The following is a 57671-nucleotide window of genomic DNA, read 5'->3' as shown; positions in this document are numbered from 1 at the left end:
CGGCTTTTAAGTTGGTTCATTGCCTTAGGGTTAGTTGCTATAGTCTTTGCGATTATCTACCGCTTTGGCATCAGCCACTGGCGTCAGGGAACCCCGATTATACCTGGAGCCGTTTTAGCTGCCGTATTATGGGCGATTGTATCCGGTGTGTTTCGGCATTACGTGGCGTCGAATTTCAGCAATTATCACAAAATTTACGGTGCTTTGGGAGCGGTGATTGTTTTACAGCTATGGTTATATATGACATCTCTGGTACTTTTATTAGGAGATCAACTTAATTTTACGGTAGGAGAGGCAATGCAAGCGGCTAAAGCGCGATCAATTGAGGAAACTGAAATAAAGACAGTGCCTAAGATATCTGAATCCAAAATCCAATGATCCATGACTCCAAAACCTCTAGTCTCCGGCGTCTGCGTCGGTTGAGCCATTTGCTCGACAATGCCATTCCTATTCCGGGAACACCGTGGCGTGTCGGGTTAGATCCTCTGCTGGGTTTGTTACCAGGGGCAGGTGATTTTTTAGGAACAGCGTTCTCCGCCTATATTGTACTAGAAGCGGCACGGATAGGTATCCCGCGATCGCTATTAGGACAAATGGTTATGAATATCCTTTTAGATACAGTCATTGGTTCTGTGCCAATTGTGGGCGATATTGCTGATGCAACCTGGAAAGCGAATGCTAAAAATATTGCCTTATTGGAAACCTATTGGGATAGTCCTCAGCCCCAAAAACAGACGGATTGGTTTTTTCTGATTTGGCTATTGGTCGGGTTAACTTTAGCCGTAATAGTTATCGCAGCTCTTAGCCTGCTGTTCATCAAGGGATTACTAGCAATAATTAACGGTTAAAAACTAGAGCTTGAACACAAACAATTTTTACCGACTCTATTTTTATCTATATCATCGTTGGACATAAAAGACCAAAGTCGGTCATTATGGGGTAGATTTATTATTCATTGCCCTATGTCTGGTTACTTGCTGCCAATGCTTTAAACAGTGGCATAAAATATACAATCCGGTTCCTCATTACTATAAATATATTCATAATCGAACGCTAGAAAATCAAGATTACAGCCTATTGAAAACCCTAAATTTATAACAATTCTATGAGCAAACGTCGAGACAACCAACTCAACAAGTTTCTTTTCCGGAATATTAGGCTGTTTGATATAGTAATCGCGCTTTGCAAAGAATAGATTTTCATTTTTGGGCACAACAATTCCATTAATTCGATGAGCGTGTTGGATTGGTTTAATATAGGTTCGGATAAAACTTTCTTGATTTTTCTGAAGCTGATACAATCGCTCATGTTGTAGCCAACTCATCTGAAACATCATTTTTAGCACTTCACAGCCCAAAATATAATTAAAAAGATCATGGCGTTCTTCTGCACTGTGAATCAGTCGCAGCACAAACTCCAAATAGAGTTCTGGTTTTTTTTGTAATGTTTGTGCTGAATGAATACAAAATTGTTCAACATAGCTATTTAACACCAAGGGAGTCAGTTCTTTTTCAATACAGAATTCTCGTAAATACTTGGTGACTAGCTGAAGGCGGATGCGATCTTGCAAAATCTGCTCAACTAGGCTATCGGCGACATAATCGTCTAAAAAATCCGTCAACTCGGCTTGTATTTCTGGCGAAGTCGCACACATTAAATAACAGAGTGACATAATATGCTTTCGTTGATCTGAGGGAAGGGTATTTGCCCATTTTTTCACAGCTAATGTAATTTTCGCTAGGACGCCAATCCCTTGAGTTGCTTCTAGACTGTTCGAGTTCTTGGTTAGCATGGTTGAAACTATCATGAACAACGGTTTGATCGGTAACGGTTAGGAAAGTAATTAATGTAACAGCATCCTTGGGGATATGACAACTGATCACTGAGCTGTTCCGTTTCGGATTTGATTACAATTCTTAAAAAACAGTAAAATTTCTCACGATCGCTATTATTTTATATTCAACATTCTAAGTACCTGGACATAAATTCTGTCCGCTATGCTAAGAGATGTTAACAAGCATCAAATCTTTACTGTTCCCCGTTCTCTGGTAAAAGTTCCTTTGTCCTCACGCTCAACTTTAATTGTGTCCGACTACTTACCAGCTCTTTGAACGTCTGAGTCTCTTCGTTGACATATTAGACAACTCTTTAGCTCAGTTTGTCAAGCTTTGCGATGGAAAAGGTTAGATAGTAGAGAACAAGCTTAATTTTTTTTACAATCTGTAGTAGTCCTCAGTCTATACAACATCAGCTACTGAGAATTATGATAACAAATTTTCAGGGTGGTCAGCAAAGAAAAATACATTCGGGTTCGCAATTAAAAATAGAGTCGTAGTCAAACATGACAAAATCAAGGTTATGGCTAATAAAAAAACCAAGGTTGCTAGCTTGAGCAATTGTGAAAGTAGACATGAGCAATTCGGTTAACTTTTTGTCTTTGATATTCGGGTTTTTGATAAAGTAATCCCGTTTAGCAAAGAAGAGTGTTTCGTCTTTTGGTACAACAAGACCATTCAAACGATGGGCATGTTGAATGGGCTTAATATAATGATTAATAAAGTATTCCTGATTTTTCTGTAAACGATAGAATCGTTCGTGTTGTAACCAGCTCATTTGAAAAAGCATTTTGATAATTTCACAGCCTAAAATGTAATGAAATAAATTATTTCGTTCTTCGGCATCATTGATCAGATGGAGAACGGCCTCTAAATACTCGATGTCGCGATTAGGTTGGGTGCGTAAATCTTGGGCAGAATGAATGTAATACTGTTTAATATAGTCTTTCAATACAGTATTCGTGAGTTTTTGCTTGATGTGGAGTTTTTGGAAAGAGCGAGTAACCCAATCTTTTGGAGCTTGCTCTTGCAAGATTTTTACGACCAAACCATCGGCTGTATAATTGTCTAGAAATTCGGCTTGTTTATCTAAGGGAAAAGAACAGATTAAATAACACAGCGATAAAACATAGCGTCGCTCCTCCCAGGATAAATTATTAGCCCATTTGAGAACTTCTTGAGGAATAATTTCAAGTATACTGACTGTATTTATTCGTTCGGAATCAACCGAAATTGGATAATTTAATGTAGTCATAACCTGAAGCAGTCATCATAAGGGAAACAACAAGACTTTAACGTTAGAGTGTAAGCTCTAAAAAAATGAAACTGATAAATTTATCGAGATATCCAGTAGCGTCTTCCTCTATCCCTAGAGACTGCCTCTGGCTTAGCATGAGAGTAACCCCATCATCAACTCGCCGGGGAGAGAAAAGGGAGAGTTTTCGCGGCTCTGTGATGGCTGTCCCGTTGGACTGGATAGAGAGAGCGATCGCAGCCGGCATAATTCTCCTCCTAGAGATACTACCGCAAAGAAAGAAAAATCAACCCCTGCTTCCCTTCAGTCGCCAGTCTACTATCCGAGTGCAGCACTTTCATCGGTTGAGGATTACCTTAACTGACTATCTGCTCTTATCTTACGGACAGGGTAGTAGCCGACCTTACTATAGGCATAGCATAATTGATGCCAAAAAAGTGAGCTGAATCCTTGCCGATTGGCATATCTTGTGCATTAGCATCACCTGCCTCACCCCTATTACTCTATTGGTGGCGTCCCTCTATAATTTGAGAAGCTGTAATAACCCCGTTTGATCCCTCGACGATTGCATCCCTATGGTTGAAATCCCCGAATCCACTGCCGAACTCGCGGCTGTCCTCGAAGAACCCGTTGACTTGAATTTCCAACTTCCTGATCCAGAGGATGAGGAGATTCAGGAGTACGATTTTCAGCAACTCGTTGATAACGCTTGGCGAGTGTGCGATCGCTTCGACTTACAAACCGAGATCTGGCGCGGGCGGATTCTGCGTGTGGTGCGCGATCGCGAAAAAAAAGGGGGGGATGGACGCGGTACAGGCTTTCTCAACTGGCTCAAAAGTCGCGAAATTAGCAAAAGTCAAGCTTATTCCCTGATTGAACTGGCAAATAGTGCCGATACCCTCCTCGCCGAAGGTAAACTCAACCCCGATGCGATCCGCAATTTCAGTAAACGAGCATTTGTCGAAACCGCCAAATCTGCCCCCGAAGTGCAACAATTAGTTACCGATAAGGCGCAACAGGGCGATCGGATTACGCGGCGTGAGGTGAAACAGCTAGCCGATGAATGGACAGCCATGTCCTCAGAGTTACTCCCCGATGAAGTCAAGGAAAAAGCCTCAGCCGGAACCATGCCCGCCCGTTATCTAGCACCGTTGGTGAAAGAAATGGAGAAGTTGCCAGAATCCCACCTGAAACCGTTACAAGAGGAAGTGGCGGCAAATCCTGATGTGGATACGGTGAAGCAAACGACATCAGATGCCCGTTTCTTGGCGAAATACCTTGACGCCGCCGCCCAAGTGCAAGCCATTCAGCATTCATCTTTGGATATGGAATTGGCACTCCAAGAAGCCCTGCGGTTAGACTGTTTGAATACGGCGGCTGATTTGGTCAAACAGGCTTTAGTGTTGGAGCAAACCGTGGGTAAACTTTATACGAGCTGGAAACGGTTGAGTAGCCTATCTGACCGATTATACGTGGATACTGGGGCAAGTACCCCCCATCTGCGATCGCTGCTCAATTGTTTGGATCGTCTTACCAATGATGTGATTGAAGTTCCCCTGGATGAAACAGGGGAACAAATTGTGCGGCTTAAGCTAATGGTGGATACGTGATATCGAGCCGTGGCGATTAAAATCGCAGCTACACTTGCCTTTCGTCCGCCTGCGCGGACTCGATTGTAAAGGGGGCAGCGCGATCGCACAACTTGCCCCTTAGTTTTAGTCCCGTTTCATCTGAAATTAAAACAAGGCACAGAACAAACAAAATGACTTGTAGGGGCGGGTTTTACCGTTACCTGTTGCGACAAACCCCCTACTTCAATAAACCCGCCCTGACCCCAACCATTAACTTGTATAGCAATCGCCATAGCGGTTAGGACGCATCATTTATGTAGAGACCAAACATGAACGGTCTCGACAACAGTTCGTTGCACAATCTGACTGCTCGGCTTATGCTTTAGAGTATCGATACGAATAGATGACTGGCTTGGCTTTAGGGGAATCATCTCCTGATGGCAAACTGTGCAAAACCAATAGACACCTTGTCGTCTTACGTGGCGCAAGAGGGGATGACCACAACAAAGACAAGTTTTGACTACCATGATTAACTATCTCCTGATTTCATAAACATTTGTTAACCAAAAATCCGCGAATCGATGACTAAGACAAGTAATAAGTCAGTAGAAACATCCCGATACCAAGCGGTTCACCAGAGCGATCGCACCTGAAGTGGAACCGACTCCACAGAACACTTAGCGCCAGCAGATAGCAGATTTTTGCACAGACGTTCCGGATCGTGGTCTGGTGCGGTTAAGCTGGCTGGTAGAAGGAACGAAAACCCCAACGTCTGACACCTTGGCATCGCCAATTTTAGAGACTAGAGTAGCAGGGGGAGCGATATTAAATCGTGTCATCAGTAACAACCAGTCTGTATGAATAACCAAGTTTTTGAACCCAACAGCAATCAACCCATCCAATCGAACGTCTGCCTCCCGGAAATTCAAGTAGAAGACGATCGCACCGGGATGACGGTGGAGACGCTAAAACGTGCCTTCGCCGATAACCTGTACTACATCCAGGGCAAGAATGAGTTCTTAGCCACCCCCTACGATTACTACATGGCTTTGGCTTATACGGTACGCGATCGCTTGCTGCATCGGTGGATTAATACCACAACAACCTACCTGCAAAAAGAGGTCAAAACCGTTTATTATCTCTCAGCAGAGTTTTTAATGGGTCGTCAGTTAAGCAATAATTTGCTCAACCTGAATATGTACGACCGAGTTTGTCAAGCCTTAGAAGAATCAGGGTTAAAGCTGGATGATTTAATGTCACTTGAACCTGAACCCGGACTGGGAAATGGGGGATTAGGTCGTTTAGCCGCCTGTTTTCTGGATTCCCTTGCTACCTTAGAAATTCCAGCCATGGGCTACGGGATTCGCTATGAATTTGGCATCTTTGATCAGCGCATTGAAGAGGGCGCTCAAGTCGAACATCCCGATAAATGGCTGCGTTTCGGCAACCCCTGGGAAATTCGCCATCCAGAGTTAACCGTTGTAGTCGGGTTTGGCGGACATACCGAAGGGTATCATGATGATAAAGGTCAATACCGGGTGCGTTGGATTCCTGATCGCAAAGTCTTAGGAACCCCCTACGATACACCCGTACCGGGATACCATAACAACACAGTCAATACTCTACGTCTGTGGCGGGCAGGTGCCTCTGAAGAGTTTAACTTCCAAGTGTTTGACAGTGGAGACTATGCCGGCGCGGTTACAGACAAGATATTCTCCGAGAATATTTCAAAAGTTCTGTATCCCAACGATAATACCTCTCAGGGTCAACAACTGCGCCTAGAACAGCAGTATTTCTTCGTTAGCTGTTCTCTACAAGACATTATCAACACCTACCGCCGCACTTACCGGAATTTTGACCAGTTCCACGAAAAAGTCGCCATCCAGCTCAATGACACCCATCCCTCGATTGGGATTGCCGAATTGATGCGGCTATTGGTGGATAAGTATCAATTGGGATGGAACCGAGCTTGGTACATCACCAAGCACACCTTTGGCTATACCAACCATACCCTTCTATCCGAAGCCCTAGAGCGTTGGCCCGTCCGCTTATTCGAGCGTTTACTTCCTCGACATCTGGAAATTATCTACGAAATTAACCACCGCTTCCTCGAACAGGTCAAAGTGAAATATCCCGGTGATGGGGATCGGCTACAACGCATGTCCCTGATTGAAGAAGGTGGCGAAAAATTTATCCGCATGGCACACTTAGCTTGTGTCGGTAGCCATAGCATTAATGGGGTGGCAGCACTACATACAGAGTTGCTCAAGCAGCGAGTTCTGCACGATTTCTATGAAATGTTCCCCGAACGATTCAACAACAAAACCAATGGCATTACCCCGCGCCGCTGGCTATTGCTGAGTAATCCCCAACTTTCCGACTTGATTACGGAAAAAATTGGTGGCAATTGGGTGAGTAACCTGGAAGACCTGAAAAAACTGGAAGCCTTTGTCGATGATCCGGAATTTCGTCAACGCTTTGCCGCGATTAAGCAGCAGCACAAGCAAGAGTTGGTGGACTATATTTTGCTGTTTAATGACGTAGAAGTCAATCCCAATTCCTTGTTTGATGTACAGGTGAAGCGATTACATGAATACAAGCGTCAGTTATTAGATGTCTTGTATATCATTACCCTATACAACCGCATCAAGCGCAATCCGGGAGTTGATATCCTACCCCGAACCTTCATTTTTGCAGGCAAGGCGGCTCCGGGCTACTATATGGCGAAGTTGGTGATCCGATTGATCAATGCTGTCGCTAAAGTGGTCAACAACGACCCTGATGTCGGTGGTCGAATCAAGGTAGTGTTTATGGAGGGATTTTCTGTCTCTTTGGGCCAGAAGATTTATCCGGCGGCAAATCTTTCCGAGCAAATTTCCACAGCAGGTAAAGAAGCTTCCGGTACAGGCAATATGAAGTTTGCCCTCAATGGAGCGCTAACCATTGGCACCTTGGATGGGGCGAATATTGAAATTCGGGAAGCTGTGGGGGCTGATAACTTCTTCTTGTTTGGTTTAACCGCACAAGAGGTATTTGACTTGAAAGCCCGGGGATACAACCCGATGGACTACTACCATAGCAATGCTCAATTAAAAGAGGTAATTGATCGCATGGCTGCGGGTGACTTCTATCCTGAGAATCCAAACTTGTTCAAGCCAATTGTGGATTCACTCCTCTACAAAGATGAGTACCTGTTGTTTGCCGATTATCAATCTTACATCGATTGCCAAGATCGAGTTAGTCATGCCTATCGCGACCAAGACAATTGGATTCGCATGTCGATTCTGAATACGGCTCGCACAGGCAAGTTTTCCTCAGACCGCACAATCCGGGAGTATTGTCAAGATATCTGGAATGTAGAATCGGTCTCGATTGACATTGAGGAATATGTGCAAGAAGAAGCCGGGTTGAAGGTGACAAAGCCACCACTGCGTGTTTAAGGCAAGTTGTGATTAATTGAGGTGCATCTGTTAACTATCTCGGAGTCAGATCTAATCATACTTGAGGTCTGACTCCTAATTTATTCTGTGAAAACAATTAAATATAGACAATGCCGAGTTTGCATTACAATTTGGACAAAAACTATGTTCAGCTTATAAAGGGGGTGGCTAACCCGGATTTGGTATCACTGAGCAGGTGGGAAATCTTGGGCAGGTATATCCTGATAAGGAGACGGGGGTGAAGACTCTGGAGAGTCGTGTAGCAGGGTTGAAACTAGGGTATAGCTCAAACAAGCAGGAACAGCAATTGCCATCAACACGGCGAATAGACCTAACCAGCTTTGGGCAGTCCATGACGACCCATAATAGCAACGGTAGGGGTCAAAAGGTAGCTGTTGGGGATCAATGATATTCCGTAAAGCAATCAGTCGTTTAAATCGGACTCGCCGATCATCAAGTTTTTCTAGTAGAATCCAACCTGCCAGGGCTTCTTCTTCACACAGTTGTTGAAACACAGCCGGTTTATGAAATAAGTCCCGGTGCGATCGCACAATTTTGAATTCCCAGCCAACCAGTTGCGGGTCAACTGAAGGTTGTTCCGGATGACTCATGCGGTCAATGGTGCTGTTGGCTTGTCGCTGTTTTAATAAAGCTGAGTCTTCTTTTGCCTCAAAACCCGTCACAATTTCTTCTTCCTCCTCCTGATAATGATGACTCCTGATCATCTGTCGCCAGCGCAGCCATGTACTGACAACCACTGACTGCCAACCCAGATTACCGACTAATAGGCTGAAAAATTCATAATTCATAATTCATAATTCATAACTCCTGGCACATAGCCTTCCACAACATAATCTGATCCAAGCTGACGCCAACTGACTCGTTCGAGCGTCAGGGCGTCTGTCATTGTTGCTAGTCCCAAATCCCCAACAGGTGAAGGCGCTGCTTTGCCGCCAACGATTTTCGGGGCAATAAATGCCAGTACCTTTTGGACAGAGCCATCCGCAATTGCCCTTGCTGCCAAGATCCCACCACATTCCCATAACACCGTTGAAAGCTGTCGCTCGTACAGATACGCCATTGCCTTGGCGGGTGTCAGAGGCGTCATTTCAATGACTTCTACTCCCTTGTTCACTAGCTGGTGCTGTAAATCCGGATTGGCTCCAATCTCAGTCAAAACTAACGTGGGAGCATTAGCGGTTTCCCATAAATGGGCATTGATCGGCAAGTCTAAGGTGCGACTCATGACAACTCGCAACGGATTGTGGGTATCGGTATCATGACTGGTGAGATAAGGATTATCCAGACGCACAGTATTACCACCCACGACTACAGCATCACAAGCCGTCCGTAGCTGATGCACATACCGCCGCGCCTCTTGACCTGTCACCCAAGCACTGTGACCACTGGTGGTGGCAATTTTGCCGTCTAGTGTCATGGCATATTTCAACATTCCCCAGGGACGCTTGTGGAGGATGCGATGAATAAAGGCTTCATTGAGCTGACGACAAGCCTCAGTTTCCACACCTACCAAAACGTCAATTCCCGCCTTTCTTAGCCGCTCAATTCCACCACCTGCCACCAGAGGATTGGGATCAACCATACCGACGACAACCTTGGCGACTCCTGCGGCAATTAATGCTTCTGTGCAGGGGGGTGTTCGTCCATAGTGATTACAAGGCTCCAAGTTGACATAAATGGTCGCTCCCTGAGAGGTTTCACCCGCTTGACGTAGGGCAAAGATTTCTGCATGGGGTTGACCAGCCCCTGGATGAAATCCCTCTCCCACGATCTCTCCATCCCGGACAATGACAGCACCCACTAAAGGATTGGGGCTAGTTCGTCCGAGGGCACGGCGAGCAAGTTCGATGCACCGTTGCATCATCGTGCGATCAAATGGCGTCCAATGAGGAGACGCCGATGACGCCGATTGAGCATCAGGTTGGGCGTCAACGGGAGAGTGTTCCATTGGTCTGCTGTTTTTCTGGTTATTCTTGAGTTTAGAGTATACGTCCTCGGCATAACAGATTCAGGAATTTCTTTTCCAGCGATCCAGCAACGTGCAAGATTGTCGGCTGACCTAAGCACAGTTAGTGGTCAAAAGAAGTGAAGACGTTCCGCCGGAATGTCTGTACAAAGTATGCCCTTGAGTGAAGCGAAGGGCATAGATATCTTTATCGCCGATATTCATCGCCACAATCTCCGACGATTTGATACAAGTCTTGCGACTTGACCAATACCGCTTCAATCTTCTCCTTATCCTTGGCATTGAGGGTCATGTTAAATACTCTGGCGTTATCTTCTATGTGTTCAGATATGCCTAACCTCGCACCAATAATTACACCCGCTACGGTTGGCTGATCGAGAATATACCGAACAGCTACGTTCGAGATACTCACCTTATATTGAGTTGCTATGTCCTGGAGTACGGTGAGCAATTCTTGAAATAAATTCCAACCGCCCCACCCATCAATCATGTTTTTATATTTTCTCAAGCTAGCCGTAGACAGTTCTGTCCAACCTGGTTCAGGTTTTCCTAAATATTTTTCTGATAACAAGCCACCGCAGACTGTGCCATAAGTGAAAAGTTTAATGTCATGGTCTTGACAAAACTGCTCCATTTTGACTTTAGGACGGCGGTCAACTAGGGAATACTGAACTTGATTGGAGAGGATTTTGATCCCGGCGTCGATGATAATTTTTAGGTGTTCGGTATCAAAATTGGTTAACGCCAGGTGCTTGATTTTGCCTTCTGCTTGCAGTTGTGCCATCTGCTTGAGGGCGTCCAGATAGTTGCGATCGCGGTAGTCCCACCAGTGAAATTGTATCAAGTCTAGGCTTTCAACTTCCATCCGTTGGCGAGAGCGATCAATATTTTTCTCAACCCATTGTCGAGTCATTGAACCCGGGCGTGGCACCCATTTGGTAAAAGCTTGTATATTCCCTAACGCCTCCTCACCGCGAGTAGCGACCAATTGACGCCTAAATTCGCCAATAAAATCTTCAGCCGGTCCGTAATGATCTGCCAGATCCCAGGTGGTAAAGCCAGCATCCAGATAACAAAACATGCTGGGGATAGCTTTTTTGGGATCAATGCGTCCATGAGCGCCAGATACTTGCCATAAACCATTTAAGATGCGACAGATGTTCAAGTCTGGGGTCAATTGCAATCGGCTTGATTCAGGTAAAGTCATGGGGAGGGGGTAAAAGGGTAAAAGAGTAGAAGGGTAATGCTTCCTGCCGAATAATTAAGGCTATATAAACGCAATATACAGCCGAACCTGATATTACGTGCTACCGTCGCTTATTTTCCCAAAAAAAGAGGTCGCTGATCAAGTTTGACTTGGATGCATGACCGTTTAGTTGAGGGGTCTGACCCCTATTTACGTTGCCGAACTTACCTATTAATCTTGAATAAGAGAAAAAAAAGAGCCTATAAGTGGCTCTCTCGATTATCAGGGTGCATCTACTTAACATAGTATAGCATTTTGGGGGTGAGGGGTGTCACCCCCAATTCAAATGATTTTTCGCCGCCACCGTGGTCAAGATCAAGTGACCTCCTCCTACACTAAATCTTGCGATTATAGTGTAGGCTCTATCATTTCTGACAAAAACAAGCAAGAAAGCTTCGACTTTATTTGTTAATTTTAGGGATATTGAATCCCGTAAAATTAAATTGGGAGAGTCCATGTATCCCAACGCTGACAGCAAGAGTACAGCGTGGGTCTTATAGCTCCCCCTCTCCCCCCACAAGAAGATAAAAAAGGAGAGCCCTATAGAATAGGCGACTCTCCCGATCATCAGGGTGCATATACATAACACAGTATAGCATCTTGGGGGTGGGGGGTGTCACCCCCTATTTTATTTTCTCGGTAAAATCATTAAGAAGCCCGTGCACTCCTGTCGGAAATCCCAACTTCTATCAGTTAGATGTTTGGGTTGGGTTCAAAATCCCCAAGCCATACTGGTACTGTTCCCGGTTGCCCGTTCTCCGTTTCTTTTTAATGATATTTGAGCGCCTTTTTCACCAAGTCGGGAATTTGGGAAGGATACTCAGCGACAGGTATATTTGCCTGTTTGAACGCCGCCACCTTATGTTGAGCCGTTGTCGTATTCGCGATCGGTCCGGATAGCTGAGCGGCGATAATGGCACTGGTATCCCCGACTTGTTTATCTTCAGGGGTATATTGTCCCGCAACATAGGCAATCACGGGTTTTTCTATGGCTTGAGCAATAAACTCTGCTGTTTGTTCTTCACTATCGCCCCCCGTCTGATCCACTAAGACAATGGCTTCTGTACGTTTATCCTGGGCGAGAATTTCCAGCCATTGGCGAAATGAGGAGGCAATAATGGCTTCACTACCGAGATTCACGGCAATGGATTGTCCAAGTTTAGCTTCAGTTAACGCCAAAGCCACTTCATAAGAGAGATTACTGACCCGGCTAATCACACCAATTGTACCAGGCTGATAAAATTCACACTCCTGAGTCCCCAGTAAAAGTTTTCCTGGCACAATAATCCCCGAGCTACTCGGTCCAACAATCAGGGTTTCCCTGGCTTTAGCTTTGGCTAACAAGTGAATCATATCCAGAGGTGGAATCCCGCCAGTCACTAGAATAATTGGCGACAATCCAGCGTCTATGGCTTCTAACGCTGCATCCAAGGCGCTGTAGGATTCGGCAAAAATGATCGTGGCGTCGCAATATCCAGCAACGGATAACGCCTCTTCTACGAGGTCAAAGACGGGAATACCATGCAATGTCTGACCCCCTTGACCTGCACTAACCCCAGCCACTAGATTTGTGCCATAAGCTTTCATTCTGGCGGCATAATAGGAACCAATAGGTTGGGTGATGCCCTGAACCAGGATTTTCATGTCTGGTGTGAATTTCATAAGCACTGGATACGGCAATGTAGTAGATGCGATTAACAAGGTCAAGGTTTAGCGCAAGCGATTAACTATAGGATACCGATAAGTACTGGTTATTTGTCATTCGTCATACTCGCTTCTCTCCCAGCAAGTTAAGTCTTATGTCGCACAATGATCACATTCAAAACTCTATCGGGGCGGGTTTAGTCACATTGGGGCGGAAAAAAACGATAATAGTAAAACCCGCCCCTACACACTCACCGAAAATAGGGGGTTTGGGGGACGAGTTGCCCCCGGCTTCAGACGTGGGGAGGAATAGTCCCCCAAGGCAGGCGAATCCCCCTCGATGGGGGTGAGACTGCCAGATTCAGAATGTATAGGCATAACCGTCTTTCCTATGAATAGGGTTACAATATTTGTGACTGACTCCTGCCACACGTCCGGCTTTGGTTGCAATATCAAAACTGCCAGAAGCACGACAAAGAACACGACCCACGTAGGAGCCGATTTTCTTGCCTGTCGTGACAGTGGCGGCAACAATATCGCCAGTCTGAAAGCCTTTGTGAACCTGAATCCGTGAGCGATGGCGGGATGGAAAACCATACTTGTCTGTACCGCACATCTGACGGGTTCCATGCCCTTTTGCTGCAATCAGCAACGGCTTCGAGGCTAGGAATAAGAGTGAATCAATCTGTCCAACACACGCAGCATCGAGCCAGTGAGTTTTGGGTAAATTTAATCGAGTCCGGTTGAACTTGGTTTGTCCCCCCGTCCCACTGCTGATGGGCAAGCCCGTTGCCTTGAGTGCGTTGAATAGCGCCCATCGGGTAGAGTTGACTGCTGCCGCATCTTTGAGCGGTGATTTTGCCTGTTTCAGAATGCGATTGAGCAGGTCAGGCTTGCCTGCTAGGAACTCTCGAATGTCCTGATTGCCTTTCGCTTGGTTGCAAGGATTGCAGGCAAGCGAAAGATTAGAAACTCGGTCAGAGCCGCCTTTTGAGCGAGGCTGGATATGCTCAATCTCTAGCGGTACATTCTCAACCCCACAGTAAGCGCATTTCCGGCTCCATTTCTCCAATAGATATTCCCTGACTTCGTAGCCTTGCAATTCTCCCTGCTGATACTGAACACCTGAAATCTCAGGGTTCTGCATCAGTTGCAGGTCAAACCGTACTAGCTCTTGAGCGATACTGCCAATTGGAGCTAGTCGGCAAAATCGGTTAACCCAGGTGAGAACTGTGTCAACCCGATGCTGCAAACTCGGAGGAAGGTAGCCATCAGGACGAGTCCGGTTCAGAAATCGCGCCTTACGATAGCGGGTTTTACGGTTTCGCCTTCCCCGCCTAAGTTGGCGACGAGACAGCAAGGCATCTTTAATCTGTTGTCCTCGATGTTGTAATTCGGCTCCAAAGATGACTTTGTTGCCTTGCTTGATTGCGATTCCAGATGTCTTAGAGCCAGGATCGAACTTGAGTTCCAGGTCTTGCACAGGTGCATCGGGACAAGCTTCTTTCAAGATAATCGCGAACGGATAACGACGGAATACCGATGCTTTGCCCTGATTGAGAAGGTGACGCGCTGTTCCTGGATGAACCGGATCTAGCGGTCGTTTGTTGGTATCAAGCACAAAAACGAAATTGGACATTGAAAGTCTCCGTAAAACGGGTAATGTTCGCTTCGCCAATGTTTTCAAGGCTTGTTCGGCTGGTTGCACTTTCTTAACCCATTACAAATGTTTAACAACCAGCGATAGGGCTACAAACTAGCGACGCATTTGTAGGTATCGTGACCTTGAAAATGTAGACCTCGAAAGTCTGAGGCTGGTCATGTTGTGGCTTGTATCCCGCTCGAAGAGTCGGGCAGTCTACAAGCCCCTGCCTAAAGGCATGGGGTTCATGACAACTATTTCAACGTGCCAGAGAAATCGCTTGTGCCACTGCCTGATCCAAGTTACCGATCCAGTGTACAGGGAGTGCCGCTAAACGGTCTTGGGTAATGTCTAGTTTGCCGTTGGCTAAGCGAATCACCAAGTGAGGTAACTCTGTCTTAGATACAGATTTCGGTGTGAGATGGCGGCGGCGATAATTGCGTGAGTCACGGGAGCGCGAATTTCCTGTTGTTGGTCTTTCGCCTCGCTCTACTTCACTGACGTTAGGAATATTACCACTTTTTGATAGTAGATAATTGGCGATTACCTCAGCCACGGCTTCACTAGCGGCTGCGTTGCTCAAAATATTTACTAAGACAACTTGGATGTTTTGAGTGTCCGTCAATTGCTGCAAGGCATTTTGTAACTGTTGTATAGGAGAGGCGGCGGACGGTACATCCCAACTGGCATAACCGTCTACAATTAAACAACTGGCTGGTTTCCCCTTGGCTTTGTACACTAAATCCAATGTGGCTGCGGCTAGACAAGGACTGTTACACAGAATACCAATATTCCCTTCACTATCCGTCCATTGTAGATCCGTCGGTTGGTCGGCGGGTTGGGGGGTGTGGGTGAGGCTTGATGACAGGTTTGCCAACTCAGATTGGCGTCCTAAAGCGTGATCGTTGACAGCAATTTTACCATCTAGCGCCATGACTTCACCGCTAGCACTGACGCCGAGGGGATTAATTTCCACTAAATCTAGGTCTTTTTGGATCAGAAGTTGATACATTTTCTGGACAATATCGCTGACTGATTCAATCAGGTGACCTTGAAGTCCCATTTTGAAGGCTAGACGCCGTGCGTAAAAGGGAGAAAAGTCTTCCTCTACTACCACTCGTTGCATCTGTGCCATTACCCCTTCGACATGGATACCACCTTGGCATGAACCCAACAGAACTGGACGTTTTAAGGCGTAGTCGAGGATCACCGCCAGATAAAATTCTTTTTCAGCATCATAGTGGGCTTCCGCTAGCAGCACCTTGGGATACTTACCGAGAATGGATAGATTAAAAATAGCTCGTGCAGTTGCGATCGCGTCAATTGTATTTTCCACTGTCCGGATACCACCGGCTCTACCCCGCCCGCCTTTGGGGACTTGGGATTTGAGAACCACGGGATAGGGAATATCTAACTGCTTGAGATCCCTGGGATGATCCATGCATTGAGAGGGTAAGACGGGAATGCCGATCTCACGGAATAAGGCTTTGGCTTGGTACTCTAGTAAGTCCATAAATTTAGATGTTCAGCTAAGGTGGTCTTCTTAAAGGGTAAGAACTCTTAGCCTTTTACGTTACAAAAAGCTGACTCCAACAGCCACTCATTCACCCTGATGGTTACTCAATCTGCCGGACGTGATTGAGATTGCCAATTAATATGATAAAGTGTTCCTATCAGTTTTGCTCAACAAATCCCTCTGTAGGGTATCGTCGGGATGGGCAGTCGGGCATCGTCGATAAAATGCAATTGGTATAATTTTACTCAAATACTGTTTTTTACGATTTTATAATTCATACTGTGTTCCCTATTAGTGATGATAATCCGACGCGCATTACTCCTTATGTAACCTACGCGCTCATTGGTGTTAATATTGCGGTTTTTATCCATCAGTTACTTTTAACACCGCCCCAGCTTAATACATTTTTTAACCTGTATGCTGTCGTTCCTAAAGAGTTAAGCGCTAGCTTTGAGGGGATTTCAATCAATCAACCGGTGCCAGAATGGTTTACCTTGATCAGCTCTCAGTTCCTCCATGGGGGTTTGTTGCATATTGGCGGCAATATGTTGTTTTTATGGATATTTGGCAACAATATTGAAGAGCGTCTGGGTCATATCAAGTACTTCATTTTTTACATTGCTTGTGGTATATTAGCAGCCTTGTCCCAGTGGTTTTTCTCCATGGAATCAGGGATTCCGTCTCTAGGGGCGAGTGGTGCGATCGCGGGAGTGATGGGCGCTTATATTCTCAAGTTTCCTACGGCTAAAATCAATACCTTAATCTTTTTAGGGTATTTCGTGACAACCATTCGATTACCTGCTGTTTTATACTTAGGCTTATGGTTTGTGCAACAAGCGTTTAGTAGTGTGGCGAGTGTCAGCGTGCCAACGGATGTGGGGACGGAAACGGGCGGAATTGCTTACTGGGCACATGCTGGCGGTTTTGTCTTTGGAGCCATCCTAGGTCCTTTATTTGGGTTGTTGTCTGAAGATTAAATAATTGTTGATTATTAATAAGGAAAGATAATTGTGGTTCCATTACGGGATGAAAATCCAGTCAAAATTATACCATACGTTACCTATGTTTTAATTGCGGCAAATGTATTGATTTTTATCTACGAGCTAACATTAAGTCCTCAAGAATTAGATGGATTTTTTCACCTCTTCGCCGTTGTCCCTAAAGAACTGACTGCGAGTTTTAACGGCATTACTGTGAATCAGCCAATACCAGAACCGCTGACGTTAATCACTGCACAGTTCCTCCATGCAGGGTTTACCCATGTGGGATTCAATATGTTGTTTCTCTGGATTTTTGGTAATAATATTGAAGAAGAACTGGGTCGGTTCAAGTTTTTGATATTTTATCTGATTTGTGGTGTATTAGCCAGTTTAGCCCAGTGGTTTTTCTCCGCCCAGTCTGGGATTCCGTCTCTGGGTGCCAGTGGTGCGATCGCGGGCGTGATGGGTGCTTATATTCTTAAGTTTCCCAATGCTAAAGTCGTCACATTAATTCCCCTCGGCTTCTTTTTCACCACCCTGAGATTACCAGCTGTATTTTTCCTGGGATTTTGGTTTTTGCAGCAAGCCTTTAATGGGTTAGCTATGTTAGAAGCCCCAGCGAATGTGGGGATGGAAAATGGTGGTATCGCTTACTGGGCGCACGCTGGTGGGTTTATCTTTGGCGCTATCCTCGGTCCTTTGTTAGGATTATTCTCTGAGGATACAAAGCCGTCGTTTTGGGACTCTCAGAATCTTTCTTGAACCCGAAGGTAACTAAAATTAGATAGAGGGGAGAGAATAGGGAAAACTCAATAACTGTGTTCACTCAATTTAATCGGATCGCCCTTTACTCACCCCCCCTGTTTTAGAAGGTGTTTATTAAGAGTTATGTGCTTTCCTTGACATGCTCCCCATGGTATGAAAATAAGCATATTTTAGTGACTTATACTCGATTAATTGTTAAATCTAGATAAAATTTTGCTGGATAATAAAGATTTAAAAATTATAAAATCAGTAGTTTAAGAGGCAATCCGGCACAGAAACCTCCGATAGTATAGGTGATGCAGTTGCCATCAACAAAGGGATGACATCGATGTCACTTAGTCACTTTTCAATTATAGAAACCACACTACGGGAAGGAGAACAATTTTGTGGGGCTAACTTTTCATCACAGGATAGAATAGAAATTGCCAGGGCGCTTGACCAGTTTGGAGTTGAATATATTGAAGTCACCTCTCCTTGTGCTTCACCTCAATCTCGTCAAGATTGTCAGTATTTGGCTCAATTGGGTTTACATGCCAAAGTGCTGACCCATATTCGCTGTCATTTAGAAGATGCTAAAATAGCTCTTGAGACAGGTATTAACGGGATTCATTTATTCTTTGGTACCTCCAGTTTTCTGCGCCAGTTTGGTCATGGAAAGAGTATAAATCAAATTGTTGATCGGGCAACGGAGGTGATTACCTTTATCCATGATCAAAGTCCTGAAACAGAAATACGCTTTTCGACAGAAGATTCATTTCGCAGCTTGCTTGGCGATTTACTCCAGGTTTATGGTGCTATCGATAAACTCGGCATGGTGAATCGTTTTGGTTTAGCGGATACTGTGGGTGTCGCGACTCCTAATCAAGTCTTTAATCTAGTACAGACACTGCGCCAACATACAAGTACCGATATTGAATTCCATGGTCATAATGACACAGGTTGTGCGATCGCGAATAGCTACGCCGCCCTAGAAGCAGGTGCAACTCATATCGATACTACAGTATTGGGAATTGGGGAACGCAATGGAATCACCCCCCTCGCTGGATTCATCGCCCGTCTCTATACTGTTAATCCCGAACAATTGCAGTGGAAATATCGCCTACCCCAACTTGTAGCACTGCATCAACTTGTCGCCGATAAAGTGGGTATGGCAATTCCGGCAAACCATTATATTATCGGTTCAGCCGCATTTAACCATAAAGCGGGGATTCATGCTAAAGCGATGTTAAATAATCCCCAAACTTATGAAGCCATTGATCCCAGTGATTTTGGACTATCCCGTTCCTTTTTAATTAATCATAAACTAACGGGTCGTCATGCTATTGCTAATCGCGCCAGTCAACTGGGATTAGACTTTGATCTATTCCAGATTCAGGCAATTACTCAGACCATTAAAGCATTAGCTGATCAACAACAACTCACTCTAGAGACTGTCGATGAGATCTTGCGCTCTACTTTCCCACTTCAACCTATTGACACTCCCAGCCCTATAAATGCGGGGATTCTTCGTTCACAGATCCGGCTTGCTTTAACAGGATTTCTCCAATCAAAGTAGAGGTCGAATCTCCAGAAGCGTTCGGATTTAAAATCCAAGTTCCGACATGCCCTGCCGTACTTAAGGCTAATTTCAGAATATTAATGGCGGCGTTCCAATCCCGATCCAAAATACATCCACATCGACAGATATGAGTTCTGGTAGACAAGGATTTTTTAACTACCGTGCCACAATCGGAACATTCCTGGGAAGTGTAGGCAGGATTAACCGCGATGGTTATTTTGCCAAATTTTACCCCAAAATATTCCAGCCATTTTCTGAATTGATACCAACCTGCATCATTAATCGATTTGGCTAAACAATAATTTCTAACTAAATTTCTAACCCTCAAATCTTCATAAGCGACCAAATCATTAGATTGGATTACGCAACGCGCCACTCTTTTGGCGTGTTCTTCACGCTGCCTACTTATTTTGAGGTGAAATCGCCCTAATCGATTAATGGCTTTCTTTCGGTTGGTCGAGCCTTTCTCTTTGCGCGAAACTCGTCTTTGAAGAAATCTTAGACGTTTTTCACCTTCCCGGTAAAATCGGGGGTTGGGTTCAATGTAGCCATTGCTATCAGTATAGAACTCTTTGAGTCCTACATCTAAACCAATGGCTTTTCCTGTCGGCTGACTTTCTATTTTGTTTTCAGCGTTAACCAAAAATTGTACATAGTAGCCATCAGCGCGACGGACTAACCGCACCCGCTTTATCTGATCGAGTTGATAGAAGTTTAAGTCCCACGTCCCTTTGAGCTTAAGCTTGCCAATTCCCTTTTTGTCCGTGAAGGTTATTTGTTTGCGAGTTCCAGAAAGCTTCCAACCGCTAGTTTTGTATTCAACTGAGCGACAGTTTTTCTTAAACTTCGGATAACCCTTTTTTCCCGCAATAGCTTTTTTGCAGTTACTGTAAAACCGAGCAATTGACGAATAGGCTCTGTCTACAGCCGTTTGGCAAGCATGGCTATTTAAGTCCTTGACAAAAGAAAACTCAGCTCTTAGAGCCGTGTTATAGCGATACAAGTCTTTTTGTCCAACGCCTCGGTTATCCATCCAGTAACGGATGCATTTGTTGCGGACAAATTGAGCGGTTTGAATCGCTTCATCGATGGCTGAGTATTGAGTTGTCTTTCCTTTGGCTTTGAACTCAAAGACCAGCATTTGATGTGGAACAACTCGACCTCAAAATTATAACACAGAAAAAGTCGTCCTGGAAGGACGAGGAGCCTGAACCCATTATTTCCGGTCATCCGAAGGTTTGGCACCCTTGACCAAAAATGCCACTAACCATGGTGCAATCATAATAATACCTAACATCCGAGTTAATTGCATGGCTAATACCAATCCAGTGTCACCTCCCAACTGCATTACAGTAGCAACCATTGCCTCAATTCCTCCGGGTGTGAATCCTAAAATAGCCGTTGACATATCCACATCGGTGATCAAATGAAACCCATAACCAATACCCAAACACATTAAGATTAACCCGATAACTAGCACGATTTCAATTAAGACAGCTTTGAAGAGTTTACGGGCGGTTTGCCAGTCAAACTGTACGCCAATGGATAATCCAATCAGCAATAGTGCGCCAGCGAATACGGGTTGAGGCATTTGCATTTTATCCGGCAATCCCCAAAACGCCGCTAGCCCCACCAGAAAGGGACCGAAAAATCCAGGAGAAGGTAGACGAAATCGCTTTCCTGTCCAGAATCCCACGATACCACACCCGACTAGAATTAAAAGGTTCCACGCCATGGGTAAAGTTGTCACGTTACTGGTGGTGACGACAGTAGCGGTGACTGATGTATCTGGGGTGGCGGGCACCAACAGAGTCGCAGCGCTAGGAATGATTAAAACAACGAGTAAGAGTCGGATATATTGGAGCAGGGCAACAGCGAGTGCATCCGCTCCCATCTCTTCGCTCATGACAACGATACTGGACGATGCACCTGGTATAAATCCTAGTAAACTTGTGGTGCGATCAATCCCAGCCCAACGACTTAAAAGATACCCATTAAATAGACTCAAACTCCCCGTGAGAAAAACACAGAGTAACAAGGGTACGGCGTAGGTTGTTGCTACACTAATGGTTTCTGGAGAAAAGCGAGTGGCTGTAACTAAACCCACAACCACTTGTCCGATGAGTTTAAAACTTGAAGGTAATGGTTGACGGCATCCTTGGCTAATCGCATAGGCGATTCCCACCAGCATCGGACCGAGTAGCCAACCGACGGGGACATTCAACCAGCTAAAGAGTAAGCCAACACCAATCGCTGTGATGATCTGCTGTGTAATTCTTTTGCTCTGAGGCAAATTGTCAACGAGTTTCTCTCTCCAATGGGAAAGACGGTTTTGATTGGGTATCGATGGGGATTCCGGTAATGAGGAGAGTTGCAAAACCACAGAGATTAATGGAGTATAAAAAACTTAACATTTCTATTCTATCATCTGTATTAATGAGGGTGCAGGGTATGGAGGGTAGGGTATTTGCGGTAGAGTGTCGGGTGTCGAGTGTAGTGGCGTGACACAGCTTATTTGATGAATTAGAATTACGCCCGGAAACCGTAGGGGCGCATGGCGTGCGCCCCTACCAAGGTGAAAAAGGATAATTAAGACCTTGTCGCACCTGTCGGAATTGGCTCCTCTTGTTCTTCCAATTCTTCATCTTCAAAGGTATCTTCGTCTTCGTCTTCATACTCCAGTTCAATATCCTCCTCAACCTCGGTAGCGCTGACTGGAATCGACGTATCTGCACTGTTGATAATTGCGCCCAATAGGGGTGATGGTTCAGCTTCAGTTAATTCTTGAGCTGCCAGATTCAGGATTGATTTCTCACTGTAACCCGGTCGGGTGACGAGTACCATACCATCGGCTAGGGGTTCGAGTAACAGGGTATCATTGGACAGGGAGAGTGCCGGACTATCAATAACTACAAAGTCGAAGCGATTGCGAGCATCAGTGATAAGCTGTTGGAATTCCCGTGATTCAAGGATCGCGGCTGCTTGTTTTTGGGGTCCTGGACTGGGTACGATATAGAGATTCTCAATATTCGGGGCTAACTGAATGCAAGCACTCTTAGACCCGTAGTAAGGTAAGGGTTGGGTCTTCGCTTCCGGTTCAGGGGTGACTTGGTGGAAATGAGCTTGGGAAGATGAGCGCAAATCGGCTTCAATTAAAAGGGTACGCTTACCCGCATGAGCTGACGCGATCGCTAAATTATAAGCTGTGGTGGTTTTTCCTTCTCCGTTAACCGTGCTGGCGATTAATACCACCTTCAAGGATTTATTCTCCCCACTACAGAGCTTACTCCGGAACCGTTCGTACACCTCTAAATAGGGTGAACTTGACTTAAGTAAAATACCCGTTTGTCCCAAATCGGGGTCGATGCTCATCACCACAGGCAATTCTGCCAAGACAGGGACATCATGTTGTGCCAGCAATTGCTGGATTTCTTTCGCCGCATAGAGTTTGCTATCCAAGATAGCCAGGATCAGAATCACACCGCTAGCCGCAATTAAGCCGACAAAAGTTCCCCCAGCGAGGATGACAATCGGATTGGTTGATTCTTTCCCACCTTTCTTCTGGACAGTAGGAGGCTGAGCAACACTGAGATAGCTCACGGTTTCTGCGTCGGCGGCTTTGGCATCAATGAGTGATGCCTGTAATCTGTTATAGAAGTCTTGTTTGAGCTGAAATTGCTGCGTCAAGCGCACCTGCTCAAGTTGTTTGGTGGGAATCTGTTGGTATTCCTGAAGCAGTTCCTGTCCAATTCTATTCGTAGTTTCTAGTTGATCTTGCAGGGTATCACGTTGAGTCGATAATGATACCAATGTATCGGCTAATTGTTTCCGGGCGGGGTCAAGGCTGCTATCCGCTCGGATTTGCGGGGGGGTTAAAGCTTCACCCAAGCCGTTCCCTTGAACAATCTCAGCCGCTCGCTGTCCCAGCATTGCTTCATAAGTCCTTTGCTGTCGCTGTAACTCTTGGACATTGGGATGTTGGTCTCTATACCCTTGACTTGTGAGCAGTTTTATCTGGGTTTCAATTTGTTGCAGTTGTCCGCGTAAGCCAGCGATGGTGGGGTCAGCGCTGAGCGCTGAGTTGGTATAAGCTTGGTCAGCCGTCAAACCTAACCGACTTTGCAAACTAGCCATCTGACTCTCAATTCCTTCGAGAGTCTGTTGCAGTTGGCGTTGCTGTTGTTTGTTTGCACTAATTTGTGCTAGCAAGCTGTTATCTTCAGCTAAGGCTAAGGCGGCGCCCTCAATCCGGTTAAAGGTTTCTAGTTCTTCTTGTGCTTGTTTTAGTTCGTTTTCCGCCTCGGCTGAGCGTTTTTCAATGGAGTCAATAATCGCTTGCAGTCGTTTGCTATTAATCAAACGACTTTGCTCGATCATTTTCTGCATCAGCACTTCTACCGTTTTACCAGCTTGTTCGGGATCGTCATCCTTGTAGAATACTCCTATTATTGATGGAATCGCGGCTTCTTTGTCCCCTCCAGACGTGTCGAACTTCAAGTCTACATTATCGAAGATCTTTTTAGGCTCAGAACGCACAGCTATTGCTGTGGCTTTAATTACATTTTCCTCTAAAAGATTCTCCTTTGTCAGTTGCAACCCCTGCTGCTGAATTTGGGTTCCGGTTTCCGAAAAGGTTCTCACCGGAGGCGTCACTGACAAAACTCCAACGGCTTCGTAAGAAATTGCACTAGGGGGAGAGGGCATAATTGCCACAATGGCTGATCCGCCAGTAATTAGAGCAAAAACACCTATGCCAATGAATTTATAGCGATCAAGGGCGATTAAATAGCGTTTAATTAAGGGGATAGTCATAGTAATTTCACACTAACGAGTCGTGCAGGCGGAGTCTAGGAGGGGGTGAATGAATGGAGGTATACTAAATTGAGGCAACTTATATCAAAGGGTCTGTGCTTGTATTCTAGCTCAGCACCTCTGTAGGATGATAGGGGAAAGGATGCGATCGCACAGCACGTTATACCCAGTTGCGCCTCATAGAAGTTGACGAAGGACGCTCCCCCTGCTCCCAGACGTTGCATGCAACGTCTCTACAACCCCTTTATTCAGCAAGCCCTAATTATCATTATCCCCTGAGCCAAAAACATCCCCTACATTCTCAAAAAAGTTACGAAATCCGAGAAAATCGCTAAAGGGTCGAGTCACTAAACGCAAAGCATAGGTAACCTTGGCGATAAGGCTACGACCGACAACAATAACATCTTCATTCTGCAAGGGGACATTTTGCGCCAAATCACCCATGAGAACAGCTCTCCCATTAATGCGCTGTGTTACTACCTTCCCCTGTTCGGGATCAAAACGCATTAAGGCAATTTCACTTAAGTTCGCATCCTCCAAACTCGGCGCCAATGAGGTCAACGCATCAATAAAATTACTCCCATTGGGCAAATTCAGGTTGCCAATTCGACCATTGGGATAACTCAAGACTCGCAACGTAATTTGTGGTGTCGCTAGAGTCGAGCGAGAGGCGAGAGAGCGGTCATAATCGGTAATTGTACCAGTTTCTAATTCCAATACAACGACAGAATCCCCATCCCGCAGACGCACATCTGGTAAGGATGTAGCATTTTGCAGAGGTGTAAATAAGTCAATCTGTTGTTCAATAATCGAATTATCCACAGGAGAACGCCGACGCACGATGATAGTACGCAAGTCAGCTAGATTCGTTGTCCCGCCAGCCACTTGCAGAGCCGAAGTAAGCTGGGAACCGGGCGCTAGGGAGTAATAACCGGGTCGAGTTACTTCACCCGCAATCGTCACCGTGGCGGGACGCAATCCGGCTAGAACCACGGTAACATCTGGGTCAACTACAAATTCACTAAAGGCGGCGGCTAGTTTATTTTGGACTTGGTCGGGAGTAAGTCCGAGTACGTTAATTTTACCGACTAAGGGAACTAATATATTCCCTTGTAAATCAATTGTGCCGGAAAAATTTAGGTCAGGAAAACGTTCTACTGTAACCGCGATGGAATCACCAATACCGAGAACATACTCATTAAATTGAGTAGTAGGTACTCTTTGAGGCGATTCTTCTGGGTAACCCAGGGGTGGCGGTGGGGCAAAGGGATTAGGAACATTAATATTTACTCCCTCTGTCGGACTATTGATTTCTGGTGGAGGTGGCAATGTGGGGATTTGAGCCTGTTCTCTTTGAGTCGTTGGTACTGAGGTTTCTGCTATTCTCAAAGACGTTGCCCAAGCGATTGAATTAATTTGTCCTAACCAGCCAATTGCTATTAATGTGCCGATAGTATAATTAACTTTATTCAAAATTATTCCCTCCAGTGACTCATAGTCTCGTTCCCAGGCTCTGCCTGGGAATGCTCCTCTTGAGGCTCTGCCTCGTTTGAGTAACAGCTTCTTTTTTTCGCCTATCTTTATTGGGCTATTGACCTAATAATACAAGTTGGGTTAAACCTTGCTCAGGGCGGGTTTAGTCACATTTAGGTGCTTTCCTAAATGATACTCGTCCAACCCGCCCCTACACAGGGTTGGGTTAAACCTTGGTTCGGGCGGGTTTAGTCACATCTAGGTGCTTTCCTAAATGATAGTTGTGAAACCCGCCCCTACACAGGGTTGGGTTAAACCATGGTTCGGGCGGGGGTAGTCACAAGTCGGTGCTTTCCTAAATGATAGTTGTGAAACCCGCCCCAACACAGGGTTGGGTTAAACATTAGTTCGGGCTGGGTTAGTTACATCTAGGTGCTTTCCTAAAAGATAGTAGTCAAACCCGCCCCTACACAGGGTTGGGTTAAACCTTCGTTCGGGCGGGTTTAGTTACATCTAGGTGCTTTCCTAAATGATAGTTGTGAAACCCGCCCCTACACAGGGTTGGGTTAAACCTTGGTTCGGGCGGGTTTAGTCACATTTAGGTGCTTTCCTAAATGATAGTTGTGAAACCCGCCCCTACACAGGCGCCAGGTTCCCTCGAATGTCGTGAAAGGTCAAGACTTATCTTCTCCCGCCAAGGCTTTTGTCATCAACGTCTTTTGCACGGTTTGACTGAGAGATTCAGCTATCGGTTTGGCGTCTGCCAAATCCCCTAACGGTTCCATCGGAATCTGGATAGAAACCGCTACCCATGGTACTCGCTGACGCTTTAACTGGGCAATTTGGTCAACCCAAAACCATTGACGGGTAGCTGGATGACCCCCTGTCGCCCAAGCGTACCACTGAACAACGGCGAAGGTTTGCTGTTGAGTCCAAGCGCGAAAGAGACGGGCATTAACTTGCGCCTGCTCGGATTTCGTTTCGACGGTAAAGTTTAAGCGTTGATGGGAATCTGTCTTCCATTGAAAGACACCATTAATATCCACCCATTCAACCTGAGGTTGATCAATCGGACCATTGGGAGGACGTAATAGTAGTAATACAGGTTTATCTAAGTCTCCCTTAATTTCCTGATAGGACCATTTATGCCCCCCTAAGGTTACAGTTTTTTGCTCTAGGGTTTCCCAGCCCGGAATTTCTAGCCCCTCAATTTGCAGCACTTTGATGCTACTGAAATTGGCAAATCTCGGTGGCTCAATCCACGACCAGTTGCCTGTCAAATAACTCGGTACTGCACCGATCGCGACAATGACCAACAATAACAGTAACACGATCGCGCGGTTGAATCCCAGGCGTTTAATCACCTGGCGCAGTCTTGAGGATTTCATCAGATTTGCCTTCATGGGCGCAAGAGTTTTGAGTGTTCCGGACGTGTCATGGCGCGTCTTTAATTTTGTGTAGGGGCGGGTTTAGGGATTTTAGGCTTGGCTATTGATGGTAACGTTTGTACAAAACCCGCCCGGACTAAATACAAAGGTTTTTTAATCTCACTCAGATACAGAATCAGGGGTTTGAGGTTCGGTATCAACAGAACGCTCAATGACTTTCAGCAAAATCACCAACATTACTAACATTCCCGCCGAATATAGATCCCCGCCCCAACTTTCATGCAGCCAATGGAATGCTCCGTCCATGCCGGTGCCATGGAAGAATGTGAGTAGAGTATTGCGAATGATATTACCAATCACGCTAACCAACACCGCACCAATTAGTAATAATGTGGTCTTCTGTCGCGATGCCCACGCCCCACTCCAGTACAGCAGCATTAAACTTACATATAAACTGGTAAACAGCATCTTTAAGCCGGCACAGTGAGGGGCGACTTCGACAATTCGTCCGCCGACAAATAAGTTAATGCCAACGACATTAACATCAATGCCAAATTGAATCAAAATAAAGCCCGCAACTCCAGCAATAAAGCTCTGTAGGGGTAAGGCGTAGGGTTCGATTAGGTAAGGAAATGCAGTTGGTGTTGCTAGAATTACCAAGAGTAGGGGAAAACTTTGTAAGCGTAAACCAGGAATGCCTTTAAACCATAAACAAAGTCCAGCTAAAACCGTGGGAAAGGAAATATTAACCAGTTCCGATTGACCCGACAGATAAAAGACACCACCGACGGCGAGTAATCCTAACCCGACATAATTCGATTTATCCGGTATCATTTGCCACTCCTGGCGGTGAGTCCAGGCGATGTAGGCAGCAAAAGGCAGTCCGATTAAACCGTGGCTAAAGTATTCATGCTCAATACTAATACTTTTATTCAGCCAGCCATCGTACCAGTGGATTAATAGGGGCGCATAGAGGATAATCAATAACGCCGCGATCGCACCATCCCACAGGTGACGGTCAATAGCAATGGGAATCTTTCGTCCAAGTTCCATGATCTTACCCCGAAATTACAGCCGCCGGATGCGGTTCAAACAAGCTATTTAGGCAATCAACCACTCGCTCTATTTGAGCGTTACTTATTCCAGGATACATAGGCAATGATAAAATTTCCTGGCACAGAGTTTCGGCATGGGGGAAATCACCCGCTTGATAGCCCAAAGTGTGATAAGCGGGTTGCAGATGGCAAGGGAGGGGGTAGTGGATACCCGTTTGAATCCCGGCTGCATTGAGTTTATCTTGCACGATTTGGCGATTCAGGGAACAGGCGGCGGTAATCCGAATCACGTACAGATGATATACATGACCTGTACCGCTTTGGTTTTGGATGGGGATAATCCCTTTTTCGGCTAGGGGTGCTAATAATTTGTCATAGTAGTGGGCGGCGACGTTGCGAGATTGGTTCCATTGGGGTAGGTGGGGTAACTTGGCGTTGAGAACCGCCGCTTGGATGGAATCTAAGCGACTGTTTTTGCCCAGTTCTGAGTGATAATATTTACGGGGTGCGCCATAATTCCGCAGCGATCGCAAGGTCTGATAGATATCGGGATCACTCGTCAATATGATTCCGCCATCGCCAAAGCAGCCTAAATTCTTACTCGGATAAAAGCTAAAGCCGGCGCCAATACCCACCGAACCCGCCCGATATCCGTCCCGTTGGGCTAAATGGGCTTGGGCGGCGTCTTCAAATAGTAACAGGTTGTGGGTATTGGTAAAGTCTAGTGACTGCTGAGGCGATACCATCTGACCATAGAGGTGAACCGGTATAATTGCCTTGGTTTTGGGGGTAATTGCTTTTTGCGCCGCATTCAGGTCAATCAGGGCGGTGTTTGGGTCACAATCAACTAAGACGGGTGTCGCCTTTGCCTGAAGTACACCAATGAGAGTGGCGATAAACGTATTGGCAGGAACAATAACTTCGTCACCGACACCAATCCCATTTGCCTGTAATCCTAGCGCGATCGCATCTGTCCCGGAAGCGACACCGACACCATAGTCTACACCAGACGCCGCCGCAAATGCCACTTCTAACTCCGCTAAGGCTTGACCTAAAACGAAATCGCCGCGCTGGATAACTGTCTGAATCCCTTGTTCAATGTCCGCTTGAATCGGCTGGTGTTGCAGCGTCAAATCAACAAAGGGAATGGTTTCTGGGGGTGGGGGGTTCATGAATATACTACGAAAGAATAGGAGTTTGCTACAGTTAGATTATTTTATCCCTTATTTAATTTATGCCCGATAAGGCGCTAATGCCTAGCCCAGAACTATCAAGTTTTGGTAAAGTTTCCGGTTAACCTACGTTTGGTAGCAAAGCTGTAGGGGCGGGTTTTACCGATAAGATTTTGACATTAACCGATAACTTAACTAAACCCGCTCTTCTCTACCATGATGGCGATGAAACGATGAATGATGTTCACCAAAAAGCTACAATTGTAGCTAGGAGAGTAGCATCGGGAGAATCTCATGAATCGGCTACCACGTATGAACTTTAAGACCTTATTTGCCACTGCTCTTTGTTTGAGCCTAATTAACAGTGTAGACCTAGAGGTATCGCGCGATCGCATCAGCGCATCAATTGATATACGTCACGACGCCTACGCTAGAAGCAGTGGGGGACGCAGCGGTGGCGGTTCCTTTAGTCGCGGTTCCTCCTCACGTTCGGGTTCCAGCAGTAGCAGCCGTTCATCTTCCCCTCCATCATCGTCGAGAACATCTCCATCTCAATCTAATCCTACCAATAGAGGAACAACCGGGGGACGAGCTAGTGGCGGGACATTAGAGAAACCCACATCTCCAACTCCGACTCAAACCAAACCCCATCAACCGAGTCCCTCATCAACCCATCCCAGTCGCATCCCTCACCCGACTTATAGACAAGGTGGACATAGTTCGGTGGAACTCGAAATTGAAATTGAAAATGACGATGACGATTTCCAGAATTATCCGCCAACATCCTATCCCGGGACAACTTATTCAGCACCGCCTCCACAACCCAATCAAACCCTTCCCAATTCAGCACTCCCCGCACAACCCAGTCAAAGCCTGACCAATCCGGGATCAACTAATAGTACAACTCCACCGCCAGCTACCGCGCCAGCAACAAATCCAACTCAAGCGGTGAACTCCACGAAATCAGCCAACTCTTTACCCGTCTTGATCATTTTACTCTTTTTTGGGGTCGGTATTTTCCTGGTGATTTATCTGCTAATCAGGTTAATTTTGTCTCTCCTAAAACGCCAAAAAGCCGCCACCAATGAACTAGAAAATGATATTGTTACGGTGAGTAAATTACAAGTCGCTTTATTTGCTCACACCCCCAACTTGCAATCAGAGTTATCGGAACTCGCCTTAACTGTCGATACAACGACTCCCGAAGGCTTACTCGAACTGCTACAAGAATCTGCGTTAGTCTTGCTACGTCATTCTGATACCTGGAGTCATGGATTAAGCAGTTCACAAAGCGTTAATGTCGAGGAAGCCAAAACACTATTTACCAAACTTTCGGTAGAAGAACGCAGCAAATTTAGTGCCGAAACCCTCAGTAATGTTGGCGGAAGAGTGCGGCAAAAAGTTCCGGTAATGCCCGATGCTCAGGAAGACCCAGCGGCTTATATTGTTGTGACGCTATTAGTGGGAACAGCAGATGATCACCCGTTGTTTGGCGACATTCGTTCAGCCGAAACCCTGAATCAGGCATTAAAAAAAGTGGCGTCAGTACGTCCTGACTATTTGATGACAGTGGAATTGCTGTGGAGTCCTCAGAGTCAAGATGATAGCCTAACTTATGATGAATTGTTGACGGAATATACAGATATGATTCAAATCATTTAATTAACAAAAATGCCTCCTCAAGAGGAAATGTAGAGACGTTTCATGCAACGTCTCTACTAACGCAGGGGAGCCTTATCAATGAGAAAAAAAACATGAAATTTATCAGTCCTAAAGTAGATTATGCATTTAAAAAAATATTTGGTTCTGACCAAAGCCAAGAAATACTGATTAGCTTTCTCAATGCCATTATTTATAGTAACAAAAACGTTATTCATTCTTTAACCATTCTCAATCCATACAATCCTGGTAAAATTCGAGAGTTAAAAGAGAGCTATTTGGACGTGAGAGCCATTTTGTATGACGGCTCGACTGTTATTATTGAAATGCAAGTATCCAGCACAAAAGCTTTTGATAAACGGGTCACGTACAACCTCGCTAAGACTTACGCAAATCAGTTAGGCGTTGGCGAAGGTTACTGGCTATTAAATCCAGTAATTGCTATAAATATTGCTGATTTTATCATGTTTCAAGAAACCCCTAAAGTTGTGACAAAGTTTATTTTCAAAGAAGAGGAAGAATCATTTAGGTATAAAGCCGTAGAATTACAACTCATTTTCATAGAATTACCGAAATTCAATAAAACCTTGTCTGAGTTAAACAGTTTGACGGACAAGTGGATTTATTTTATTAAAGAAGCAGCAACCTGGGAAAGCATTCCCGCCCCCTTAGCGGAAGTATCTGCAATAGAGAAAGCGCTAAATATCGCGAATCAAGCGAATCTCACCGTAGAAGAATTGGAGGAGTTGGAGCGGCGAGCAATAATGTTACAAGATGAAACAGGGCGAATCATTCAAGCTAAAGATGAAGGAATTCTACAGGGAAAGCTAGGAGTAGTAGTAACTTTACTCCAGCAGCGTTTTGGCGAAATTCCTAAAAACATTAGCCGCCAAATCGAAGGCTTGTCTGGGAAAAATTTAGAACGCTTAGTTCAGACAATTTTAAGCTTTAATAGTCTGGAGGATTTGTCGATTTGGTTAGAACAAGATACATCGGCGGAATAAGTTGGGAGACTGATAGTTGTCCTAATTTTTGGCTTTAGCCAACCTAATTGAACGTTACGTGTTTTTGCTAACCTTTTCCTACCCTCATCTCCTCTCAACGTTGATACCAAGGAATCTCAGACTTATCCGCCAAGAAACTCGCCACAGCCGCCGCACCATAGCGATTGAGATGACTCGGATCAGCAAAATACTGATTTTGATTTTTCCATTGCTCTGCTAAATCAACAAAAACAAACTCATTCTGAGCAGCCTTCTGCTGCATTCGCTGTCGAAACTGCCGTTCCCTCGTTAAACGCACCCCATCCAAATAATCTTCACTCAAAGGCAAATTAACAATTACCAAAGGAATCTGCTGCTGCGCTAAAAATGCCTGAATTGAATTCAACGCCACCGCCTGGGGACCGGCAAAGCTAAAGGGTTGATAATCCGCATCATAGCGCCCCGCCACACGGGGATTTTGCTGATAGTAAGTTTTCGGGTCAAATTTACTATCCATGGGCAAAAAGCCATTGGCATCCATCGCGATCGCACTGTATCCTGTAGTATTACGTGCCAGTGCTAGTCGTTGCGGTTGGCTTCCCCCTAACTGAGTTAAAAGTAACCGAGTCTCTGGGGTGGAGACGGGATTACTACTCGTCTCAAAGGAAACTCGGGTTAACCGCCAGCGTTGGGCCGTGTCATTAGCAGGTATAGTATTTCCCGGTTGTGTGGATTTATCCGAATCGGGACTCTGGGTAATTGATGCCGGAATCTCTTCACAAGTATCTGGGGTTTTAGTCGTCGATTCCGGTAGTTTGGGGCGATTTCCTGCCATTACCTGTTGATATCCAGCCGATGTTGCCAAACTATTGTAAGTTTTATCCGTTCGCCCACTATTAAACGCCCGCACGCCATCTGCCCAAATCACCAGGCGCGGGAGTTGTTCTGGGGTTAAAAGTTGTCGCAGTTGAAAATCAACTACTTGAGCCGTCGCCCCATTTACGCCAAAGTTGAAAATTTTTAAACCCCCTTTTCCGTAACGCGCCAGAACTTGTTGCAGTTGTTGGGGATCAACACCAACTAATGCCCGTGAACTGCCCACAATCAGGACATCTGGAGGACCTACGGCGGCGACATAAGAAAGATACAGCAGGAGTTGTTCTTCAAAGATGGGGTTATCAAAGCTGGCAAAGGGTAGAGGAGAGGTTTTTGTCGTCGCTTTTTGTTGGGCAACATCTAAGTTGTTTAGATATTCTGCCACCTTTTTCTGAGCAAACGCCCGTTTCGGACTATCCGGTGACACCGATTGCATCGCCTCAATCGCTTGAATCCACCCTAAGACAACCAAATCCCAATCTTGGGGCGATTGGGCAGATTGGGCAAGATTCGCCGCCCCCGTCGCTTTGTCAATTGCTTTGGTAAAGGGATCAACTTGGGATGCACAGGATGGGGAATTTTCCACCGCTAGAATGGATTCAGCCTGGGAGTCAGCTTGAGATGGGGAATGCTGACTCTCAGCCTTATCGGGGGGTAAATTTAAGGAACAGCCAGTTACCCCTACCAATAAGGCAGCGAGGGCGGTATAGGAATGTTTCCAGTAAAAATTAGCCATAAGGCGATCGCACTCTTGATTTCAACCTTGTGCTGAGAACCACACTCAGCCGGAATTTATAGCCAGATAGTTTTATCCTTTCTTCATTATGCTCAAAATCGGGAGTGCAATGCAGCAAATTTTCTTAATGTATCCACCAGTCTAGATTTTCTCCCTTTACCCCTACACAGGGGCGGGTTTAATGCCATCGGGGTGAGGTCCCAAATGATAGTAATGAAAGTGAACCCCTACACAGGGGCGGGTTTAATTCCATCGGGGTGAGGTATCAAATGATAGTAATGAAACCCGCCCCTACACAATCAAAACTCTATCCGCACCAAGAGAACTATGGCAAAAATCGATCTAAGGCAGTCTTCAATTGTTCGATTTCCGCCTCCATGTTACCTTCATCAGCCGCCCGACCGATACATTCAGTTAAATGCTCATCTAAAATAACTCGGGCAACTCGATTTAATGCGCCTCGCACCGCTGCAATTTGCACCAGCACATCTGGACAGGGGCGGCTTTCCTGTACCATCGTCTTAATCCCTCGGATATGTCCCTCAATTCGAGAAAGCCGATTGACAATTCGCCGTAGAGACTCCTCATCGTGAACATGAGTGTGGCTGGATGCAGCATGATCATGATCATGCTCTCCATGGCTGGTGTGGCAGGATTGATTCAGTGACTGTAAGTCTGAGTCTGAGCGAGTATAGGTTTCATTAATCAATGGCTTAGCTCCAGTTCGGGATTGGCAACATTTATGGGTTGGTTCTTCTGTTCATCGTAATCCAGAGTCGAGATGTTTGGGAGCAAGGTTTTCTAATGGAGGGGAACCGCTCATCGCTGAAACACTTTTGGCTCAAAGAACGTCCTGGATTAACCAGCCAATGTTAAGCAATTGTGACAATCATTTTGATAGATGATCATAGATACATACAACTGAACTCAAGAATAAGGCTATGCGATTGACAACGTTGTTCCCTCGGTTACGCCAAATCAGCGCTTATCTGATTGCGATCGCAACAGGTGTTCTGTTGACGGTTGGGTTTTATAATGTCTCACCCTCTCACGCTGAACCGGTCTTGACAAATGAACCCGAATCTCCCATAGTTCTCGCCCAACGCCCACCCATTACCGATATCGGCGGCAGTTTTGTCACGGCGGCGGTGAATCAAGTGGGACCTGCGGTGGTGCGGATTGACACGGAACGCACAGTGACACGCCGCCTTGATCCATTTTTTGATGATCCGTTCTTCCGACGGTTTTTCGGGGAGGAGGCGCTTCCCCAAATGCCCCAAGAACGGCGTCTGCGGGGTCAAGGTTCTGGCTTTATTATTGACCCGAGTGGTGTGGTTGTCACCAATGCCCATGTGGTGGACCGGGCTGATAAAGTAACGGTGATTCTCAAAGACGGACGCCAATTTGAAGGAAATGTGCAGGGTGTCGATGAAATCACAGATTTAGCCGTGGTCAAAATTGATGGTAACAATTTGCCGGTTGTCACATTGGGAGACTCCACTAATGTGCAAGTCGGGGATTGGGCGATCGCAGTGGGCAATCCCTTGGGGCTAGATAATACCGTGACGCTAGGGATTATCAGTACCCTTCAGCGATCGAGTGCAGAAGCCGGGATTCCCGAAAAACGACTCGATTTCATTCAAACCGATGCGGCGATTAACCCCGGTAACTCTGGGGGACCACTGTTAAACCAACAGGGACAAGTGATTGGTATCAATACCGCCATTCGTGCGGATGCGATGGGAATTGGTTTTGCCATTCCCATCAATAAAGCTAAAGAAATTACTGCCAAATTGATGCGCGGTGAAAAAGTTGTCCATCCGTTCATCGGCATTCGCATGACCACTTTAACCCCTCAATTGGCGCAAGAAAATAATCGCGATCCGAATTCCTCATTCATGGTACCGGAAGTGAATGGGGTTTTAGTCGTGCAAGTTGTGCCAGATTCACCAGCGGCGGCGGCGGGTATGCGTCGTGGGGATGTCGTCACGGCGATTAATGGACAATCTGTCAATAGTGCACAACAGTTACAACGTTTGGTTGAGAATAGTGGCGTGAATCAAGTTCTCCAAGTCAAAGTGGTGCGGGGTAATCAGACGAAAACTTTATCAGTACGCACAGGCGAAATGCGAGAAACGACTTAGTGCCCAGAGGTACAGTAGCTAATGTAGAGACGTGCCATGGCACGTCTCTGAACAAGATGGACTTTATGTTGTGCTTTTTCCAGAAACTCGATAGTATAGAAACCTACAATAGGAATGACTTTAGGGGTTGACAATAAAGAATTTTAATGCACTAAAGTGCTTACTACAAACAGGTCTATTCAGGAAATTTTTGCTCAGATGAGGCTATGGCTTTAATCGTCTCGATTCCCCATTCGGCTAAGGGGTGATTTAGGGTGGCTAAATAGTCCCATCCTTGGCGATACATGAGCAGTAATTCAGCCAGGTTTTGCTTTTCTTTGTCGTCCCCAGCCGCTTGTCGGATAATTTCTGCTAATAATTCTGGCGAATTTAAGTTTAATGTAGTATCCTTGAGGTTAACTCCACTCAGGTTAGCACCACTGAAATTAGCCTCCTGCAAATTAGCATGACTGAGATCTGCCCTAGTCAAATTAGCGCTGACTAAACGCGCATGACTTAAGTCTGCTTCACTCAAATTCGCCTCGCTTAAATTCGTCATACTCAACTCACTCCAACTGAAATTGGCTTTATATAAATTGGTCTGACTCAAATCAGCGTTAATCAAAGTGGCATTGCTCAGATTTGCTCCGACTATTGTAATGCCAGTTAATTGAGCGCTGATTAATTGAGCGCCGATTAGTTTGGCACCGCTGAGATTGGCATTAATTAAGTTGGCTTCTATCAGGATGGCATCGGTTAAATTCGTGGCAACTAAGATGGCACCACTAAGATTGGCATTTAGAAATAGGGTTTGACTAAGGTTTGAGCCGAATAATAGTGTGTTGCTAAAATCAGCATGGCTGAAGTTCGCCTCTTGGAGTTTTTCAGTAATGAGTGTTGCACCTTGTAAGTTTATGCCGGAAAAGTTTCGTTGATTCTGGCTATATTGCTGAAGCAGTTGGTTTTCTTTGTTCATTTTTAGTAATAAGTTATGACTTATAAGCTCTCACCCCCAGCCCCTCTCCATCCCCCCTAGCCCCCCTTTGAAAGGGGGGGATGGAGAGGGGGGGAAAAAGGGGGGAATGAAGGGAGAGGGGAGCAAGAGAGGTTAATCCATTAAATTAGGTGTGCCATGGGACTTCTGTTTAGGCAATCTGCAAGGCGATTTTTCCAGTGGTTGATCCTGATTCTATAGCTTGATGAGCGCTAACGGCGTCGGGGAGGGGAATGGTTTGAGAGAGGTGAATGTTTAGCTTACCTTCATCTATCCATTGGGCGCATTGTTCGAGAATGTCGGTTTGGTGTTCCTGCGCCGCAACCAATCCTTGGAGTGCTGGTGTTAACATGAGTTCTAGGCTAATCCGCAGATTTCGCGATCGCGCCGTTTTCAATTTCCCAATATTATAGTCAGGTTCGAGGATGGTGACCAAATCCCCGTACACTTTCACGGCGGGAACGGTATCGTAAAAGGTTTGACCCCCCACAGTATCAAAGGCTACATCTACACCTCTTCCCTCTGTCCAATCTAAGGCGGCTTGGGCAAAGTCAGTTTGTGTGTAAAGGATGGGTTGGTCTGCGCCGAATTGACGTACTAATCGGGCTTTTTCCTGAGAACTCACCGTCGTACACACATTAGCCCCTTTGATTTTGGCAAGCTGAATGGCAACATGTCCAACACCACCAGCACCCCCATGAATCAGCGCCGTTTGTCCGGCTTCTAAGCGCCCTCGGTCATATAAGGCTTCCCAGGCGGTAATTAGGACTAAAGGGGCGGCGGCGGCTTCTGTAAAGGATAAGGATTTGGGTTTTCGGCCGACCCAGCGTTCATCAACAACTGTGAGTTCTGTATAATTCCCCGTACCCGATTTGCCTAATCCACCGGCACAGAAATACACCTCATCGCCAACTTGAAATCGGCTGACAGCAGAACCCACGGCTTCGACAACACCCGCACCATCACAGCCTAAAATGGGGGACCTTTCATCGGGATAGAATGTGCCACGGCTTCGCAGTTTGGTGTCAATGGGGTTAACGCCTGCGGCTTGGAGTCGCACTAAGATGTCTCTATCGGTTTGCAGTTTCGGTTCGGGTACATCCTGCAATTGCAGCACCTCTGGCTTACCCGGAGTAGTCATGACTACGGCTTTCATTTCTTTGTCCTTTGTCATTCGTCCTTTGTCATTTGTCCTTTGTCAGTTGTCCTTTGTCAAGGAATAGGGAATTTTTTCTAAAAACGGTAACACAAAGATACAAAATATCTCCTCTGATGCTTGATAACTTATCTGACTTTTCACGGGAAGTCTAGAAACTATTGTATAGACGCGATGCAAGAAGCGTCTGGGCGGGCGCGAGTTACATCAGGTTGCAACGGAAAAGATAGTTGTAGAGACGTTGAATGCAACGTCTCTACAACTGACGTTGCGCCACTTGCTATTTATATTTAATTCTCGGATCAACTAGCGCATAGGAAATATCAACAACAAGATTAACCAAGACAAAGATAATCGAGATAACAACAACGCCTCCTTGAACAATGGGATAGTCTCGTGCCAAAATTCCTTCGTAAATCCAGGAACCAATTCCGGGCCACGAGAAGATAGTTTCAGTTAAAATAGCACCACCTAAAAGTGTACCAAACTGCAATCCAATAATTGTCACCACGGGCAATAGAGCATTTTTTAGACCATGGCGAAGAATCACCCAATATTCGGGAATACCTTTTGCCCTAGCTGTGCGAATATAGTCCTGGGAGAGAACCTCTAACAGAGAAGAACGAGTAATTCGCGCTAAAATGGCTAAGGGAATTGTGCCGAGGGTTAGAGCAGGTAAAATGAGGTGAGCGAGAACATCTTGTAATAGGTTTATATCTAATTTTAGAATAGCATCTAAGAGGTAAAATCCGGTAATCGGTTGAAAGGTTAATCCCGCTTCAATACTAATTCGTCCACTGGGGGGAAACCAGTTTAAGGTAACGGCAAACAGGTAAATTAAAAGTAATCCCAACCAATACACAGGCATGGAAACCCCCAGTAATGAGCCAATCATGGTTATGTTATCGGCGGGACGATTCTTATAAACAGCCGCTAAAACTCCAGCCGGGATTCCCAGAATGACGGCGACTATCATGGCGGCTAGGGATAATTCAAAGGTGGCGGGAAAGCGGGTTCTAATTTCATCGATAATGGGAATACCGCTGATAATACTTGTGCCGAAGTCGAGATGGAGTAGATTGTTGATAAAGGTGAGATATTGCAGGGGTAAGGGTTGATTTAAACCGAGTTGTTCCCGTAAGGCTTCTACCTGTTCAGAGGTAGCTCGTTCTCCTAGCATAACTGTTGCGGGATCACCGGGGATTAGGTGAAGGAAGAGAAAGACTAAAAGGGTAATACCCAGGAGAACAGGTAACAGGTTGAGTAGGCGCTTGATGATATAGTAAGTCATTTTCTGGTTTAAAGTTTTTCACCTCAAGTCTTTATCCTATAACGGTTTTTACGGTTAAAATGGGCGCACGTCGGTGCGCCCCTACAATGGTAATTCATCAATTCAGGTGTGCCATACCACTACATCCTTTGTAAGTTGTAGGTTGGGTTTCGACTTCGCTCAACCCAACGGAATCTAACCCGATTATCATCAAAGGCAAGCACACTTGGACTTTAGACTAATCAGAGCCAATCATACCTGGGCGATCGCACTTCTTTTGATAACCACTATTCACTAGATACCACTTGGCTCTTTCTTTCTCCTTCGCTACTGACATTTCCTGAGCTTGACTCAATGTCGTTTCGCCTCAATTTGTCAAGTTATAATAACTTAAACTATTCTTTCCCCCAGAACGGTTTAAATTTTCCAATCAGAGTCTTGTCTCAACAAAACGTCATAATTGCTCGTTTTTCACCTCTTTTTGGGAAAAAGCTACGAATTTTCAAGGGTTACAGCGATTGTGAGAGGCTTGTGCGATTTTCAGGTATACTATCTATGGTGGGTATTTTGTGGGCAAAATTAATTTTGACACAGTTAAATCCCTTGCATATTCGTAAAACTTTGTATAATTTATAGTTTTCGTCTCACTCCCAATGTCTCCTTGGATGCATGTATTTTTTTTAAGTTTCGAGAAAAATCATGACTAAGTATTGACTTAATTAAGGGTTTATCGTCAACGCTCTGCTTTTAATGGCGAAGACAGAGCAACTACAAACTTTTGCTTATTGTCTCAAAGGGTTCTGAACCCAAGGGACTAGGTGTCCACTCGGTAACAGTTTTGCGTTTTGCCAATAAAGGTTGGGAATGAACGATGGGTAATCGGACGGCTTCTTGGGCGACAATTTCATCGATTTGGGCATAAATTTTAGTCCGTTCGGCTTGCTCATTCGTCGCCCTTCCCTGTTCTAAAAGCTGGAGAACTTGCTCATTTTTCCAGCCGCCTAAATCCTCAGTTGCGCCGGGACCAAAATGAGCATAGTAAAAGTTATCGGGATCACCATAATCCCCTGTCCATCCCAACATAAAGGCTTGAAATCCTGGCGGTTTTCGGCGATCCTCTAAATAAGCTGCCCAATCTTTGGTTTGTAAGTTAACGTTAATGCCAATAGCACTTAATTCGGCGGCTATCGCTTCGGCGATGGGCTTAGGTGTGGGAAAATAGGGACGACTGACGGGCATATACCACAAATCAAGGTCAAAGCCATTGGGATACCCTGCATCACTAATCAGTTGTTTGGCTTGTTGAGGATTGTAGGGATAATTGATAATTTGCTCAGACTGATACTCCGACAGAGACGGCGGAGTAAAATGATTATCATGTTGACCCAATTCTCCCCAGAAGGCGGGGACGATTTCCGAGGTGTTAATAGCTTGTGCGATCGCACGACGCACCTCTACCTTAGAAAGGGGTTCATAGCTGGGATTTAGTGCCAAATAGCCGACGTTAAACGAGGGACGAAATAGGGCGTCTAGGTTGGCATCATTTTCAATTTCGGCTAGTTGATCCGGGGCTAAATCCACAGTAAAATCAATAGTACCCGCCCGTAATTGTGCCAACCGTGCCGAGGGATCAGTAATGAAGCGAATCACCAACTGATTAGACTTCGGTAACTCAGGTTTCCAATAGTTCGGATTCTTGTCTAGAACAATGCGATCGCCAGTCCGCCATTCTTTAAATATAAACGGTCCCGTACCCACTGCCAAGGATGCAGGCGTACCATAATCCGCCCCCGCTTGTTTTATTGCATCGGGACTCGCCATCCCAAAATAACTCGAAGATATCGCCGCCCCAAATGCAGCAAAAGGTTGCTGAAGGATAAACTCAATGGTATTATCATCCACAACAACAATATCTTGTAAAATTGAGTCAGGACTTCCCTTATACCCGCCAAACAAATTCGCCCAAATCTCGTAATTTTTCCCCGCATCCCGATAGCCAAACTCACTGTCAGGATTCCACCAGCGCTCTACATTAAACCTTACCGCTTCGGCATTAAAATCGCTACCATCGTGAAATTTAACATCATCGAGCAACTTAAATGTCCACGTTTCCCCATCCTCAGATACCATCCACTCCGTCGCCAACCCTGGTTCTAACTCCGTGGTTCCCGGTTTAATACTCAGCAAGGTATTATAGATTTGATGCTGAACGACAAGAGAATTGCCGTCAGTAATATTTCCCGGTTCCAGGTTCACCGGTTGTCCACCCGAACCATAAACCAGGGTATCAGCAGGAATCGCGGAACTCTGGCTAATTTGGGTAGAGGGAGTATCACAATTCGCCAGCCCTAACGCCAAAGCCAAGCCAATAATACCTAACAGAATAAACCGAATCAGCGATCGCAGATTAGATGCGTTCATACTTTGCATTACACAGGACACAACAAAACCCTTAAACTCTCATCAACTCTTACCTTAAGTTCGTAGTCAGGGCTTTAGCCTTAAAATTACAACCGATTGCCATACACCACTAACTCCCTCTGCGTTCTCTGCGTAAACCTCTGCGTTCTCTGCGTTAAAAAAATATACAGACTTAATCCTACAGCCTTTCTGGGCGCAAGGCTTGCGCCCCTACATATCTTGAACCAACTCAGCCGATGGATTCACCCCGGTATTGCGATCCTTTCTCGCCTTTCTTATCTCAAACAAAGCCTCTTTAATCACAACAGCAGTGGGTACCGCCACAATCACGCCCAATAATCCCCCCACCCTTACCCCAATTAACAGAGAAATAAACACCCAAAACGGATTTAACCCCGTAACACGACCAAAAACTCTCGGCGCTAATAAATTTTCCACAAGTTGCTGAAAAACCACCGCCACCGCCAATACCTGAACCCCCAAACCAATATCTCGCAATGCCACAAGTAACGTCACTAAAGCTATACCCACAGAACCGCCAAAGGGAACAAGTGCCATAACTCCAATCGTAAACCCAAATAACAACCCAAACGGAACCTTGAGTAAGACAAATAGCGAAATTAACCCCGACGCCATACAAGTGGCAATAATAATCTGCCCGATAAAGTAGTTCTGGAAGCTTAAGCGTAGAGTATTCGACGCCGATTTCTGCAGTTTATTTGGTAACCATTCAATTAAACTACGCCAGACTTCTTGACCATGCTGGAGTAAATAAAATGTAGAAATAATGGTTAATAGTACATCCAAAACCTTGGTTACCGTAAACACGGCTAAATTTAGAGTTATGTTCAAGGTTTTAGACGCGATTATTTGCAGTTGTCCCTTCAGTCGGTCATTGATTTGAATAATTAAACCATCCAGGCTAATCGGTAAGCTAAAATCTTCCAACCTCTGATCCAACATTATCAACTGACGCCGCCCAGAATCGAACCATTCGGGTAAACGACTCACCAATTGTTGGGCTTGAGTAAGAACTAGGGGAAACAGCGTTACGCCAATAGCGAACAACAGCAATAGCGCCCCTAAAAACACAAAGAAAGCGGCTAATCCTCGCTTAATTCCCAGGGTTTCTAACCAGCTTACCGGATAGTTCAACAGGAACGCTAACAGGGAAGCTGCCAATACCGTGACAAGTAGGGATTGAAAATAGGCGAAAATTTCCGAAAATGCCCATGCATTTAACACCGCCAAGGGTGCAGCCAGGGCGATGACTAATAACCGTGATGGGGGAGTTAGGGACTCCCACCAGCGCATTAACTTGTTTTTAGGTGTGGATGACCCGGAATTGACCATCTATTTCCACGAAGCGTGATCCTAACTAAAAATTATAGGTTGGCAGTGGCTCAAAATTTGCTGTAGATTAACCACATCACCAATAACCGCGATCGCAGGCGCTTCAAAGCCAGTTGCTTCCACTTGCTGCACAATGGTTTCCAGAGTGCAAATTAGGTGTTCTTGCTGTGGTGTGGTTCCCCAGCGAATTAAAGCCACGGGGGTGTCTGGAGAACGTCCGGCGGCGGTAAGTTGCGCCACGATATTGCCCAGATTATGCACCCCCATATAGATTACAATAGTTTCACTTCCCTGTGCGATCGCCTGCCAATTGACTTGGGGGCGATATTTACCTACGGCTTCGTGACCGGTGACAAAGGTGACGGATGAACTATACTGGCGATGGGTCAAGGGAATCCCCACATAAGCGGGTGCTGCAATCCCCGACGTGATACCTGGAACCACTTCTACCGACACACCCGCCCGAATTATATCCTCCATTTCTTCCCCACCGCGCCCAAATACAAAGGGATCACCCCCCTTGAGGCGTACCACAACGGCATTTGTTTTGGCTTTTTCAATTAGCAACTGTGTGGTTTGTTCCTGGGGTAATGAATGACGCCCGCGCCGTTTTCCGCCATTAATCTTTTCTGCCTTCGGGTTAATCATTGCCAAAATCGGCGCACTGACTAAAGCGTCGTAAACCACCACATCGGCATGTTCTAACAAAGTTTTACCTTTGAGGGTAAATAATCCGGGATCTCCGGGTCCTGCGCCGACTAAATAAACTTTACCAAGATAGTTAGGTTGATTCATTATCCTCCAATAATACCATTCATTTCAATTAATCTATAGTCCATCCCCTCAAATGTCACACTCATTTAGAATTGCTATATCTGCCATCTCTCATATCTCATCCTTCATCCCTATAATCTATGGGGACTACCCAATTCATCTGGTTACTTAGGATACATAATCCTCACCCAAATGACATTTTTGCATGTAAACCATGCGACATTAACATTTATCACCGGACTTTGCCTTACAAATCGGTCAGCAATCTCGCTTTTCTGAGAATAAACGTCAAAACCGTTTCTTCTGTGGTAATAATATCGGCTCTCCCTTCCATACCCGATTGAATCAGACAATTTTGTCCATTAGAATTCAACTGTAAACCTTCGGGCTGAATGGTTACGTCGTAAGCCGGATTCGCTGTAGTTGTAGTCGGATTAACACCATTCTGTTGGGGTGAAATGGCGTCTGGAGAAATGGTACTAACTGTACCTGGAAGCGTACCGTAGTCGGGATAGGAACAGGCAGAGACGCGCATTTGTACCCGTTGACCTGTTTTTACTTTACCGATATCCTGAGAGGGGACTTGGGCTTTAATCACTAACGGCGCTTCACTAGGAGCAATTTGTGCGATCGCATCTCCTGAATTGACGACTTGTTCTCGGTTGCGGAGATTCAGTTGTTGGATAATCCCAGACGCTGAAGCGCGAATCACAGTACCCGTCAGTTCAGTTTCCACCTGTTGGAGTTCGTTCCTATCTCGGTTAAGTTGGTTCTGGAGTTCCACCCGACGCTGGATCAGTTGTGAGTGTTCTTGGTTTAATCGGGATAGGCTGGCTTCCCCTGTAGCGCGTTCTTGGGCGATTTTCTCTAGGGCTATGGCGACGGTAGCATTACTGGGATTCAGGGTGGCTGATGCCCCTGCTAGTCTAGCTTGGGCTGCATCAATGGCGGCGGCGAATCGTTCGATGTCTTGTTTTTGGGCTTCAACGGTGGCTTTTTGGGCTTCCAGGGCTTGTTCTTGTTGAGTGACAGAGAGTTGGGCTTCCTGGAATTGATCCTCAGACAGGGCGCCCAATTCAGCAATGGGTTTATAGCGATCGCGTCTGGCTTTGGCGGCGTTTAAGGCGGCTTCGGTGGACTTTAAATTCGCCTGGGCTGATTTTAGCTGTGCTTGTTGTCGTTGTAAATCTTCTTTGGCTTGGGTTAAATTGGCTTGGGCTTCTTGAACTGAGGTTTGGGTAGTGATTTGTCTATCTCGATAATCCCGTTGGGTGTGGTTAAGTTCAGCTTTGGCGGAAGCGATGGTGCGTTGGGTGCGATCGCGTTCGGCGCTAATCTGTTTATCGAGGGCAATAATCTGGGCGTCGATTTGCCTAACTTGTTGTTGATTTTGTTTCAGATTACTTTGTAGCTGGCTTTTTTGAGTTTGGAGGCGGGAGTCGTCAATGGTAGCAATAATATCCCCTTGTTTAACAGGTTGGTTTTCTTTTACCTGAATACTTTTCACGGTTCCTGGGGTGGCGGCTTGTACCAGACGCAGTTCACCCGCTGGACGAATTGTGGCAGGGGCTTTTACAGTAATATTGTATTTGGTGAAAGCGGCAAGGGCTACAGCGATGCCACAGGTGCCTACTAGAAACAATCCGCCTAGGGTTGTCCAGCGACTGATGGGCGGGAGAAATTCGTCGCTTTGAATTGGGCGGAGAATGTTAGGGTTTGATTCACTGAGCATAATAGAATTAAGCAAGATTTTTATTAGTGAGGCAGGGCGGGTTTCGTTGTTCAGTTAGTTCTGACTAGCTAAGTTGATTCCCTAAACCCGCCCCTACAATTGTTCCTAAACCCGCCCCTACAATTGTTCCTAAACCCGCCCCTACAATTGTTACATTTGGCAATAAATTTTGGGGTTCAATAAATCAGGGCGCACGTCAGTGCGTCCCCACGGTTGTCAAGATGTTTCGTAACTATCCACGATGAATTGAAAAATACCCAGCAGTTTTTCCAGTTCATTGATGTAATATCGCTGGTTATCCACAAAAACACAATTGCCCTCTAGCTTCAAAAATTGCCAATCTTCTCCCGTAGTCACACAGCCGTAAATCCCAGAAATTGAGTTATCTTCTAGCTCGTTAAAGCGTTGCGCTCCCAACATTTGAGCAATGCACTGACCCAAACCACCTTTGATATCGCTTTTCTTCGCTTCTACCAACGAGACAATCGGAGCCTGCATCGTCATAGAAACAGGACTTTTAGCCAAGATAAAATCACATTCTCCTTTCAACCCTTGCTCCTCGTCTACATCGAGCTTTTCGCCAGAATAGATGGATAGTTTATTCGGATTTCGTCGTTCTAGCTCAATTAAAATGGGGGCAATAATAAATTCTGAACGGGCTTTTTCACTGGAGGAAAACAGAGCTAATTTAAGGCTGTAGCTAAGGGTTTCCTGTAGCCAATTACTTGGTTCTAATGTAGCGACATCACTGAAAAGCTGAACCGATTTTTCAATTAGTCCAAAAGCTTTTTTAACCTGATTCAATGAAAAATCGCTGTATGCCATAGCAGCCGTTGAGAACTAGACTAGGATTTAGCCGTAGACACGACTACTATAGCGTTTCTAACTGGAGGTCTTTAGTTGGATGCCATACCAGGTATCGGAATACCCGCGAGTGGCTATGGCTATTATTGTTGAAAACTGTATTGGGGCGAATAGAGCGCTAGTCAATTAACCGCTTATGTTTACATGGGGTTTACTTCTTTCAAACTTCCCCCTAGCACTCAGCAAACCACCTGCCAAGGCTTCCATCATCTGTTCATCTAGTTCTAGTTCTTCCCAACTTCCAGCCGGATTATCGGGTAGCTTTGCCTGTTCCTCTTTACTCAAACTCCTGCGGTACTCTTCATCTTTCCAAGCGCGGATGATATCGTTGTTTGACATTTTTTCTGTTCCTCTATTTTGAAGTATATAGGGTTTGCTGAATAAGTGCTGTGGTAAAGGGTAGACAAGAGGCAACAGTCAACAGGCAGCAGTTTCACCCCCCTGTCTCATATCGCATCCTCGAAAAATGCCAGGATTTCCAGCGTATAAGTGTCAAAACCTTGCCCTTGATACACCTTTAATCATTCTATAACCCTTGATGTATAAGGATTGGTAACTTGTGTAGCCAACCCTATACCCTATATATGTTTACTTATCATACATTTACACTTATCACATTGGCAATGACCTAGGAAACACTATAACTTGACTTTCACCACGACTTGTATGTATCGGTTCCACTCCAATCCCCTCATCCTCCTGCCAACTGCCTCCGCTATATAAGCTGTTCGGCATTTCAACAAGTAAGATAAAACTATTGACAAAATGCTTTTATGCTGCTATTATAACTGGATAATAAACTTGTGTTCGGTAAACATCAAGGATTAAAGCAATGTCAAATATCGATATCATTCGCGCTTGGAAGGATGAGGAGTATCGCAACAGTTTAAGTGAAGAGGAGCGTGTTCAACTGCCCGAAAATCCAGCGGGACTAATTGAGCTGTCGGATGCGGAAATGGAAACTGTATCTGGTGGCATACCAGCATGGACAATTATTATTGCGACTGCTGTACTGACCTGTGGTCTATGTCATACGGCATACAGTACCTGTGGTCATGGCGGCTGTCAGAATGCAAAACAGACTCGAATCATAAGTAACGAACTATAGCAATTTTAAAGGATCTTCCGTACCTGTTATGCTAAATTACCTCAAGACGCCAAAAATTCTTGCGTAGCAAGGCTTTTTGGCATTATTTTGAGTTAACTTAGACTGTTGAGGCTAAAATCACGGTATAACTGGATTTGAAGCCGTTTTAACTAACAGTTTTGCATAATAAGTCCGGAAGAGCCAGGTTTATAATGGGGGAACTTTTGAGGATTCAAGGAGTCTGAAATATCACTGCTAGCTTGGCTTCAGATTAATATAAATTTATAGAATTGGTTTAGTTTACTCCTGCCATGAATAGTAGGAATCAACCTAGCTTCCCATCTTCCGCCTGGTATCAAGCACTCAGCTTGATTGAACGTATTGCATCACTCAGTTCAGTTGAGAGGAATACCGAGAATAGCCAGGTTGATACTAATTTAGCTGAACGTCGAAGACAGCGCTGGCAATCCCAACCCCCCTTCAATACTGACTCATACTTCGCTCAACGTCTGGCAATAGATGGCATTACTGAGGAGGAATTTATTGACCTCCTCGGTGAGCCAATTGAAGCGGTAAAAAATCGTTTACCTGATAGTCCCGATTGGCTACAGGAGTTGGCAGATGGATTTGCCAATTATACTGATGCTGATACTAGCGTAATCCTGCCTCCAGAACAGTTAGGAGAACAAAAAGAAGCTGGTTTTTTGTACGCAATTGAGCCGCTAATCAACCAAGGAATTGATCGGCTCAAAAAAGGAATTGAGTCGCTGATTCAGAAACAATCTGATGTGCCCTTTGACCCCAACACAGTAGTCAGGTTGCTATTTGCCAATCTGCCAGGAGAATTGCTGTGGAGGTTGAGTCGCACAATGGTACTGGAATTAAATGTGGCTCGTCTACAAGGACAATTGCAGGGCAATACCCCAGAGGATCGCTTCTTCAGCTTCTTACAACGCTTGCGCGATTTCCTGCGGAATAGCTTCGCTTACCGCGACATTGCCCTCTCTCTACTCCAAGAGTACCCGGTTCTGGCTCGGCAAGTCGTTATCTGCATCGATCAGTGGGTCAACTTTAGCCTAGAATTTATCCAACACCTCTGTGCTGATTGGGAGGCTATTTGCACCACATTTACGCCAGAAACAGCTCCAGGTGTATTAGTACAACTCGATACGGGTGCAGGAGACAAACATCGGGGCGGGCGTTCGGTAATAATTGCCACGTTTAGTTCGGGCTTTCAGATAGTCTATAAGCCTAAATCTCTAGCAATAGACGTGCATTTTCAGGAACTCCTCACTTGGCTGAATGAACGGGGCAACCACCCCCCATTTCGTACCCTAAATGTGATTAATCGCTATACCTACGGCTGGGTGGAATTTGTTCGCGCCCAACCTTGTAATTCCCCAGAAGCTGTTCAGCGTTTTTACCAAAGGCAGGGGGGCTACTTGGCATTACTTTATGCTATGGAAGCAATGGATTTCCACTATGAAAATTTAATCGCAGCGGGTGAAGCCCCAGTCTTAGTTGACTTAGAATCTTTGTTTCACCCGGAAAGTGAGGAATTTGATCATCAAAAATCATTCGTTGTTGCCAGTAAAAGGATGGTTGACTCCGTTTTGCGGGTAGGATTACTACCGCAGCGAATTTGGGCAAATGCGGAATCCGAAGGGATTGACTTCAGTGGTTTAGGTGGTGCCGCAGGGCAGATGACGCCAAATCCTGTACCGTCTTGGGTGGGAACAGGTACCGATGAGATGCGGTTGACGAAAGAGCGAATGGCGATGCCAGGAAGTCAGAATCGTCCTAGACTTAATGATAGTGAGGTTAATGTACTCGACTACACCGACGCGATCGCAACTGGGTTTACAGAAGTTTATCAGTTACTCCTAAATCACCGAGACGAATTGTTATCGGAACATGGCATAGTAGCCCAGTTTGCAGAGGATGAAGTACGGGTGATCTTGCGCCCCACCCAAACTTATGGGTTACTATTACAGGATAGTTTTCATCCTGACTTATTGCGTAACGCCTTGGATCGCGATCGCTTTTTTGATCGCCTCTGGCAAGAAGTTCCCCGTCGCCCCAATCTAATAAAAGTAATTCCGGCTGAACGGGATGATTTGTGGCAGGGTGATATCCCCATGTTTACCACACGCCCCAATTCCCGCCATCTATGGAGGAGTACCCATCCCTCCATCCCCCCCTTTGAAAGGGGGGCAAGGGGGGATAAAAAGAAGCTGGGGGAGAGGTTAACCAACCCACAAATTGCTGATTTTTTCACCGAATCGGGAATGGCATTGGTGCAACGCCGCCTTAAGCAACTGAGTGCAGAGGATTTAACTCGTCAACTGTGGTTTATTCACGCTTCCCTGACAACCTTGTCAATGGATGGGGATCGGGCAGGATGGACAACCTATCATCTTAAAGAAACCCAGACTCGTGTCACTCGCAAACAACTTTTGGCGGCGGCTTGTCGAATTGGCGATCACATCGAAACCTTAGCCTTGCGGGGCTCCGAAGATGTTACCTGGCTGGGGTTAACCTTGATTAAGGCACGCCACTGGACATTGTTACCCTTGGGGATGGATCTCTATGATGGTATACCAGGGATTGCTTTATTCTTAGCTTATCTGGGCGCGATCGCAAAGGAGAAACGCTACACCCAATTGGCACGAGTTGCCTTGAGATCCATTCAACATCAGATCGAGGAAAGTTCATCATTGATTCCCTCGATTGGGGGTTTCAGTGGCTGGGGCGGGATTATCTACACTTTCACCCATTTAAGTGTACTGTGGCAGCAACCGGAACTCTTAGCTGAGGCTGAAGGATTACTGGATCATTTCACAGAACTTATTGAAAAAGACGAACAATTCGATATAATTGGCGGTGCGGCTGGGTGCATTGGTAGTTTGCTGAGTTTGTATCACTGTAATCCTTCTCAACGCATAATTGATACAGCTATTGAATGTGGCGATCGCCTGCTGGCTTGCGCCCAGAAGATGACGGTGGGGATTGGTTGGATGTCAGTTAGTATGGGCAAAAAACCCCTGACTGGATTCTCCCACGGTGTAGCAGGGATAGCTTGGGCGTTGCTGGAACTTGCTGCTGTCACAGGGGAGGAGCGATTTCAGGAAGCAGCACAGGATGCGATCGCTTATGAACGCAGTCTCTTTTCCTCAGATGTCGGAAATTGGCCCGATCTGCGAGAATTTGAGACTACCGTGCTTTCTGGAAGTCCAGGACAAGTCAATTATATGACAGCTTGGTGTCACGGTGCTACGGGAATTGGCTTAGCTCGATTGCGCTCTATGCCTCATCTGGAGGATACCGAAACTCGTGCAGAAATCGACACCGCCCTCAAAACCACGCTTACCCAAGGATTCGGGATGAATCATTCCTTATGTCACGGCGACCTGGGTAATCTAGAATTATTACTGCAAGCTAGTCTTACCCTCAATGATCCTCAATGGCAGGATCATCTAAACCGTTTGAGCGCGATGATTCTCCATAGTATCGATGAATATGGCTGGCTGTGTGGAGTACCTTTAGGCGTCGAAACACCAGGATTGATGACGGGGCTTGCAGGGATTGGTTATCAACTGTTGCGATTAGCCCAACCTGAGTGGGTTCCCTCGGTGCTGGTGCTTGAGCCTCCTACTTTTAACCATAACCATTAGAATACTTTTTTAGGGCTTGCTGCACAACCCCCAAACCCTTAGCTATCAAGGCTTTGAGTTGCATTGATATTTGCTCAAGTTCAAGAAATCCGGGTTAAACCCTTTTATACCCTTGCACCGCTATCAGGGAAAATGTACTCTGACTCCCCCTGCTTCAAGAGCTCCCCCTGCTCCCTACCCCCTCCACCAGACTTATTCAGCAGACCCTTTTTAGTTATTGTAGGGGCGCACGGCGTGCGCCCATCAAACCACGGCGTGCGCCCATCAAACCACGGCGTGTGCCCATCAAACCACGGCGTGTGCCCATCAAACCACGGCGTGCGCCCATCAAACCACGGCGTGTGCCCATCAAACCACGGCGTGCGCCCATCAAACCACGGCGTGCGCCCATCAAACCACGGCGTGCGCCCATCAAACCACGGCGTGTGCCCATCAAACCACGGCGTGCAGTCTAGATCTAATACTAATATGGCTCATTCTGACACAGTGACCAAATATCAGAGTTTTACGACTTTTCCAAAATGTTTGCCCTCATTCCTCGGCGTGAGAGGCGATTGCTTCATACCAGTCAGTGATGGGTATCTCAGTCGGTGCCGTTAGTTCCTCAAATACCCGACGGCAAAGTTCTAAAAAGGAAGGGTAGCATTGCCGACGCCAATTAGCCGCCAGTTGCCTGAGAGACGCTTGTCGCAAATTTCCCAGAGCATATTGGCGAGCAAATCCATGTTGAATTGGCACAACTGTACCATCAGCCTCAATAATCAGTGGCGATAAAATATCACCAAATAAGCCCTCCGTATTTTCAAGTAAAGACGTATCTGCAAAAACCATACCAGGATATGCCCGCAACACATCTCGGTGGGCAAGATCAACTTGCACATAAAGGCGATCCCCAAAGGCTTTTTGCAGGCGCATCCCTTGCAGATAGGCATAGGCGAATTGGTTCTCGTTTGCTCTTACTCCCGCTAAACGCTCCTTGGCACGTCCAACTTCTTCAAGGGGATGAATTTGCAATAATTTCGCTCCTTGTTCAATGGCGAAATTGGCTACCCAGTCTAAGTCCTGAAGATTGTACCGTGTTAGAGTAAAAATAAATCCGAAAGGAATGCCCGATTGTCGAAGCCCTTCAAGTCTTGATGCCATTATCTCAAAAGCTTGATCTAAAGAGCGCATTCGGTTATGGAATGCAGGTACACCGTCAAGACTAATTGCGAGTAAATCCACCCGGTTACGTAGCTTTTCCAGGTGTTTCTCATCTAAGAGCATCCCATTTGAGGTAACGGTTGTTACCATACCACATTGATGAGCCTGTTCCAGCAGCTTGTCGAGTGGTTTGTACAAAAGGGGTTCTCCACCTGAAATGTTAGCAACTGTATAGCCTTCTGCACTAGCGTCGGCTATTGCCTGTTGGAGAAGTACCTCATCCAGTTCCTCCTGTTCTTGAGGGCTAGAAGAGGAGTAGCAATGAAGACATTGTAGATTACATTTTCGAGTTGGGTGGATCTGTAAAATTCGCTGACACTCTCCAGTCGGTGCCATAAAATCACGCTACTCCAAGTCCTAAAAATTTACTAAAATGTTTAGGGAGCGCACTCCCTATAAAACTGCCTTTTTTCTGAGTCAGTCTTCAGGTAGGCAATCCCCACCTGACCGAAAAATGCGACGTTGTTTTGAGACGACTTTTTGACGGATCAAAAATTACGTATATTTATTCTTCCTTAAAAAGTCAAATTCAGGCATTCCATATGGGAATCCTGGGAAGAGCTTACTTAGAAAGGGACCCGTTATACTTGGTTGAGGATGAGGATAACCCCGGAAAGTAGGAAGTAATCCCCCTTTCAACTCTTCTAGTTCTTCAGGGGTAAGTTCTACAAACAATTCTTTATCTTTAAATTCTTCCATTTTTCTCTAATCTACTAAAATTAATTTTACTTATTGGATATATTACCAATAGAATCTTTAAACGTCAAATGATGCGTGGTACGCCATAACTATATAGATATATCGTTTGTCTAAGTCGGTCGTGAAATAGCCATTCTTGCTAAGCAAACTTTGCCGCCTCATCTAGATTCCACTAGACTTATGCTCCCCATTCGGCACTTCAACTTGAAGCTTGTTTTTTCGTACCATGAAATCGGGGTAAACACAAGTATTTATACCTAGTTCAATCATTCAAAAATTCAAAAGAACATTTATCGGGTTAGGATTGTTGTGGAAAATCTTGCTCGGCAAAAGTCAATAACGATACAATAAGGTTTTGCCTTCTTAGCGGTGAAAAAATATCAGAGTGTTCTCCAACACAGCGAAGAAGACTGCGGTGCCGCTTGTTTGGCGACGATTACCAAACACCACGGGCGTACCTTTACCATTAGTCGTATCCGAGAAGCTGTTGGTACCGGACAACAAGGAACCACTTTACTCGGACTTAAACGAGGCGCGGAAGCCCTAGGTTTTAATGCCCGTTCCGTCAAAGCCACCCCGGAAATCCTCGACAAATTAGATCAAGCCCCCTTACCCGCCGTCATTCACTGGAAAGGCTATCACTGGGTCGTATTATATGGACAACGGGGCAAAAAATACATCATCGCTGATCCCGGTGTAGGTATCCGTTATCTGTCCAAATCCGAACTCGCCCAAGGTTGGTTTAATGGGGTAATGCTTTTACTCCAACCTGATGCGAGTCGCTTTTTTAGCCAACCGGATGATAGCGATAAACCCAGTGGTTTTCTCCGCTTCTTCAAGCGAGTTTTACCCTATCAAGGCATTCTCGGTGAAGCCTTATTAATTAACCTGGTTCTCGGTTTACTTTCCCTAGCTTACCCCTTCTTCATTCAAATTCTCACCGATGAGGTGTTGGTACAGGGGGATACCCAATTGCTAACGGGTGTAGTCGTTGCGGTGATGGTGATGAACCTGGTGCAAAGCAGCCTACAACTCGTACAATCGAATCTAATTGCCCACTTTGCCCAACGCTTAGAATTGGGACTTGTCCTGGAATTCGGACGGCAAATTCTGCGCCTTCCCTTAAGTTACTACGAATCCCGCCGCAGTGGCGAAATCGTCAGCCGTCTCCGCGATATCCGCGAAATTAACCAACTGGTTTCCCAAGCCATTATCAGCCTCCCCAGTGAATTTTTTATTGCCCTAGTTTCCTTGGGCTTCATGCTGTTCTATAGCTGGGAACTCACGATTGCGGCGGCGGTAATTGCTGTGTTAATGACCCTTTCCACCATCATTTTTCTCCCTACTCTGCAACAGAAAACTCGTCGAGTTCTAGTCACCGATGCCGAAAACCAAGGGGTTTTAGTCGAAACCTTTAAAGGTGCCCTCACCCTAAAAACCACCAACGCCGCCCCCCAAGCCTGGGAGGAATTTCAAAGTAGATTTGGTCGCCTTGCGAATGTCACATTCCGCACGATTCAAATTGCCATTTATAATAATGTATTCTCCGGATTAGTCTCCAATATTGGTAGTATTGCCTTACTCTGGTTTGGGAGTCGCCTAGTCATTGGAGACGAATTAACCATCGGTCAATTGCTGGCATTTAACAGCATGAATGGTAATTTTACCAGCTTCATCAAAACCACAATTACCTTTGTGGATGAATTCACCCGTGCCCAAACCGCGACAGAACGATTAACTGAAGTCATCGACGCCACTCCAGAAACTCCAGATGACAGCAAAAAACCCTTTGCCAAAATTCCCGACGCGGCGGATATTATCTGCACCAATCTTAACTTCCATCATACCGGACGAGTGAACCTGCTCACGGATTTTTCTCTCACCATTCCCGGCGGGAAAGTTATCGCATTAATCGGTAAATCCGGCTGTGGTAAAAGCACTTTAGCCAAACTCATCGCCAGTCTCTATTCCCTGCAATCGGGCAATATTCGCATTGGCATTTATAATCTCCCGGATCTCTCCTTGGACTGTTTACGACAGCAGGTTATCCTGGTTCCCCAAGAGCCCCATTTCTGGAGTCGTTCCATTTTAGAAAATTTTCTATTCAGCTATCCCAACGCCACGTTTGAGCAAATTGTCACCGCCTGTCAAATTGCCAATGCTGATGAATTTATTAATCAACTTCCCGATAAGTATCAAACGGTTTTAGGCGAATTCGGTGCGAATATTTCTGGGGGACAACGACAGCGATTAGCCATAGCTAGGGCAATTGTCACTGATCCTCCGATACTTATTTTAGATGAATCAACAGGCGCTCTTGACCCCGTAGGCGAAGCAGAAGTTCTAGACAAATTACTCTTTCATCGCCAAGGTAAAACCACAATTATGATTAGTCATCGCCCTCGCGTGATTAACCGCGCCGATTGGATTGTACTCCTAGAGAATGGACAACTCAAACTAACGGGAACTCCCGATGAATTACGCCGCTTGGAAGGAACTCATCTAGACTTCATCAACCCTTAATTTCGTAGTTGCGCTGTCTTCGCCATCAACTGACGTGGCACGCCTAAAATAGAGAAAACTAGGCGACTAGAAGTCACAACTACACAAACAAAGTCCACCAAGGTGGACTTATTCTACTGGATTTTGTATTACCTGTCATCTGTTCCTGGGATAACTAGGCTAGGCGACTAGAAGTCACAGCTACACAAACAAAGTCCACCTTCGTGGACTTATTCTACTGGATTTTGTATTACCTGTCATTTGTTCCTGGGATAACTAGGCGACTAGAAGTCACAGCTACACAAACAAAGTCCACCTTCGTGGACTTATTCTACTGGATTTTGTATTACTTGTCATCTGTTCCTGAGACAACCGCTGAATTTACAGTTTCTTTGCTAATATACTGCAAAATTCGCTCAAATTCACGGCGAATTTCAGATAATTGTTTCACCTCTTTATTTGCACCTGCGATCGCGTCTATTTCTTGCTGCAGTTTGACGCTAATTTGTTGCTCAAGTTTGCGATAGGTTTGTTGCTCTACTTCCCACAGTTGAACATTAATTTGATTTGCCAAATATTTAGCAATTGTCTGAAATTGAGTTGTAATATAACGGATAATATCGCTCATTTGCTTTTCCATCTGTGCGGCGGATTCCCGACTATCTGATTCAGCTTTTTCCGAGAAAAGGATTGTCGCTGAACTCAAGAAATGGGAGATATGAACAATCGGAGTCATTGCTTCTACCGCCTGCCAAGGTTTGACTTGAAACTCGGCTAAATTCTGGGGAGAGTTTTCTGATATCATCTTAACAGTATCCCTAAAATTTTTCAGCCAATGCAGTTTATGCTGGATGCGTTGTGCCTTTTTATAGTTATCTAAATTTTCACTATTCTGTTGAAGATTTTCCCAGGATTCTAGCAAAATATGCACTAGGTTTCCTTTCAAGATTGTACTAACATGCTGGTACAGAGATATCATCGCCTGCTTCAGGGTATTAGCTATCTTTTGTCCCGCTTGTTCATAATGGTTTTGGATATTCAGTGCCGTTCGCTGAGTCAATTGTTCAAAGTTAAGTTGGCTACCCAAGGCTAATTGTAGGATATCCCCTTCTTGAATAATCGCGGCAGATAGACGCAGAATTATCCCCTGAATCTTGGTACGCAGCCGATGGCGTTCTTGGTGTAGAATGCGATTTATGCGGGTAATAATTTCTAAGAATATGGAGTCTTGGGGGGTGGTACGACTGAGGTGGAATTGCGCGTCATCCACACAGCTTAAGGCGATGCGAATGGGTGTATCAAATCGGCTCAAATACCCTCGCTGTTCGACAAAAGTATTCAATGTTTCTATTAAGGTGGAAAAACGACTCACGTCTATCAGAAACTTATCCCCTGTATCGATTCCTTCACAGTAGTCTTTTGCGTCAATAAAACAGATGGGAAATTCATCAAGATTATCGGGATGTAAGGCTTCCGCCAAACTGCGACGGTAGTTAGCCATTTTTTCACTATCATCACCCGCCTCATCAGACATTTTATTAATCACCAGCATCATTTTCCAGCGATAGCCTTGATGGTAGGCTAACTGCTTAAAATTTTCCACCGTTATGGCGTCAAATAGCATTGAGGTAAGACAGAAAACCAACAAATCTGCCTTCGCGATCGCGCCATAAGTTATTTCATCATGATCCTGCCGTTCTGTAAAGAGTCCAGGGGTATCGATAAGTTCTATTCCCTGCCAATTATAATGAGTGATCTGATCCGTTGTGATATCTGAATGAATGGCAATATCCCGTCGCCCTGTTAAAGCTGAAATGAGGGTAGATTTTCCCGCCCCATATTGTCCCACCACCACAACACTCAGCATTCCTTGATGGCGATAGGTATTAAGTTCATGGCGTAGTTTTTGACGAATTTCAGTTAGAGGCGTTTGATTTATTTTCGCCAGATATTTGTCAAATTTGATACAGGCTGTCGTTAACTTAGACGCGACAACCGCCGATTTAAATTGAGGATAATTTTGATTCATGGAAAAGTGATTGGGGGTTGGGGGTTGGGCGAAGCATTCGCGTTGGGGTTTTGGTAGAAAACCGATGTATCTGGGCGCGAATGCTTCGGGGGTTGGGCGAAGCATTCGCGTTGGGGTTTTGGTAGAAAACCGATGTATCTGGGCGCGAATGCTTCGGGGGTTGGGCGAAGCATTCGCGGTGGGGTTTTGGTAGAAAA

47 protein-coding genes (1 of these 47 running past the window's edge) are annotated in these 57671 nt (G+C 45.6%); 15 read left to right on the top strand and 32 right to left on the bottom strand.

Annotated features, from left to right (window positions below):
- Both RLO19_RS28110 and RLO19_RS28105 read left to right on the top strand, forming a co-directional pair.
- A protein-coding gene (locus RLO19_RS28110) for a YihY/virulence factor BrkB family protein (protein ID WP_446360661.1) crosses the window boundary here: on the top strand, positions 1–378 show its final stretch. Its footprint begins 561 nt before the window's first position; only the last 378 of its 939 coding nucleotides appear in the window; its start codon lies off the left edge, out of view; its stop codon occupies positions 376–378.
- Positions 375–848: a DUF4112 domain-containing protein gene (locus RLO19_RS28105; RefSeq protein ID WP_446360660.1), complete on the top strand. Its 474-nt coding sequence runs from the start codon at positions 375–377 to the stop codon at positions 846–848. The genes RLO19_RS28110 and RLO19_RS28105 overlap by 4 nt, the downstream gene beginning before the upstream one ends.
- A 140-nt stretch (positions 849–988) precedes the next feature.
- Here the strand turns inward: RLO19_RS28105 and RLO19_RS28100 are convergent, their stop codons facing one another.
- Both RLO19_RS28100 and RLO19_RS28095 read right to left on the bottom strand, forming a co-directional pair.
- Complete coding sequence (locus RLO19_RS28100) at positions 989–1807, bottom strand: cobyrinic acid a,c-diamide synthase (protein WP_446360659.1); 819 nt, start codon at positions 1805–1807, stop codon at positions 989–991.
- A gap of 479 nt (positions 1808–2286) precedes the next feature.
- Positions 2287–3090 carry a hypothetical protein gene (locus tag RLO19_RS28095; RefSeq protein WP_446360658.1) on the bottom strand — a complete coding sequence of 268 codons (804 nt, stop codon included), beginning with the start codon at positions 3088–3090 and terminating at the stop codon, positions 2287–2289.
- Between the two features lie 137 nt (positions 3091–3227).
- On the opposite strand from RLO19_RS28095, the gene RLO19_RS28090 reads away from it, so the two are divergent.
- Both RLO19_RS28090 and RLO19_RS28085 read left to right on the top strand, forming a co-directional pair.
- Positions 3228–3536, top strand: a complete 309-nt coding sequence (locus tag RLO19_RS28090) for a hypothetical protein (protein ID WP_446360657.1) — start codon at positions 3228–3230, stop codon at positions 3534–3536.
- Positions 3537–3665: 129 nt separating this feature from the next.
- Positions 3666–4700 (top strand): hypothetical protein, encoded by a 1035-nt coding sequence (locus tag RLO19_RS28085; protein ID WP_446360656.1) that lies wholly within the window; start codon positions 3666–3668, stop codon positions 4698–4700.
- A gap of 592 nt (positions 4701–5292) precedes the next feature.
- Here RLO19_RS28085 and RLO19_RS28080 read toward each other — a convergent pair.
- On the bottom strand, positions 5293–5448 hold the full coding sequence (locus RLO19_RS28080; RefSeq protein WP_446360655.1) for a hypothetical protein: 156 nt from the start codon (positions 5446–5448) through the stop codon (positions 5293–5295).
- A 70-nt stretch (positions 5449–5518) separates the two neighbouring features.
- Here RLO19_RS28080 and RLO19_RS28075 point away from each other — a divergent pair, with 70 nt between their 5' ends.
- The gene (locus RLO19_RS28075) at positions 5519–8101 is read left to right on the top strand and encodes a glycogen/starch/alpha-glucan phosphorylase (RefSeq protein WP_446360654.1); all 2583 of its coding nucleotides are present in this window, start codon (positions 5519–5521) and stop codon (positions 8099–8101) included.
- Positions 8102–8286: 185 nt separating this feature from the next.
- On the opposite strand, the gene RLO19_RS28070 is transcribed toward RLO19_RS28075, so the two are convergent.
- From RLO19_RS28070 to RLO19_RS28040, 7 genes are all read right to left on the bottom strand, one after another.
- Positions 8287–8910, bottom strand: coding sequence for a hypothetical protein (locus RLO19_RS28070; protein WP_446360653.1), 624 nt, complete (start codon positions 8908–8910; stop codon positions 8287–8289).
- Entirely contained in the window at positions 8907–10070 is a 1164-nt protein-coding gene (gene ribD, locus RLO19_RS28065; RefSeq protein WP_446360652.1) for a bifunctional diaminohydroxyphosphoribosylaminopyrimidine deaminase/5-amino-6-(5-phosphoribosylamino)uracil reductase RibD, read from the bottom strand. The genes RLO19_RS28070 and ribD overlap by 4 nt, the downstream gene beginning before the upstream one ends.
- A gap of 205 nt (positions 10071–10275) precedes the next feature.
- A complete protein-coding gene (locus RLO19_RS28060) occupies positions 10276–11295 on the bottom strand; it encodes an aldo/keto reductase (RefSeq protein ID WP_446360651.1) in 1020 nt (339 codons plus the stop codon).
- A gap of 807 nt (positions 11296–12102) precedes the next feature.
- A complete protein-coding gene (locus tag RLO19_RS28055; protein ID WP_446360650.1) occupies positions 12103–12996 on the bottom strand; it encodes a succinate--CoA ligase subunit alpha in 894 nt (297 codons plus the stop codon).
- A 225-nt stretch (positions 12997–13221) separates the two neighbouring features.
- Positions 13222–13356 carry a hypothetical protein gene (locus RLO19_RS28050; RefSeq protein ID WP_446339582.1) on the bottom strand — a complete coding sequence of 45 codons (135 nt, stop codon included), beginning with the start codon at positions 13354–13356 and terminating at the stop codon, positions 13222–13224.
- Complete coding sequence (iscB, locus tag RLO19_RS28045) at positions 13340–14617, bottom strand: RNA-guided endonuclease IscB (protein WP_446360649.1); 1278 nt, start codon at positions 14615–14617, stop codon at positions 13340–13342. Before iscB ends, RLO19_RS28050 begins: the two co-directional genes overlap by 17 nt.
- A 262-nt stretch (positions 14618–14879) precedes the next feature.
- The gene (locus tag RLO19_RS28040) at positions 14880–16133 is read right to left on the bottom strand and encodes an ATP-grasp domain-containing protein (RefSeq protein ID WP_446360648.1); all 1254 of its coding nucleotides are present in this window, start codon (positions 16131–16133) and stop codon (positions 14880–14882) included.
- A 284-nt stretch (positions 16134–16417) separates the two neighbouring features.
- On the opposite strand from RLO19_RS28040, the gene RLO19_RS28035 reads away from it, so the two are divergent.
- The 3 genes from RLO19_RS28035 to lysS all read left to right on the top strand — a co-directional run bounded on the left by RLO19_RS28035 (position 16418) and on the right by lysS (position 19436).
- Positions 16418–17113: a rhomboid family intramembrane serine protease gene (locus RLO19_RS28035; protein WP_446360647.1), complete on the top strand. Its 696-nt coding sequence runs from the start codon at positions 16418–16420 to the stop codon at positions 17111–17113.
- Between the two features lie 33 nt (positions 17114–17146).
- Positions 17147–17878: a rhomboid family intramembrane serine protease gene (locus tag RLO19_RS28030; RefSeq protein WP_446360646.1), complete on the top strand. Its 732-nt coding sequence runs from the start codon at positions 17147–17149 to the stop codon at positions 17876–17878.
- Positions 17879–18209: 331 nt separating this feature from the next.
- Positions 18210–19436 carry a homocitrate synthase gene (gene lysS / locus RLO19_RS28025; protein ID WP_446360645.1) on the top strand — a complete coding sequence of 409 codons (1227 nt, stop codon included), beginning with the start codon at positions 18210–18212 and terminating at the stop codon, positions 19434–19436.
- Here the strand turns inward: lysS and RLO19_RS28020 are convergent.
- The 8 genes from RLO19_RS28020 to RLO19_RS27985 form a co-directional block, all read right to left on the bottom strand.
- Positions 19369–20580: an RNA-guided endonuclease InsQ/TnpB family protein gene (locus RLO19_RS28020; RefSeq protein WP_446360644.1), complete on the bottom strand. Its 1212-nt coding sequence runs from the start codon at positions 20578–20580 to the stop codon at positions 19369–19371. The genes lysS and RLO19_RS28020 overlap by 68 nt on opposite strands.
- A gap of 75 nt (positions 20581–20655) precedes the next feature.
- Positions 20656–21822: an AbrB family transcriptional regulator gene (locus tag RLO19_RS28015; protein ID WP_446360643.1), complete on the bottom strand. Its 1167-nt coding sequence runs from the start codon at positions 21820–21822 to the stop codon at positions 20656–20658.
- 206 nt (positions 21823–22028) lie between these two features.
- Positions 22029–24251, bottom strand: a complete 2223-nt coding sequence (locus RLO19_RS28010) for a GumC family protein (protein ID WP_446360642.1) — start codon at positions 24249–24251, stop codon at positions 22029–22031.
- Positions 24252–24286: 35 nt separating this feature from the next.
- On the bottom strand, positions 24287–24475 hold the full coding sequence (locus RLO19_RS28005) for a hypothetical protein (RefSeq protein WP_446360641.1): 189 nt from the start codon (positions 24473–24475) through the stop codon (positions 24287–24289).
- Positions 24476–24509: 34 nt separating this feature from the next.
- The gene (locus RLO19_RS28000) at positions 24510–25724 is read right to left on the bottom strand and encodes a polysaccharide biosynthesis/export family protein (protein ID WP_446360640.1); all 1215 of its coding nucleotides are present in this window, start codon (positions 25722–25724) and stop codon (positions 24510–24512) included.
- Between the two features lie 674 nt (positions 25725–26398).
- Positions 26399–27112, bottom strand: coding sequence for a cyanoexosortase B system-associated protein (locus RLO19_RS27995; protein WP_446360639.1), 714 nt, complete (start codon positions 27110–27112; stop codon positions 26399–26401).
- A gap of 159 nt (positions 27113–27271) precedes the next feature.
- Positions 27272–28165 (bottom strand): cyanoexosortase B, encoded by an 894-nt coding sequence (crtB, locus tag RLO19_RS27990; protein WP_446360638.1) that lies wholly within the window; start codon positions 28163–28165, stop codon positions 27272–27274.
- Between the two features lie 4 nt (positions 28166–28169).
- A complete protein-coding gene (locus tag RLO19_RS27985) occupies positions 28170–29339 on the bottom strand; it encodes a DegT/DnrJ/EryC1/StrS family aminotransferase (protein ID WP_446360637.1) in 1170 nt (389 codons plus the stop codon).
- Between the two features lie 173 nt (positions 29340–29512).
- Between RLO19_RS27985 and RLO19_RS27980 the strand changes: the two genes are divergently transcribed.
- The 3 genes from RLO19_RS27980 to RLO19_RS27970 all read left to right on the top strand — a co-directional run bounded on the left by RLO19_RS27980 (position 29513) and on the right by RLO19_RS27970 (position 32002).
- Positions 29513–29662 carry a hypothetical protein gene (locus RLO19_RS27980; protein WP_446360636.1) on the top strand — a complete coding sequence of 50 codons (150 nt, stop codon included), beginning with the start codon at positions 29513–29515 and terminating at the stop codon, positions 29660–29662.
- A complete protein-coding gene (locus RLO19_RS27975; protein WP_446360635.1) occupies positions 29652–31001 on the top strand; it encodes a DUF1517 domain-containing protein in 1350 nt (449 codons plus the stop codon). The genes RLO19_RS27980 and RLO19_RS27975 overlap by 11 nt, the downstream gene beginning before the upstream one ends.
- Positions 31002–31093: 92 nt before the next feature.
- Complete coding sequence (locus RLO19_RS27970; protein ID WP_446360634.1) at positions 31094–32002, top strand: Rpn family recombination-promoting nuclease/putative transposase; 909 nt, start codon at positions 31094–31096, stop codon at positions 32000–32002.
- Positions 32003–32096: 94 nt separating this feature from the next.
- Here the strand turns inward: RLO19_RS27970 and RLO19_RS27965 are convergent, their stop codons facing one another.
- Both RLO19_RS27965 and RLO19_RS27960 read right to left on the bottom strand, forming a co-directional pair.
- A complete protein-coding gene (locus tag RLO19_RS27965; protein ID WP_446360633.1) occupies positions 32097–33593 on the bottom strand; it encodes a hypothetical protein in 1497 nt (498 codons plus the stop codon).
- 325 nt (positions 33594–33918) lie between these two features.
- A complete protein-coding gene (locus RLO19_RS27960; RefSeq protein WP_446360677.1) occupies positions 33919–34257 on the bottom strand; it encodes a metal-sensing transcriptional repressor in 339 nt (112 codons plus the stop codon).
- A 277-nt stretch (positions 34258–34534) separates the two neighbouring features.
- Here RLO19_RS27960 and RLO19_RS27955 point away from each other — a divergent pair, with 277 nt between their 5' ends.
- The gene (locus RLO19_RS27955) at positions 34535–35737 is read left to right on the top strand and encodes an HhoA/HhoB/HtrA family serine endopeptidase (protein WP_446360632.1); all 1203 of its coding nucleotides are present in this window, start codon (positions 34535–34537) and stop codon (positions 35735–35737) included.
- A 175-nt stretch (positions 35738–35912) separates the two neighbouring features.
- Here the strand turns inward: RLO19_RS27955 and RLO19_RS27950 are convergent, their stop codons facing one another.
- From RLO19_RS27950 to RLO19_RS27910, 9 genes are all read right to left on the bottom strand, one after another.
- Complete coding sequence (locus RLO19_RS27950; protein WP_446360631.1) at positions 35913–36692, bottom strand: pentapeptide repeat-containing protein; 780 nt, start codon at positions 36690–36692, stop codon at positions 35913–35915.
- 169 nt (positions 36693–36861) lie between these two features.
- A complete protein-coding gene (locus RLO19_RS27945) occupies positions 36862–37866 on the bottom strand; it encodes a zinc-dependent alcohol dehydrogenase family protein (RefSeq protein ID WP_446360676.1) in 1005 nt (334 codons plus the stop codon).
- Positions 37867–38146: 280 nt separating this feature from the next.
- Entirely contained in the window at positions 38147–39157 is a 1011-nt protein-coding gene (locus RLO19_RS27940) for an ABC transporter permease (protein ID WP_446360630.1), read from the bottom strand.
- A 747-nt stretch (positions 39158–39904) separates the two neighbouring features.
- Positions 39905–41557 (bottom strand): ABC transporter substrate-binding protein, encoded by a 1653-nt coding sequence (locus RLO19_RS27935; protein ID WP_446360629.1) that lies wholly within the window; start codon positions 41555–41557, stop codon positions 39905–39907.
- A gap of 210 nt (positions 41558–41767) precedes the next feature.
- Positions 41768–42910, bottom strand: a complete 1143-nt coding sequence (locus RLO19_RS27930) for an AI-2E family transporter (RefSeq protein WP_446360628.1) — start codon at positions 42908–42910, stop codon at positions 41768–41770.
- Between the two features lie 21 nt (positions 42911–42931).
- A complete protein-coding gene (gene cobA / locus RLO19_RS27925; RefSeq protein WP_446360627.1) occupies positions 42932–43705 on the bottom strand; it encodes a uroporphyrinogen-III C-methyltransferase in 774 nt (257 codons plus the stop codon).
- Between the two features lie 226 nt (positions 43706–43931).
- The gene (locus tag RLO19_RS27920) at positions 43932–45431 is read right to left on the bottom strand and encodes an HlyD family efflux transporter periplasmic adaptor subunit (protein ID WP_446360626.1); all 1500 of its coding nucleotides are present in this window, start codon (positions 45429–45431) and stop codon (positions 43932–43934) included.
- 201 nt (positions 45432–45632) lie between these two features.
- On the bottom strand, positions 45633–46241 hold the full coding sequence (locus RLO19_RS27915) for a hypothetical protein (protein WP_446360625.1): 609 nt from the start codon (positions 46239–46241) through the stop codon (positions 45633–45635).
- 165 nt (positions 46242–46406) lie between these two features.
- Positions 46407–46619: a mersacidin/lichenicidin family type 2 lantibiotic gene (locus RLO19_RS27910; RefSeq protein ID WP_446360624.1), complete on the bottom strand. Its 213-nt coding sequence runs from the start codon at positions 46617–46619 to the stop codon at positions 46407–46409.
- Positions 46620–47112: 493 nt separating this feature from the next.
- Here RLO19_RS27910 and RLO19_RS27905 point away from each other — a divergent pair, with 493 nt between their 5' ends.
- On the top strand, positions 47113–47388 hold the full coding sequence (locus RLO19_RS27905; protein WP_446360623.1) for a mersacidin/lichenicidin family type 2 lantibiotic: 276 nt from the start codon (positions 47113–47115) through the stop codon (positions 47386–47388).
- Between the two features lie 290 nt (positions 47389–47678).
- Entirely contained in the window at positions 47679–51041 is a 3363-nt protein-coding gene (locus tag RLO19_RS27900) for a type 2 lanthipeptide synthetase LanM family protein (RefSeq protein WP_446360622.1), read from the top strand.
- A 531-nt stretch (positions 51042–51572) separates the two neighbouring features.
- On the opposite strand, the gene RLO19_RS27895 is transcribed toward RLO19_RS27900, so the two are convergent.
- Both RLO19_RS27895 and RLO19_RS27890 read right to left on the bottom strand, forming a co-directional pair.
- Complete coding sequence (locus RLO19_RS27895) at positions 51573–52580, bottom strand: radical SAM protein (protein ID WP_446360621.1); 1008 nt, start codon at positions 52578–52580, stop codon at positions 51573–51575.
- A gap of 159 nt (positions 52581–52739) precedes the next feature.
- The gene (locus RLO19_RS27890) at positions 52740–52943 is read right to left on the bottom strand and encodes a hypothetical protein (protein ID WP_446360620.1); all 204 of its coding nucleotides are present in this window, start codon (positions 52941–52943) and stop codon (positions 52740–52742) included.
- A 369-nt stretch (positions 52944–53312) separates the two neighbouring features.
- Between RLO19_RS27890 and RLO19_RS27885 the strand changes: the two genes are divergently transcribed.
- Positions 53313–55466, top strand: coding sequence for a peptidase domain-containing ABC transporter (locus tag RLO19_RS27885; protein WP_446360619.1), 2154 nt, complete (start codon positions 53313–53315; stop codon positions 55464–55466).
- A gap of 325 nt (positions 55467–55791) precedes the next feature.
- Here the strand turns inward: RLO19_RS27885 and RLO19_RS27880 are convergent.
- Positions 55792–57671, bottom strand: a 1880-nt coding sequence (locus tag RLO19_RS27880; protein ID WP_446360618.1) for a GTPase, incomplete at its 5' end; no start/stop codon positions are given.

It is taken from the genome of Coleofasciculus sp. G2-EDA-02, from assembly GCF_040226375.1.
GTDB lineage: Bacteria > Cyanobacteriota > Cyanobacteriia > Cyanobacteriales > Coleofasciculaceae > Coleofasciculus.
This window is presented reverse-complemented; position numbering and strand designations above follow the sequence as displayed.

What these genes read in the sequence shown, in the direction of transcription:
- RLO19_RS27950 (WP_446360631.1), bottom strand. Translation starts at nt 36,692, where the DNA reads ATGAACAAAGAAAACCAACTGCTTCAGCAATATAGCCAGAATCAACGA.
- RLO19_RS27965 (WP_446360633.1), bottom strand. Translation starts at nt 33,593, where the DNA reads ATGGCTAATTTTTACTGGAAACATTCCTATACCGCCCTCGCTGCCTTA.
- RLO19_RS28075 (WP_446360654.1), top strand. Translation starts at nt 5,519, where the DNA reads ATGAATAACCAAGTTTTTGAACCCAACAGCAATCAACCCATCCAATCG.
- RLO19_RS27890 (WP_446360620.1), bottom strand. Translation starts at nt 52,943, where the DNA reads ATGGAAGAATTTAAAGATAAAGAATTGTTTGTAGAACTTACCCCTGAA.
- RLO19_RS28010 (WP_446360642.1), bottom strand. Translation starts at nt 24,251, where the DNA reads ATGACTATCCCCTTAATTAAACGCTATTTAATCGCCCTTGATCGCTAT.
- RLO19_RS27900 (WP_446360622.1), top strand. Translation starts at nt 47,679, where the DNA reads ATGAATAGTAGGAATCAACCTAGCTTCCCATCTTCCGCCTGGTATCAA.
- RLO19_RS27975 (WP_446360635.1), top strand. Translation starts at nt 29,652, where the DNA reads ATGAACTTTAAGACCTTATTTGCCACTGCTCTTTGTTTGAGCCTAATT.
- RLO19_RS27970 (WP_446360634.1), top strand. Translation starts at nt 31,094, where the DNA reads ATGAAATTTATCAGTCCTAAAGTAGATTATGCATTTAAAAAAATATTT.
- RLO19_RS28095 (WP_446360658.1), bottom strand. Translation starts at nt 3,090, where the DNA reads ATGACTACATTAAATTATCCAATTTCGGTTGATTCCGAACGAATAAAT.
- crtB (WP_446360638.1), bottom strand. Translation starts at nt 28,165, where the DNA reads ATGGAACTTGGACGAAAGATTCCCATTGCTATTGACCGTCACCTGTGG.
- RLO19_RS28060 (WP_446360651.1), bottom strand. Translation starts at nt 11,295, where the DNA reads ATGACTTTACCTGAATCAAGCCGATTGCAATTGACCCCAGACTTGAAC.
- RLO19_RS27915 (WP_446360625.1), bottom strand. Translation starts at nt 46,241, where the DNA reads ATGGCATACAGCGATTTTTCATTGAATCAGGTTAAAAAAGCTTTTGGA.
- RLO19_RS28050 (WP_446339582.1), bottom strand. Translation starts at nt 13,356, where the DNA reads ATGCCTATACATTCTGAATCTGGCAGTCTCACCCCCATCGAGGGGGAT.
- RLO19_RS27910 (WP_446360624.1), bottom strand. Translation starts at nt 46,619, where the DNA reads ATGTCAAACAACGATATCATCCGCGCTTGGAAAGATGAAGAGTACCGC.
- RLO19_RS27895 (WP_446360621.1), bottom strand. Translation starts at nt 52,580, where the DNA reads ATGGCACCGACTGGAGAGTGTCAGCGAATTTTACAGATCCACCCAACT.
- RLO19_RS28070 (WP_446360653.1), bottom strand. Translation starts at nt 8,910, where the DNA reads ATGAATTATGAATTTTTCAGCCTATTAGTCGGTAATCTGGGTTGGCAG.
- RLO19_RS27905 (WP_446360623.1), top strand. Translation starts at nt 47,113, where the DNA reads ATGTCAAATATCGATATCATTCGCGCTTGGAAGGATGAGGAGTATCGC.
- iscB (WP_446360649.1), bottom strand. Translation starts at nt 14,617, where the DNA reads ATGTCCAATTTCGTTTTTGTGCTTGATACCAACAAACGACCGCTAGAT.
- RLO19_RS27955 (WP_446360632.1), top strand. Translation starts at nt 34,535, where the DNA reads ATGCGATTGACAACGTTGTTCCCTCGGTTACGCCAAATCAGCGCTTAT.
- RLO19_RS28105 (WP_446360660.1), top strand. Translation starts at nt 375, where the DNA reads ATGATCCATGACTCCAAAACCTCTAGTCTCCGGCGTCTGCGTCGGTTG.
- ribD (WP_446360652.1), bottom strand. Translation starts at nt 10,070, where the DNA reads ATGGAACACTCTCCCGTTGACGCCCAACCTGATGCTCAATCGGCGTCA.
- RLO19_RS27940 (WP_446360630.1), bottom strand. Translation starts at nt 39,157, where the DNA reads ATGACTTACTATATCATCAAGCGCCTACTCAACCTGTTACCTGTTCTC.
- RLO19_RS27945 (WP_446360676.1), bottom strand. Translation starts at nt 37,866, where the DNA reads ATGAAAGCCGTAGTCATGACTACTCCGGGTAAGCCAGAGGTGCTGCAA.
- RLO19_RS28100 (WP_446360659.1), bottom strand. Translation starts at nt 1,807, where the DNA reads ATGATAGTTTCAACCATGCTAACCAAGAACTCGAACAGTCTAGAAGCA.
- RLO19_RS28005 (WP_446360641.1), bottom strand. Translation starts at nt 24,475, where the DNA reads ATGCAACGTCTGGGAGCAGGGGGAGCGTCCTTCGTCAACTTCTATGAG.
- RLO19_RS27935 (WP_446360629.1), bottom strand. Translation starts at nt 41,557, where the DNA reads ATGAACGCATCTAATCTGCGATCGCTGATTCGGTTTATTCTGTTAGGT.
- RLO19_RS28090 (WP_446360657.1), top strand. Translation starts at nt 3,228, where the DNA reads ATGAGAGTAACCCCATCATCAACTCGCCGGGGAGAGAAAAGGGAGAGT.
- RLO19_RS28040 (WP_446360648.1), bottom strand. Translation starts at nt 16,133, where the DNA reads ATGGACTTACTAGAGTACCAAGCCAAAGCCTTATTCCGTGAGATCGGC.
- cobA (WP_446360627.1), bottom strand. Translation starts at nt 43,705, where the DNA reads ATGAATCAACCTAACTATCTTGGTAAAGTTTATTTAGTCGGCGCAGGA.
- RLO19_RS28080 (WP_446360655.1), bottom strand. Translation starts at nt 5,448, where the DNA reads ATGCCAAGGTGTCAGACGTTGGGGTTTTCGTTCCTTCTACCAGCCAGC.
- lysS (WP_446360645.1), top strand. Translation starts at nt 18,210, where the DNA reads ATGTCACTTAGTCACTTTTCAATTATAGAAACCACACTACGGGAAGGA.
- RLO19_RS27995 (WP_446360639.1), bottom strand. Translation starts at nt 27,112, where the DNA reads ATGAAATCCTCAAGACTGCGCCAGGTGATTAAACGCCTGGGATTCAAC.
- RLO19_RS27985 (WP_446360637.1), bottom strand. Translation starts at nt 29,339, where the DNA reads ATGAACCCCCCACCCCCAGAAACCATTCCCTTTGTTGATTTGACGCTG.
- RLO19_RS28020 (WP_446360644.1), bottom strand. Translation starts at nt 20,580, where the DNA reads ATGCTGGTCTTTGAGTTCAAAGCCAAAGGAAAGACAACTCAATACTCA.
- RLO19_RS27930 (WP_446360628.1), bottom strand. Translation starts at nt 42,910, where the DNA reads ATGGTCAATTCCGGGTCATCCACACCTAAAAACAAGTTAATGCGCTGG.
- RLO19_RS28085 (WP_446360656.1), top strand. Translation starts at nt 3,666, where the DNA reads ATGGTTGAAATCCCCGAATCCACTGCCGAACTCGCGGCTGTCCTCGAA.
- RLO19_RS28055 (WP_446360650.1), bottom strand. Translation starts at nt 12,996, where the DNA reads ATGAAATTCACACCAGACATGAAAATCCTGGTTCAGGGCATCACCCAA.